This is a genomic window from Algoriphagus lutimaris (genome assembly GCF_017051705.1).
In the GTDB taxonomy this organism is placed as follows: Bacteria; Bacteroidota; Bacteroidia; order Cytophagales; family Cyclobacteriaceae; genus Algoriphagus; species Algoriphagus lutimaris.
Window position 1 is genome coordinate 1,134,035 of the sequence record NZ_JAFIDJ010000002.1, and the last position, 51,019, is coordinate 1,185,053.

29 protein-coding genes are annotated in these 51,019 nt (G+C 39.6%); 21 read left to right on the top strand and 8 right to left on the bottom strand.

Annotated features, from left to right (window positions below; all coding sequences use genetic code 11):
* The 3 genes from JYB62_RS15545 to JYB62_RS15555 all read left to right on the top strand — a co-directional run.
* On the top strand, positions 1-4,135 hold a 4,135-nt coding region (locus JYB62_RS15545; protein WP_205646326.1), incomplete at its 5' end, for a DUF7507 domain-containing protein.
* Between the two features lie 8 nt (positions 4,136-4,143).
* Positions 4,144-5,115 (top strand): PorP/SprF family type IX secretion system membrane protein, encoded by a 972-nt coding sequence (locus JYB62_RS15550; RefSeq protein WP_205646327.1) that lies wholly within the window; start codon positions 4,144-4,146, stop codon positions 5,113-5,115.
* A 2-nt stretch (positions 5,116-5,117) separates the two neighbouring features.
* Complete coding sequence (locus JYB62_RS15555; protein WP_243431596.1) at positions 5,118-7,526, top strand: OmpA family protein; 2,409 nt, start codon at positions 5,118-5,120, stop codon at positions 7,524-7,526.
* A gap of 73 nt (positions 7,527-7,599) precedes the next feature.
* Here the strand turns inward: JYB62_RS15555 and JYB62_RS15560 are convergent, their stop codons facing one another.
* On the bottom strand, positions 7,600-8,925 hold the full coding sequence (locus tag JYB62_RS15560) for a peptidoglycan DD-metalloendopeptidase family protein (protein ID WP_205646329.1): 1,326 nt from the start codon (positions 8,923-8,925) through the stop codon (positions 7,600-7,602).
* Positions 8,926-9,253: 328 nt separating this feature from the next.
* Here JYB62_RS15560 and aspS point away from each other — a divergent pair, with 328 nt between their 5' ends.
* From aspS to JYB62_RS15585, 5 genes are all read left to right on the top strand, one after another.
* A complete protein-coding gene (gene aspS / locus JYB62_RS15565; RefSeq protein ID WP_205646330.1) occupies positions 9,254-11,008 on the top strand; it encodes an aspartate--tRNA ligase in 1,755 nt (584 codons plus the stop codon).
* Positions 11,009-11,173: 165 nt separating this feature from the next.
* A complete protein-coding gene (locus tag JYB62_RS15570) occupies positions 11,174-11,452 on the top strand; it encodes a glycoside hydrolase family 95-like protein (protein WP_394369700.1) in 279 nt (92 codons plus the stop codon).
* A gap of 124 nt (positions 11,453-11,576) precedes the next feature.
* Complete coding sequence (locus JYB62_RS15575; RefSeq protein WP_205646332.1) at positions 11,577-12,347, top strand: 6-phosphogluconolactonase; 771 nt, start codon at positions 11,577-11,579, stop codon at positions 12,345-12,347.
* Between the two features lie 3 nt (positions 12,348-12,350).
* Positions 12,351-13,823: a sodium:solute symporter family protein gene (locus tag JYB62_RS15580; RefSeq protein WP_205646333.1), complete on the top strand. Its 1,473-nt coding sequence runs from the start codon at positions 12,351-12,353 to the stop codon at positions 13,821-13,823.
* A 10-nt stretch (positions 13,824-13,833) separates the two neighbouring features.
* Complete coding sequence (locus tag JYB62_RS15585; RefSeq protein WP_205646334.1) at positions 13,834-14,982, top strand: N-acetylglucosamine-6-phosphate deacetylase; 1,149 nt, start codon at positions 13,834-13,836, stop codon at positions 14,980-14,982.
* 18 nt (positions 14,983-15,000) lie between these two features.
* On the opposite strand, the gene JYB62_RS15590 is transcribed toward JYB62_RS15585, so the two are convergent.
* Together JYB62_RS15590 and JYB62_RS15595 are read right to left on the bottom strand one after the other, a co-directional pair.
* The gene (locus JYB62_RS15590) at positions 15,001-15,222 is read right to left on the bottom strand and encodes a DUF3820 family protein (protein ID WP_205646335.1); all 222 of its coding nucleotides are present in this window, start codon (positions 15,220-15,222) and stop codon (positions 15,001-15,003) included.
* Positions 15,223-15,243: 21 nt separating this feature from the next.
* Positions 15,244-15,933: a lysoplasmalogenase gene (locus tag JYB62_RS15595; RefSeq protein ID WP_205646336.1), complete on the bottom strand. Its 690-nt coding sequence runs from the start codon at positions 15,931-15,933 to the stop codon at positions 15,244-15,246.
* A gap of 334 nt (positions 15,934-16,267) precedes the next feature.
* Between JYB62_RS15595 and JYB62_RS15600 the strand changes: the two genes are divergently transcribed.
* The 8 genes from JYB62_RS15600 to JYB62_RS15635 all read left to right on the top strand — a co-directional run bounded on the left by JYB62_RS15600 (position 16,268) and on the right by JYB62_RS15635 (position 29,729).
* A complete protein-coding gene (locus JYB62_RS15600; protein ID WP_205646337.1) occupies positions 16,268-19,537 on the top strand; it encodes a TonB-dependent receptor in 3,270 nt (1,089 codons plus the stop codon).
* Between the two features lie 86 nt (positions 19,538-19,623).
* On the top strand, positions 19,624-20,694 hold the full coding sequence (locus tag JYB62_RS15605) for a DUF481 domain-containing protein (RefSeq protein ID WP_205646338.1): 1,071 nt from the start codon (positions 19,624-19,626) through the stop codon (positions 20,692-20,694).
* A complete protein-coding gene (locus tag JYB62_RS15610; protein ID WP_205646339.1) occupies positions 20,682-21,755 on the top strand; it encodes a DUF481 domain-containing protein in 1,074 nt (357 codons plus the stop codon). Before JYB62_RS15605 ends, JYB62_RS15610 begins: the two co-directional genes overlap by 13 nt.
* Positions 21,756-21,904: 149 nt before the next feature.
* A complete protein-coding gene (locus tag JYB62_RS15615; protein WP_205646340.1) occupies positions 21,905-22,687 on the top strand; it encodes an alpha/beta fold hydrolase in 783 nt (260 codons plus the stop codon).
* A gap of 21 nt (positions 22,688-22,708) precedes the next feature.
* Complete coding sequence (locus tag JYB62_RS15620) at positions 22,709-23,791, top strand: efflux RND transporter periplasmic adaptor subunit (RefSeq protein ID WP_205646341.1); 1,083 nt, start codon at positions 22,709-22,711, stop codon at positions 23,789-23,791.
* Position 23,792: 1 nt separating this feature from the next.
* Positions 23,793-26,855 (top strand): efflux RND transporter permease subunit, encoded by a 3,063-nt coding sequence (locus tag JYB62_RS15625; protein WP_205646342.1) that lies wholly within the window; start codon positions 23,793-23,795, stop codon positions 26,853-26,855.
* Positions 26,855-28,201, top strand: coding sequence for a TolC family protein (locus JYB62_RS15630; RefSeq protein ID WP_205646343.1), 1,347 nt, complete (start codon positions 26,855-26,857; stop codon positions 28,199-28,201). Before JYB62_RS15625 ends, JYB62_RS15630 begins: the two co-directional genes overlap by 1 nt.
* A gap of 133 nt (positions 28,202-28,334) precedes the next feature.
* Entirely contained in the window at positions 28,335-29,729 is a 1,395-nt protein-coding gene (locus tag JYB62_RS15635; RefSeq protein ID WP_205646344.1) for an MltF family protein, read from the top strand.
* On the opposite strand, the gene JYB62_RS15640 is transcribed toward JYB62_RS15635, so the two are convergent.
* The 3 genes from JYB62_RS15640 to JYB62_RS15650 form a co-directional block, all read right to left on the bottom strand.
* Positions 29,726-30,199, bottom strand: a complete 474-nt coding sequence (locus JYB62_RS15640) for a RidA family protein (protein ID WP_205646657.1) — start codon at positions 30,197-30,199, stop codon at positions 29,726-29,728. The genes JYB62_RS15635 and JYB62_RS15640 overlap by 4 nt on opposite strands.
* Positions 30,200-30,218: 19 nt before the next feature.
* Entirely contained in the window at positions 30,219-31,532 is a 1,314-nt protein-coding gene (locus tag JYB62_RS15645; RefSeq protein ID WP_205646345.1) for a gluconate:H+ symporter, read from the bottom strand.
* 80 nt (positions 31,533-31,612) lie between these two features.
* The gene (locus JYB62_RS15650) at positions 31,613-33,880 is read right to left on the bottom strand and encodes a T9SS type A sorting domain-containing protein (RefSeq protein ID WP_205646346.1); all 2,268 of its coding nucleotides are present in this window, start codon (positions 33,878-33,880) and stop codon (positions 31,613-31,615) included.
* A 38-nt stretch (positions 33,881-33,918) separates the two neighbouring features.
* Between JYB62_RS15650 and JYB62_RS15655 the strand changes: the two genes are divergently transcribed.
* The 3 genes from JYB62_RS15655 (at position 33,919) to JYB62_RS15665 (ending at position 37,876) form a co-directional block, all read left to right on the top strand.
* Complete coding sequence (locus tag JYB62_RS15655; RefSeq protein WP_205646347.1) at positions 33,919-35,118, top strand: Lnb N-terminal periplasmic domain-containing protein; 1,200 nt, start codon at positions 33,919-33,921, stop codon at positions 35,116-35,118.
* Positions 35,119-35,179: 61 nt separating this feature from the next.
* The gene (gene uvrB, locus JYB62_RS15660; RefSeq protein WP_205646348.1) at positions 35,180-37,222 is read left to right on the top strand and encodes an excinuclease ABC subunit UvrB; all 2,043 of its coding nucleotides are present in this window, start codon (positions 35,180-35,182) and stop codon (positions 37,220-37,222) included.
* An 18-nt stretch (positions 37,223-37,240) separates the two neighbouring features.
* On the top strand, positions 37,241-37,876 hold the full coding sequence (locus JYB62_RS15665; protein WP_205646658.1) for an AlbA family DNA-binding domain-containing protein: 636 nt from the start codon (positions 37,241-37,243) through the stop codon (positions 37,874-37,876).
* On the opposite strand, the gene JYB62_RS15670 is transcribed toward JYB62_RS15665, so the two are convergent.
* The gene (locus JYB62_RS15670; RefSeq protein ID WP_317194678.1) at positions 37,860-38,792 is read right to left on the bottom strand and encodes a 1-aminocyclopropane-1-carboxylate deaminase/D-cysteine desulfhydrase; all 933 of its coding nucleotides are present in this window, start codon (positions 38,790-38,792) and stop codon (positions 37,860-37,862) included. The genes JYB62_RS15665 and JYB62_RS15670 overlap by 17 nt on opposite strands.
* A 47-nt stretch (positions 38,793-38,839) precedes the next feature.
* Here JYB62_RS15670 and JYB62_RS15675 point away from each other — a divergent pair, with 47 nt between their 5' ends.
* The gene (locus JYB62_RS15675; RefSeq protein ID WP_205646349.1) at positions 38,840-39,874 is read left to right on the top strand and encodes an RluA family pseudouridine synthase; all 1,035 of its coding nucleotides are present in this window, start codon (positions 38,840-38,842) and stop codon (positions 39,872-39,874) included.
* A 1,082-nt stretch (positions 39,875-40,956) separates the two neighbouring features.
* Complete coding sequence (locus tag JYB62_RS15680; protein ID WP_205646350.1) at positions 40,957-45,309, top strand: hypothetical protein; 4,353 nt, start codon at positions 40,957-40,959, stop codon at positions 45,307-45,309.
* Between the two features lie 67 nt (positions 45,310-45,376).
* On the opposite strand, the gene JYB62_RS20005 is transcribed toward JYB62_RS15680, so the two are convergent.
* The coding region (locus tag JYB62_RS20005) for a beta strand repeat-containing protein (protein WP_205646351.1) at positions 45,377-51,019 on the bottom strand (5,643 nt) is incomplete at its 5' end.

Consider the following 51,019-nt stretch of genomic DNA (forward strand, 5'->3'; position numbering starts at 1 on the left):
GGTGTTCACAGCCACTTATACCATCACTCAGTCCGACATGGACGCGGGTCAGGTGGACAACACTGCTACAGCGACAGGCAATGATCCTGACGATGTGGAAGTGAGCGATACAGACAGTGAGACGATCACCGCAATCACTGATGCAAGAATAGCTATCATCAAAACGGCATCTGTTGATTCTGAGGATGATTGCTACGATACAGGTGATTTGATTACCTATACATTCACTGTCATTAATACAGGAAATGTAACCTTGAATAATGTTGAAGTGAATGAATTCCACTTCACTGGTACAGGTACTTTGTCAGCTATTACTTTCATAAACAGTAGCTTGAATAGTGCAGAGGGCACCCTATTACCAAATGAATCTGCGATTTATACTGCGACTTATGAGATTACATTGGATGATACCAATATCCGATACATCAATAATCAAGCAGAAGCAACTGCAGTATTTGAGGAAACTACAGTAGATGATCTATCTGGTGATTCTATTGATACTGATAACGAGACACAGGTTGATCTTTGTCATAACCCAGCCCTTTCCATTGAAAAATCAATAATTGCGGGTGATCCTTATAGTGTGGTTGGTGATGTTGTAGAGTATCAATTCATCGTAACAAATACTGGAAATGTGACCTTAGATGGACCATTCACAGTAGTAGATGATAAAGTACCTGGTATCCCAGCAGCAGCAGAGAATACGTTGGCGCCTAATGAGTCTTTGACTTTGACTGCTGCTTATACCATTTCTCAAGCTGATCTAACAAATGGTTCGGTTACCAATATTGCTTCGGCCATTGGATACCTCAATGAGACAGAAGTGATGTCAGACCCTGATCAGGCTACAGCTGAGGCGAGGTTTAATGATATCATTGCGATAGATGATAACGCTGGTACATACACCATTTCTGGAGGAGTAGCATCTATCAATGCATTTGACAATGACTCTTATATAGGAGGTGCTGCAAATACAGGAAATGTTGTTCTTACTACGGTAATTCCAGATCCTTCAGGAATATTGACAGTAGATGAAAATGGGGTCATCACTATTGCAGCAAATGCGGCTGCAGGTGATTATGAATTGACTTATAGAATTACAGAAATCGGTAATGCAGACAATTACGATGAAGCAGTAATTAGTGCTACTGTTGAACCTGTATTATTGATAGATGAAATAGAGTCTTATTGTGAATTGGATGCTCCATATTTAAGATGGTTGCTTGAGCCTGCCAACTTTAACTTGCAGGACCTTGCTCCAGGAAATCCAAATCCATTGACTATGATTTGGTATGATAGCAATGATCAAGAGATCATTAGATATGAGAATATTCCAATGGAAGGATACATGTTGTTCCCAGGAGCAGATACCTTGCCAGGTGGATATGGAAGCCAGTGGCCAGGATGGAGATTTGTGAACGGTATGTGGGAATCTGGAGACTTTAACTATGCTGCCGTAAGAGAACCAGGTGCGTATGTGAAATTCCAGTTGAATCCTGAAGTTAGCTCAGAAATAGCCTATCCAGGTACTACTTCAGATTGTAATCCAAATCCAAATCCTCCAATTGCAGTTGACGATGATATGACAGGAACTCCTGTGTCAAGCCAACTTGGATATTCAAACATTATCAATGTATTGGATAATGATATGTTGGGTGACTTGACAGGTCTAGATACTGATTTAGTAGATGTATTTGAGGTATCTCAGTCGAATCCTGGAGCTTTAATCCTGGATACTACGACAGGTCTAGTTAGTGTAAGTGCAGGTCTTGCTCCAGGTATTTATACACTAGAGTATAGAATATGTACTAATCCTAACCCAACTAATTGTGATACTGCAATTGTAACTGTCTTGGTTGTTCAGCCATCTGTTCAAATTGAGAAAACAGTTTTATCCAATGACGATCAGGTCGGAGGGTTCATCACCTATAACATCAAAGTCATCAATGATGGAGATGTTGAGTTGAAAGATATTGAAGTGGTGGATGAGTTGACAGGAGATGCTTGGACAGTTCCAACATTGGAACCAGGTACCTCTGCAAATTATGTAACTCAACTGGCGATTACTCAAGATATCATTGAGCAAGAATGTGTGACCAATACTGCTACTGCTACTGTATACTTATCATCAGAGGTAGAAAGTATTGTGTTGGCTGAGGACTCTGATTCAGTGGCTGAATGTATGACCTTAACTCCAAGCATCAATATCGAGAAGGTAGCTAATCCTTCTCAGGTAGAAGCTGCAGGTCAAGAGATAATCTATTCATTGACAGTAACCAATACCGGTAATGTGATTCTATATGATGTGATTATTTCGGATCCATTGACTAGTTTGAATTTGAATGTTGGCACCATTGCCCCAGGATTGTCTTCTACAATTAACACGCCTTATACTGTAACCCAGGCAGATATGGATGCTGGTTCTATCTTGAACGTGGCGACAACTACTGGAACTACAATAAAAGATGAGGTGGTAGAAGATCAGGATGAGATAACAGTTGAGGTGGTTAGAATACCTAATATATCCTTGAACAAAACAGTGGATCTAGAATCTGTAGATAGGGAGGGAATTGTTCTAAACTATACTCTGGAAGTAACCAACTCCGGTAATGTATCTTTATCAAGTGGTAATTTGGTCGATCCTAAGACTGGACTTTCCTTGTCAAATATTTCCTTGGCACCAGGAGAAATGAAGTCCTTCTCTACTTCCTATACTGTAACATTGGAAGACTTATTGAGCGGTGATCCAATCTTGAATGTTGCAACTGTTAATGCAGTGGATACTTTCTCTGGTACCACAGTTCAGGCACAAAATCAGGCGATAGTTAGTTTGAATCTGGAACCAGGAATCGAGATAGTGAAAACAGCTGATATTGAAGAGGCAACCTTCCCTGGTGAGGAAATAACTTATACATTAACTGTAACCAATACCGGTACAGCACCATTAGTAGATGTGCTAGTTTCTGATCCATTGACTGGATTTGAGGAGACCATCGGATTGTTATTGCCGAATGAGACTAAAGTCTTTACGACCACTTATTTGGTGACTTTGGATGATTTGACAAACAAAGAGCAAGTAAGTAATACAGCAACTGTGAAAGGTACAGCTCCAAATGGAACTGAGGTAGAGGCTATAGATTCAGTGGGTGTAGTAATGAACTTACCACCGCCACCGCCACCAGCTCCAGACCCTGAGATCATTGCCAATGATGATGATTTTGGAACCTATTTCTTGAGCTATGGAGGTAGATTAGGAAACATCTTGGAAAACGATTTACTAGATGGTCAAAGACCTGATCCAGCAGATGTGGACTTCGAATTCACAGAATTGGATGGAGTAATCGGTTTGCTAATTGATGAAGATGGTGAATTGAGCTTGATACCAGGTGTGAATGAAGCCAGAGAATATAGATTGAAATACATCTTGAGAGAGGCTGGAAATCCAAGCAATAATGACGATGCTACGGTAGTCTTCAGATTACAAAACGATCAAGTGGATCTAAATGTGAGCAAGACTTCATTTGAAGCTGAGATCTTTGAAGGAGATGTATTCGATTACGAGATTGTGGTGACTAATGGAGATACTCCAGCATCCAATGTGATTGTAACTGATAATCTTCCAACTGGTGTGACTTACTTAAGAAATGAGGTAACGGAAAATAGTTCTGGTGCAACTGTCACTGATAATGTTTCAGGTACTGCAATTACATGGACGATTCCAGTACTAGCAGCAGATGCATCAGTAACCATTCGAGTGACGGTTAAAGCTGGAGCAGCAGGAACAATTACTAATACAGTGATTGTAGGATCGGATGAAGATGATACTGACGAATCGAACAATCAGGATGATGATGTGAATACCATCTTGCCGTTCCACATTCCGAATGTGATCACTCCAAACAACGATGGGGACAATGACACCTTTGTGATCCAAGGTCTAGACAAATTTGTCAGCAATGAAATCACTATCTTCAACAGATATGGTGACCATGTTCTCGAACAGGAGAATTATAAAAACGACTGGAATGCTCCAGGGCAAGTGGCAGGAACTTACTTCTATGTGTTGACCACTGTAGATAGTAATAACAAAACGCACGAGTTCAAGGGCTGGATTCAGGTAATAAAAGAAAATTAAGAAGCGATATGAGAACGACTTTTAGAATCATAGTAATGAGTGTTTTGTTATTCTCGGTATCCGGGATAACAAAGGGCCAGCAGCTTCCCCAGTTCAGCCAGTATATTTTCAATGGGCTGCACATTAACCCGGGCTATGCGGGATACAAAGGGGAGCCTTATATCCAGAGCACGTACCGTAGCCAGTGGGTCAATTTTCCGGGAGCTCCGGAGACGTTCACGGTGACAGCGGATCTGTCGGCGAACGAGGGTAAGATGGGCTTTGGGGTTAGTTTTTTGAGCGACAACCTGGGACCTGCTCGTACCACTGGAGGTCTGTTGACGTATGCTTACCGTATCCAGACGGGCTCGAAGAGCTGGTTGGGTCTTGGTGTGAGCGCGGGCTTCAGCCAGTACTCGATAGACGGGGACATGCTTGATCCGAATGATTTTCCGGACAGTGAGATCCCTGGAGGCCGTGTGAACCTGATTAGTCCGAACTTGAACACGGGGCTGTTTTTCCATACGAACCGTTTTTATGCAGGTTTCAGTATGTACAACATGGTGGGCAAGAAGTCTCTGGAGCGGGAGGATGTTGCCTTGGCGTACCATGACTTCCACTACTACCTGACCGCAGGAGTGATGATTCCGTTTTCGGAGCAGGTACAGTTCAAGCCAAGCTTCCTGATCAAGGAGGTGAAGGGAGCCCCAACGAATTATGACCTGAATGCGATGTTCCTCTTCTACGACCGAGTGTGGTTAGGCGGGAGCTATCGTAGCAACCTGAAGATCTGGAACGACAACCTGGCCGAGAACCTGAGCAACCGGAACGCGGTGGCTGCGATCATCGAGATCTTTGCCACGGACCGATTGCGTCTGGGCTATGCGTACGACCATAACCTGAACGTGCTGAGCGACTACAACAACAACTCTCATGAGCTGTCAGTAGGCTTCTATATGACCCCAAGAAAAGCAGTGATGAAAAACCAAAGATGGTTCTGATTATGAAAAAGACATTGACGATATTGAGTATTGCCTCGGCAATGATATTTGGCACGATAGGGACCACGGAGGCACAAAAGCGGAAGGTTCGGTATGCCGATGAGCAGATGGAGCTGATGAACTTCCAGCATGCAGTAGAAGTGTACCAAGAAGCGTACGCGAAGAAGCCGAATTACGAGACGGCGAAGAAGACCGCGCAGGCCTATGAGGTGCTGCGTGACTATGACAACACTTTTGACTGGTGGAAGACGACGGTAGGTGAATACGAGGAGGCGACACCGGGGGATTACTTGCAACTGTTGCGCTATGCGCAGCTGACCGACCGGATGGCCGAGGCACGTGCGGTACTGGAATCGAAGGGCGTAGGAGCCGACAGCATCCAGGTTGCGGCCCTGCTGAAGCTTCAGGGGAAACGGAAGGTGAAGGTGGAAGGCGTGGAAGGTCTGAACAGTTCGGGCTCTGACTTCACGTTGGCTAAGGACAAGAACGGGAACAGGTACTTCACCTCCGACCGTGGGGGGACGTACCCGAGCAAGATGTCGGGTATTCGTATCGACGGGAGGAACAAGATCTTCAGTGAGGAGAAACAGGACTATACGGACCGGGAGTACTTCAGTGTGTACAGACAGGACGGGGACGGGAACGTGAGCGAAGTGGTATCGAACGTTCCTGACACCTATAATTTTTCGGATCCGAGCTACGCAAAGGAACAGGGACTGCTGTTCTATTCGGTGACCCGCGGGATCACCAAGGTGAGGAAGAACCGTGAGATTGTGGTACAGCCTGAGATCTACTATAGCAAGGTGAACGAGGACGGTACGCTGGAAGGGTTTACCCCGGTACCGTTCAACGACTCGATCGGCTATGCGGTGATGAATCCGTATGTGGACGAGGAGGCAAAGAGGCTGTATTTTACCTCAGACATGCCCGGAGGACTGGGCGGCACGGACCTGTATTATTCGGAATACGATGAAGATATGAACTTCGGGACACCGGTGAACCTGGGAGCGACGGTGAACACACCGGGCAACGAGTCACATGCGTTCCGTAACGGGGATAAATTTTACTTCAGTTCTACGGGCCACCGAGGGCTTGGCGGCATGGACATCTTCATGGCGGACTACAGTGCTACGGGGATCACGAACGTGGAGAACATGGGCTCCCCTGTGAACTCGATGGCCGATGACTTCGGCTACCGGGAAGTGGAGCAGGAAGAAGGCAGACCGGAGGTCTACCTATCCTCGAACCGAAAGGGAGGTATGGGACTGGATGACATCTACAGTGTAGAAGAGGTCTACAAGCAGTTTGTGGCGCGTGTGATCGACTGCGAGGGAGTGGTGATCAGCGACAGCTACCTGGCGACGCTTCGGGACAAGACCCATAACGGGAACGTACAGACGACCCGTAACGGCACAGGGGAACTGACTGCCGAACTGGAGCCGGACAGCGACTTTGGAATTAAGATCAGCAAGCCGGGCTACTTCAGCATCACCGACGAGGAGATCACTACCAAAGGCTTTGATGGGGACACGCTGAAGCGTGAATACCAGCTGATCCCTATCCCATACCAGTTGCCGGTATACGTGGACATCGTGTACTACGACCTGGACAGGTATGTGATCCGTGAGGATGCCAAGCCGGTGCTGGACAAGCTGGCCGAGTTGATGGGCCGCTATCCGTTCCTAGACCTGTTGGTGGGAAGCCACACGGATTCCAGGGCGAGTGAGGAATACAACATCAAGCTGTCGAACAGCAGGGCGACTGCGGTGACCGAATACATGGCACAGTACGAGATCCCTGCCGAGCGGATCCGTCTGGAATGGTTCGGGGAGCAGGAGCTGATCAACGACTGTGGGGACGGTGTTCCGTGTCCGGAGTCTGCCCACCAGCTGAACCGTAGATCGGAACTGGTACTAGAGGCGTTCCCTGACCCGAGCAAGCAATATGAGATGCCTGAGGAGCTGAAGGGCAAGGACTTCTGTGATCCGGAGGACCTGTTTAGCCAAATACAGGATGAGATTGCCCAGATCCCGACGATCTATTTTGACTTTGACAAGAGCATGCTTAGAAACGTGCACAAGAAGGAGCTGGAGCGTACGGCGATCATGCTGAAGCGCATGCCGAACCTGATGCTGTACATCGAGGGCCATACCGACCAGCGGGGAGACGATGCCTACAACCAGAAGCTGTCTGAAAGAAGGGCGGATGCGGTGAAGGCTTACCTGACCAACAGAGGGATCGAGGAGAACCGGATGGAAGAGGCCTGGTTCGGGGAGACACGTCCGGTGCAGGATTGCAGTGACGGAACCTGTACCCCTGCGATGCACCAGCTGAACAGAAGGACGGAGCTGAGGATCGGCAAGTCCCAGTTCACCTACTCAGGTAGACAGAAAAAAGTGGATGTGCTGTAAGCATAAGCAATACGCCAAAAAAAAATGGGTTCCTGCTAGCAGGAACCCATTTTTTATAAGAAGAAATTTATGATCAGTCTGTTTTGGCTTTTAAAGTAGTCTGATTTGGGTTTCCCTCAACTCCAGCTACTAATTTTGGTGTTTCTCCAGGGTAAGTAATATTGGCCAATACTTTCAACGCTTCGAATTTTGTGGATTCAAAAGCTGCTTTATTTGCAGCTAATATTGGTTCGGAAGGAGGTATTTTTTCTTTTAACCAATCTTCCTGCTTTCCATTTTTCCAAAATCTAAAGCATAAATGTGGACCTGTAGCAAGTCCCGTACTTCCTACGTATCCAATTACCTGACCTTGTTTAATTACCGAACCTGGTTTTACGCCTTTGGCAATCTTAGACATATGAAGGTATTGGGTAGTATAGGTGCCGTTATGCTTGATCTTTACATAATTTCCATTGGCAGAAGTATAGGTAGCATGGGTTACTACGCCATCTCCTACAGAACGAATTTCAGTCCCCCTGCTTGCTGCATAATCCGTTCCTAAATGTGCTTTATATCTTTTTTGTACAGGATGGAATCTTCTCAGATTATATCGAGAACTTATTCTAGTGTATTTTACCGGATCTCGGAGGAAGGCTTTCTTCAAGCTGTTTCCCTCCTGATCAAAGAAATTCATTTCCCCATTTTGCTCAAAAGGAATCGCGTGGTAAGGCTCACCTCTGTGCTCCATATATGCCAATTTGATTTCACCAGCTCCAATTACATTTCCATCAATCATTTTGACATCAAAAACCACTTTGAATTTGTCTCCAGGTTGAAGTGCTCCAAAATCTACCGACCAGCCATATAAATCTGCAAATTGATCGACGATGTCGTAGCTAACCTCCTGCTTCAACATTTCCACAGCCAAATTACTTCTATCTTCTATTACGCCGGCTACTTCTTTTTCAACAAATTCCACTGGCTTCTCTGCCTTATAAATATCTACTGAATCCAAGTTAAATACCACGTATTCAGCAGGGTTGGGCTCATAGATGAAAAATTGAGCTTGGGCAGAATCGGAGGGAGTTATTACAGTAAATTTTTTGTTGGTAGCAATTCCTCTAACATCGAAGACCTCTTTTGACTTTTTGGCAATCTCATCGATGATTTGATAAGGAACATTAAAGGGAGCCAAAATGGTGGCCAATGTCTGATTTTTACTGACAGTTCCTTCCACGATATTAAGACCTGTTACATTGATACCATACAAATAGACCTCATTAGAGACCTCTTCCACAGGAACCTCTTCTGTAGGTTCTTGTTTGGTATTGGATTCAGGTGAATTACCATACTGCTGGAAAATAGCTGCTGCACCAAATGTTAAGACCACGGATGCGACAACGATCCATCTTTTGTTCATTTAATTTGAAAGCTTATGGGATGATTGAATAACCTTAAAGCAAGGAAAAAAGAGACTTTATTCCAAGTTTTGAGGGAACTTCTGTAAGTTAAAACAAATCCAACTTTAATGCCAACGCTTAGAGGAGTTGAAAAATTTTATCAAGAAATCTGAAAGTTTTTTGGAAGGAATGGAAAAAACGCTCTTCTCAATTAAGGATAATTTAATGATTATTGTGTTTTGAAGTAAAATCTACAAAGTTTTATTCAATATGGTAAGGAATCTTAAAAAGAGGGTGGTGTTCTAGAACTCAATTCTTTATCTTTGACCTCCCAAAAAAACTAATATCATGCTGAGGACGCATACTTGTGGCGAATTACGCCTAGACCATACTGACCAAGAAGTAACACTAGCTGGCTGGGTTCAGCGAGTTCGTAATAAAGGAGGGCTGATCTGGGTTGACTTGAGAGATAGATACGGAATTACCCAATTGATTTTTGAAGAGGAATCTTCTGAAAAGGAGTTATTGGAAAAAGCTGCCGAATTAGGAAGAGAGTTTGTCGTTCAAGCTTCAGGTAAAGTCATCGAAAGAACTTCCAAAAATGATAAAATCCCAACAGGATCCATTGAAATCAAAGTGAGCAAGTTGGAGGTTTTAAATGCCGCAAAAGTTCCCCCCTTTATTATAGAGGATGAGACCGATGGAGGAGAGGAACTTCGAATGAAATATCGATACCTTGATTTGAGAAGAAATGTGGTAAGGGAGAAGCTTCAATTGCGTCACAAAATGATGCAGGAGACCAGAAAATACATGGATGCTCAGCACTTCATGGAAGTGGAGACTCCTGTTTTAATTAAGTCCACTCCTGAAGGCGCCCGTGATTTTGTGGTGCCAAGCAGAGTGAACCCAGGAGAATTTTATGCGCTTCCTCAATCCCCTCAAACTTTTAAGCAATTATTAATGGTGTCTGGTTTTGACAGATACTTCCAAATTGTAAAATGTTTTAGGGATGAAGATTTGAGAGCAGATCGCCAACCGGAATTTACTCAGATAGATTGCGAAATGGCATTTGTCGAGCAGGAAGATATTTTGTCCACTTTTGAAGGTCTGACCAAACATTTGTTCGCAAATGTTAAGGGAGTCGAGCTGGAGGAAGTTCAGAGAATGACTTTTGCTGAAGCCATGAAATATTATGGCAATGACAAGCCTGACCTTCGATTTGATATGAAGTTTGTAGAGTTGAATGCGGTAGCTCAAGGAAAAGGATTTGGAATTTTTGACAGTGCCGAACTAGTAGTGGGAATCTGTGCCAAAGGAGCAGTGGAGTATACCAGAAAGCAGTTGGATGCCTTGACAGAATGGGTGAAAAGACCTCAAATCGGAGCTAAAGGCCTGGTTTATGCTAAATACAACACAGATGGAACCATCAAGTCCACTGTAGATAAGTTTTATACACAAGAGGATCTTCAGGCTTGGGCCAATGAATTTGGTGCAGAACCTGGAGATTTGATGTTGATTTTAAGTGGGGATAAAGCCACAGTTAGAAAACAACTTTCTGAGCTTCGACTTAAAATGGGCGAAGATCTTGGTTTAAGAGATAGAAATGTGTTCAAGCCACTTTGGGTGGTAGATTTCCCTTTATTAGAATGGGATGAGGAAACCAAGAGATATCATGCCATGCACCATCCATTTACCTCTCCAAAAACGGAGGACATTCCTTTATTGGACTCTGACCCTGGAGCTGTACGTGCCAATGCCTATGATTTGGTAATTAATGGAGTGGAAATCGGAGGTGGATCTATTCGTATTCACGATAGGAATACACAGCAATTGATGTTCAAGCATCTTGGGTTCACTGAGGAAGAAGCACAAAAGCAGTTTGGTTTCTTAATGGAGGCTTTTGAGTATGGGGCACCACCTCATGGAGGAATCGCCTTTGGGTTTGACCGTCTTTGTGCAATTTTCGGAGGTTCTGACTCCATCAGAGATTACATTGCCTTCCCGAAAAACAATTCTGGTAGGGATGTGATGATTGATTCACCAAGTACTATTGCAGACGAGCAACTCAAAGAACTCTCCATTTTGGTCAATCTAAAAAAATAAGGAAAGAGGCTTCGGCCTCTTTTTTTGTTTACGGTATAATTTTTTAGCAATCGGGTAGGATACCTAAGTTGGAGGAGATTATTTAGTATTCTCAATAGACTAAGCCTTTCAATGATTGCTATAAGTTTTTTACAAAGACATGGTAAAGATGAAGTAATTCGCTGACTGCCTGCCCTTTCTTCTGACAAAGCTTGGGAAAAGGGATCTGTTAAAGGAATGAAGGCAAGAGGAGGATTTAGTGTAGATTTTGCGTGGGATTTTGGTAAAATAACCAACGCTACCATTCGATCTGAAGCAGGAGGTCCATGTAACGTTTTACTTCCTAATGGCGGGAATATAGTGGATGAAGATGGGCATGAGATAGTAAGAAACTCAGGAGAAAAGCCATTGGTAGTTAGCTTCCAAACAGAAAAAGTGACTACTTATTTGATGAATCTTTTGTAGACTGCCAACTTTAAAGCTGTCTGCAGATGAATTTTCGATCTAACAAGGATGTCTTATATTTAAGAAAAAGCCCCTGATTATCTACTAAATCTATTTGGGAGATTGAACCGACACCCCCAACCAAATGAAAGAAATTCAACAGGAGATCCATGTATTTTCTACAAGAGACTTAGCTTGGAAGGCTGCGGGAAAAGCAGTAGAGAACTGTATAGTGAATCTTCAGGATACACAAGAAGAAATCAGGATGATTTTTGCTGCGGCCCCTTCCCAAACAGGTATGTTGGACTATTTGGCTGCCTCTTCTAACATCAAATGGGAAAAAATAGTGGCCATGCATATGGATGAATACATCGGTCTTCCCATTGGTGCTACTCAATTTTTTTCCAAGTATTTAAAAGAGAACCTGTTCTCCAAAGTTCCTTTCAAAGAAGTGCATTTGATACAAACCCAAGGAAAGCTAGAGTTGGAGATCAAGAAGTACTCAAATTTGCTGGAGAAAGCTCCAATTGATATTGTTTGCTTGGGAATAGGGGAGAATGGACATATTGCCTTTAATGATCCTCCGGTAGCAAATTTTAAAGATCCCGCATTAATAAAAGAAGTACTATTGGATCAGGCATGTAGAACTCAGCAAGTGCACGATGGATGCTTTGAAAGCTTGGATGAAGTTCCCAAAAAGGCGCTTACTTTGACGATTCCAGCCCTGATGTCTGGAGATAATTTATTTTGTGTGGTCTTGGGTGAAAATAAAAGTGAATCAGTGAAAAACACGTTGACAGGACCACTATCTGAAGCTTGTCCTGCCACTATCTTGAGGACGCACCCACGATGCAAATTTTATTTCGATGCTGCTGCCGTAAGTAAACTTCCACAGGCTCCCCTTAACACCAATTGATTCATGGAATTACTGGATTGGATTATTCTCGCTTTGTACTTTCTGATGCTTTTATCCATAGGGGTATGGGCTTATTTTAAAGTGAACAATTCGGCTGATTTTTTTACCGCCGGAGGAAAATTACCTTGGTGGTTATCTGGTATTTCCCACCATGTTTCAGGTTATAGCGGAGCAGTTTTTGTTGCCTACGCCGGCATAGCCTATACCCATGGATTTACAATTTATGTATGGTGGGCCTTTACGGTAGGTATTTCAGTTTTGGTTGCAGCGTTTTACATCGCACCTCGTTGGTCACGACTCAGAATTCTTTCGGGAATCCAATCCCCAACCGAGTACCTTTTAGTGAGATACAATTTATCTACACAACAATTAATTGCCTGGGTTGGGACTTTGATCAAAGTATTTGACACTGGAGGAAAATTGGCAGCCATAGCCATTTTATTAAATGTATTCTCTGGTGCTTCCATCACTTTTGGAGTGCTCTTGGTAGGGTTTGTATCTCTGATTTATATTACCATTGGTGGGCTTTGGGCAGATGTTTGGAATGATTTAGGACAATTTGTAATCCAAGTATTGGCTGGGCTAACCATGTTCGTCATGATCCTTATTCAATTGGATGATGGAATAGAAGGAATAATTACATTATGGGATAGGCTACCTCAAGAAAATGCTCAGTTTTTCAATGATCCCTATACCTTGGGCTTTGCATTAGTGATGTTGGTCATCAATTTTTTTAGCTATAGTGGAGGAACTTGGAATTTAGCGACCAGATTCATTTCTACTTCCTCAGGAGCGGTAGCAAAAAAGGCGGCTATTTTATCCTCCTTATTGTATTTCATTTGGCCTTTGATATTGTTCTATCCTATGTTTGCTGCGCCAATATTTTTTGAAGATTTGGCTGATCCGACTCTTTCTTATGGGAAATTGGTCCTAGAATTTTTACCTGCGGGGCTGGTAGGGTTGATATTAGCTTCCTTATTTGCAAATACACTGTCTATGACTGCATCAGATTCCAATACTATTTCAGCAGTCATCAGTAGAGATATACTTCCAATATTATTTCCTCGATTTAGGCATTTATCCAAAAAGCATGGTTTGAGATTGGCCAGAATTACGACCTTTTGTTTTACCCTGTTGACCATACTTACTGCACTGAATTCAGCTCATTTTGGAGGAGTTATCGGATTGATTATTTCTTGGTTTGCCGCCTTGCTGGGACCAATTGCTATTCCTATGATATTGGGATTATTGCCGGCATTTAAACGAAGTGATGGAAAAATTGCTGTGATTTCCATTTTGGGAGGATTGTTGACCTTTGTACTTCTCAAATTGTTCCCCATGGATTCCTTGGCAATTTCAATTGGTGCACCTACCATCGTTTCGTTTTTACTATTTACCCTAGCTGGTTGGCTTAGTAAGAAGGAACCTTCAGTGGAGGTTGAACAACTTTTAAATAATCTGAGTGCGAAAGATTAGAAATGATCATATGAAAAACAGCTTAGAAGGGATTCATTTTCAAACTGGGAAGCCAATTCAAGTGATCACTAGGGATGGAATTATCCAAGAAATCATGGAATTGGAATCATCAGAATCAAAAAATCTGATTGCCCCAGGTTTTGTTGACTTACAGGTAAATGGTTTTCAGGGGATAGATTTTAATGATTCAAATCTAAAGGAGTCAGATGTTCTAAAGGTAACTAGAGCAATGTTTGAAAGTGGGGTAACTACTTATTTCCCTACTATTATCACCAATAGCGATGATTCTATTCGAAAATCCTTAAAAACCATTTCCTTGGCTTGTGCTTCCAATGGACTGATTCAAAGTACTGTCCAGGGGATTCATTTAGAAGGTCCTTTTCTCTCTAAAGAAGAGGGGCCGAGAGGAGCTCACCCTTTAAAATATATTCAGGCTCCAAACTGGGAAAAGTTCAGTGCATGGCAAGAAGCAGCAGAAGGAAGGATCAAACTGATTACATTAGCCCCAGAATGGGAAGGGTCATTTGAATTTATTGAAAAATGTGTTGAATCGGGAGTAAATGTAGCGATTGGTCATACCGCAGCGAATACTACACAGATTGAAGCTGCCATCCGGGCAGGAGCAACTTTATCTACCCACCTTGGAAATGCAGCTCATCTTATGCTACCGAGACATCCTAACTATCTATGGGACCAACTGGCCTCTGAAAAACTTTGGATGAGTTTGATTGCTGATGGATTTCATCTTCCCGATACTGTCCTCAAAGTTTTTTTGAAAGTGAAGCCAAAAACCACTTTTCTTATCAGTGATGCTACAAGTTTTGCAGGGCTTCCTCCGGGAAATTATCAAAGTCCAATAGGAGGAGAAGTGGTGCTGAACAAAAATGGAAGACTTTATATGGAGAAGAATCCCGGATTGTTGGCAGGATCGGCTACTTCTTTACTTCAATGCATTAACTATTTGGTGGATCATCATCTAACTTCAGTACAAGAAGCTATTGAAATGGCTTCCGTAAGACCCATGCAATTTTTGGACAGGGGTTATTCTAGGGGATTAAGTAGTGGGAGTATAGCGGACTTGTTAGTATTAGATTTTAATAGGGCAAATTTGGAAATCCTGCAGACGATAAAAGCGGGAGAGCTTGTTTATTCAAAGTAGCTGGTGATTGATTGGTTTTTAATACGAATAATTCTTTTTCAACTCTCTCAAAATATCTTCCAATCCATTCAGCCGGATTTCATACAAGGTATGAAGCCACATTCCCAGTTTGCCTTCGGGGAATCCTTGTCCATGCATCCAGACTAAATAATGTTCTGGAATATCGCATAAGAGTCTTCCTTTATATTTGCCAAAGGGCATTTTTTTAGTAATAAGATCAATGAGGATTTGCTTATCCATTAGAAGTAGGTGTTGAATAAATTATTGGGGTTGAATAATGAAGCTTCGAATTCCCATAATTATTAGAAGCTGACCTACTGCATAGGTGCCCATCACTAGGATTCCTGCTTCAGGAAACTCTAGGTAAAATCGGTTAATGGCTAAGATTCCATCTGAAATAAAAAATAAAGTAGCCCCAATCATTACTTGCCAAAAGCTTGGAGCGTAAACTTTTCCATATCTTTCCCTTGCCATAGTTACCATGGAAATAATGGCAATCACATAGATGATCACAGGGATTTTCAATACTCCAAGATTGGGTTGAATCAAGTAATAGACAAAAGCAGCAAGGATGTAGAATGGAAGATTTAATAAAAAGGCCTTGACAAAATTCACATTGCCTATTTCTCCTGGATTTTTTTGAGCCACTTTGAATCCGATGATGTAGCAGATATGTGCCATTAAAAAGGAGCCTAGGCCAAATGCAAATAGATCCGGCCACAATAAGAGTATGTCTCCGATCCAAGAAAAGATCAAGGCTCCCATGATTGTTCTGGAAAGCAAAGTTCGGGCAATCGGTTTCGAAATAAGGTAGAAATAGATGATTAACCCTAATATAATTAGTGGTTTAGAGAAAAAGCGTAGTTCTGACTTATTCTCTAAAAGGAAGAAAAGGTCTGCCAACGTAGCAAACAAAAACAGGTATAACCATGCAAAATCTTTATTTCTCAATTGGTAGGATATTTTGTGATAATTATCTGATAAAATTTATTTAACTGCGAAAGCTAGTATTCCCAAAATCAGATTTTGGGTTTGTGAAAACTTGACAAATCTGACTTTCTGAAAGGCTTTTCAAAATTGACTCAATTTAATTTTCTATTCAATAAAGAATTGAAAGATTATTTAGAAATAAGAAAACATTATTCGCTTTTTGATATTAATTTATTGTTAAAATTTGTGAAATTTGGAATGCGAATCTTAACAATTCCTACCCCAAAATACCGCATTTCGATTTTACTTTTGTAAGGAATTATTTAAAACCAACTTATATCAAAACCAATTTATTATGAGGCAAAATTTACTGAGAAATTTGTTGTCATTACTACTCCTTTTTGTGGGTACAGGTTTAGCCTTTTCACAAGGTGTTACTACTGCCAGCATTCAGGGAAGTGTAATTGACGAAACAGGTGAGTCCCTTCCAGGGGCTAATATTGTTGCCACGCATGAACCATCAGGGACGCGTTATGGGGCAGTAAGTAACTTAGAAGGGAGATTTGTACTTCCAAATATGAGAGTCGGTGGCCCTTATACTGTAGTGGTATCATTTGTAGGTTTTGAAGAACGAACTTTTGATGGGATTGTTCTGGGCCTAGGTGCTACTTACACCTTGAATGTACAACTATCTGACGGAATGGAATTAGATCTCGTGGAAGTGGTAGCAAGTAAAGATGCAATCATGAACTCGGATCGAACAGGTGCTTCTTTGAACTTAAACAATGATAAAATTAATTCATTGCCTACCGTAAATAGAAGTATCAATGATTTCACCCGATTAACGCCACAATCGAATGGGACTTCTTTTGCAGGTACTTCAAGTAGGTTCAATAACTATACAATTGATGGCAATATCTATAACAATAACTTCGGTTTAGGTTCTGGCCAATTTGCTGGTTCAAACCCGATTTCATTGGATGCTATTGAGGAAGTACAAGTAAACTTGGCTCCATTTGATGTTCGCCAAGCAGGATTTACAGGAGCTTCTGTAAATGCGATTACTAAATCAGGTACCAATGATTTCTCTGGTTCTGCGTATTATTTCCTAAGAAATGACCAAATGATTGGTGATAAAGTAGGAGATACTCGTTTGAATGTAGGAGACTCTAAAAATGAAATTGCAGGTTTCAGATTAGGTGGGCCAATCCTAAAAAATAAATTATTCTTCTTCGTTTCTTATGAAAAAGAGACTGAAGCGGTACCAAGTTTTACAAAAGTTGCTTCAAGACCAGGTCTAGAGCCAGATGGTTTGACAGTTTCCAGAGTACCTGCATCCCAATTGGATTTTGTCAGAGAGAGCCTTTCTCAACTATATGGCTATGAGGCAGGTCCTTACGAGAATTATTCATTTGCTTCAGAGCAAGAGAGATTTAATGCTCGATTGGATTGGAACATCAATGACAATCACAAAGTATCATTACGATATAACAATTACACCGCATTTACGGATGTTCCTACTAATGGTAACTCGGTAAGATACATATCTACCAGATATAGAAATACTAACAGAACTGGAATTGAAGCAATGAATTTCAGAAATGCGAATTATACCAATGATAGAAAAGTACAGTCTTGGGTTGCAGAAGTAAACTCCAGAATCGGAGTGAATATGTCCAATCAAATCAATGTGGGATATACTTCAATTACAGATCCAAAAAGAGGAATCCCTGGTGGACAGGCTTTTCCATTTATTGAAGTAATGGAGCCAGATGCATCAGGTAACTTACTTTACTACATGTCTATGGGTAATGAATTATTTACCGTAGGTAACTTGTTGGAGAATAACATTTTCAATTTCACGGACAATTTCTCCATTTACAAAGGAAATCATACCTATACTTTTGGGGTGAACTTTGAATACATGACGTTCAAAAATGCCTTCAACCCAGTATTTAATGGATTTTATCGATTCAACTCCTATGATGATTTTGTAGCCACAGTAATTAATCGTACTCCAGGTTCTTATCCAGAGGCATTTGCGAAAGGCTATGCATTAGACGGTTCAACTACTCCTCCAGTAGACAATACCAAATTTGGTCAAATCGGTTTTTATGTTCAGGATGAATATCAAGTGACTCCAAACTTGAAAGTGACTGGTGGATTGAGAATTGATTTTCCTTTTTACCCAATTAATATCCCTACCAATGAGTTGTTGGATGACTTAAACAAAACTTTTGAAACTCCAGACGGAACGATTACGCCAGATGTTAGTCAGTTCCCGAAAGTGAATCCTCTTTGGTCTCCAAGAGTAGGTGTGAACTGGGATGTACATGGTGACCGTACTACACAAGTGCGTGGAGGTACTGGGATATTCTCAGGAAGAATTCCTTTTGTATGGTTATCCAATCAGGTGAACGGTTCCGGTGTTGTAAGAGGTGGACTTGGCTATGAAGGGGAAGATGTAGTAGATGCCTTAGGCCCTAATTATGTTTTCAATCCAGACGTAACTTTTGGAAATCCAGAAAACCCTGGTCAATCTCTTTCCAATGAGCTAAACCTTACTGATAGAAATTTCAAACTTCCTCAAGTTTGGAGATCTAACCTTGCAGTAGATCAGTTATTACCTTTCGGAATCATTGGAACCCTAGAGTTTATTTATTCTAGAGATGTATCTACTCCAATTGCATACAATCCAGTTGTAAGAACTCCAGATGGAACATTCTCAGGACCAGATCAGAGACCTTATTGGGAAGGAAGTAACTATTCCAATGATGATAATTTTAGAAATGTCTTTTATTTGACTAATGCTCAGAGAAAGGCAGATTATTATTCTATCACAGCGCAATTACAAAAACAATTTGATAATGGATTTTCAGCGATGGTAGCATATACAAGATCAAGATCTCGTGATTTGGATGCTGCCAGCGGTGCTCAAGCGATCTCACTTTGGCCTGCAACTGTTCAATCAGACAGAAATGATCCGGAATTAAGCTTTGCGGGGTTTGATATTCCTAATAGAGTAATTGCAAACATTGCTTATCAAACAGACAATACCACGATTTCTTTATTCTATGAAGGTTCTGACGCGGGTAGATTCTCTTATACTTACTCAGGAAACTTTGGCGATGCCTCTAACCGTTTGATGTATATACCAAACAATGCAAGTGAATTGGCATTCCAGGAATTTACCTTAAATGGAACCACAATTACTGCTGCTGAACAAGCACAATTGTTGGATGCTTATATTGATCAGGATAAGTATTTGAGTGAAAACAGAGGGTCTATTGCAGAAAGAAATGGAGCTGTAAGACCATTTGTAAATAGATTTGATTTGAGAATCACTGAAGATATCGTGTTATCAAAAGATCAAAAGAATAGACTTCAATTATCTATTGATATTTTGAATATTGGTAACATGTTTAACTCTTCTTGGGGGATTCAGAAGTTCGCTTATCAAAATAACTTGTTGAATTATAGAGGGGTGAACAGTGCTGGTCAACCAGAATATCGATTGAACACTATTCCTGGAACGAGTGAGTTCCCTACTGATACATTCAGAAATACTACCTCAATCGGAGATACTTGGAGAATGCAAGTAGGTGTTCGTTATATCTTTAATTAAGAATTGAGAATTTGGCATAAAATGCACCCATTTTTGGGTGCATTTTTTATTTTTAACAATTCTAAGTTTTTAATGGTTAATCGTTTATGAAAAATCTTATTGCCTTAATTTTTGCTTTTGGAATTACTTTTTCCATTCATGCACAGACGGATTCTTTGATTTTGAAGAATAAAGACGTCATTATTGGTGAGATTAAAAGTATGGATAGAGGAGTCCTTACTATTGAAACTGATTACAGTGATTCTGACTTTAAAATTTCTTGGGATGGAATTGCTCAATTGTATTCTAACACCAAATATTTGATTACCCTATCAAATGGGAAGAGGTATAATGGAAAAGTGAATAGCGTAGGAGATGGAGTAATATCCATTGACACCTATGATCCTGATAATCTTCTTCCCCTGAGGAAAAAAAGGAGAAACACGGGTACTGAGGATATTGGAGGTGGAACAATTGAGGTAGATATCAATGAAATAGTTTATTTAAATGCGTTAGATGAAGGTTTTTGGAGTAGACTTTCAGCCAATATTGACTTGGGATGGAGTTTGACTAAAGCCAATAACCTAAGACAATTTAATATTCGAAGTGGATTGGGATACTTGGCAGACCGTTGGAAAGCAAATGGTTCTTACAATTCTTTAAGATCGACACAGGATGAAATTGATCCTGTAAAAAGGACTGATGCAGATTTTAATTTTAATTTTTTCCTGCCTAAAGATTGGTATTTACTCTACAACATTACTTTTCTTTCCAATACGGAGCAGTTGATTAAACTTCGAACCGGTAATAAAATTGGTATTGGTAATTACTTGGTTCATAACAATAAGTCCTATTTTGGCTTTCAAGTAGGGGTCAACTATAACAATGAAAGGTACTTTGATGATACTCCTTCAAGGAGAACAGGGGAAGGTTTTGTAGGAGCCGAGCTCAATATGTACGATATTGGAGACCTAAGTTTATTTTCTCAAGTAGTGGCTTATCCTAGCTTTTCTGAATCTGGAAGATTCAGAACAGATTTTAAAATGGACGTGAAATATGAATTCTTTTCTGATTTTTATGTGAAGTTAGGTACAACCATGAACTACGATAATAGACCGATTGAAGGAGCCACCACCCTCGATTATATTTTCCAAACCACCGTTGGATGGGAGTTATAAATTTCCTTTATAAACTGATATTACTTGGAACCCTACTGTTAGTGGGGTTTCCTCATTTAAGCCATGCTCAAAAAGATACGTTAAGGCTATCCAATGAAGATGTTTTAGTAGGAGAGATCAAATACATGGATCGGGGAATTCTTTATATTAAAACGATCTATTCCAATGCTGATATACAGGTCAAATGGAAAGAAGTAAACACCATTCACTCTGAAAATCTATTTTTGATTACGCTTGAAAATGGTGAGCGGCTTGAGGGAAACTTAAAATCATTATCCAATGACTCCTTATTGATTCATGTGATTAAACCCACAAAAAGAACATTGAGCCACATTGAATTGGATGAGTTTGAAAATTTTCAAATCAATAAAGACCAGGTAGTATTATTGAATGAAATAAATACCTCTTTTTCAAGTCGGTTTAATGGAGATATAAGTATTGGCTTCAACTTGGCAAAAGCAAACAAGCTTAGACAGTTTTCTGTCAAGTCAAATTTGGACTATTCAGGAGATATCTGGGGAGGTGCACTGAACTTAAACGCGATTAGGTCAATTCAATCTTCCACTGCTGCCATTGAGCGCTATCAAGGAAGTGGAACAATTTTATTATTTCTTCCGAAAGATTTTTTTTTAGTAGGAGCAGTCAGTTTACTCAGCAATACGCAGCAGTTGTTGAAATTAAGGGTGAATTCTATCCTAGGAGCAGGTATGTATTTAATTCATACCAATCATTCCTATTGGAATCTACAGGTAGGGGTTAATAATAATAATGAGAGATTCCAAGGAGACTTGCCTTCTGAAAATTCATTCGAGGCAATTGTTGGGACTGATATTAATTTTTATGATGTGGGTGTTTTTAACTTTTCAGGTTCAATAGCAGGATATAGAAGTTTTTTGGATGAGGGAAGATATCGGTCAGATGCGAGGTTTGATATTACCTATAAATTTGTGGATGATTTTTTCTTAAAATTAGGATTGGCATTCAATTATGATAGCCAACCTACAGCGGGCGCCTCGGATTTCGATTATGTGGTGCAAAGTACGCTGGGGTGGAAATTTTAGGTTTATTAGAGAATTACAGAATAAAACATCCTCTTTTTTTTCCATTGATAAGGAACATTTGCCACGAGTATCTTTTTTACCATTAATCAAAAATTATCAATTTACTTTTATTGTTTACAACCTTTATGTGGCATGAGGGTTTAATCAATATGTTATATAATAAAAGATATATTCATCCGACAAGTTCTGAGTGGGTTGTGTTTATCCATGGTGCCGGAGGGTCTTCAGTGGTGTGGTATAAACAGTTGAAAGAATTCAAAGCCCATTTTAATCTACTGATGATTGATCTTCGAGGGCATGGTAAGTCCACTGATCTTTCTGAGGCAATTTGGAAAGAGGAATATACCTTTCAGGAAATAACCATGGATATCATTGAAGTATTGGATTATCATGCTATTCCACCTGCTCATTTTGCTGGCGTTTCATTAGGGACTATTATCGCTAGAAATCTTGCGGAGTTGGAACCATCACGGGTAAAATCAATGGTGTTGGCAGGGGCTGTAACTAGGTTGAATATCCAATCTAGGGTGTTGGTATTTCTTGGCAACACATTTAAAAAAGTCATTCCTTATATGTGGCTTTATAGTTTGTTTGCATTCATTATTATGCCTAGGAAGCAGCATGAAGAATCAAGAAACTTATTTATTAATGAGGCAAAGAAGCTTTGCCAAAAAGAGTTTATCAGGTGGTTTAAATTAACTAGAGATATCAATCCACTTTTAAAGTATTTTAAAGAGAAAACGATCAATATTCCTACCCTTTATGTGATGGGAGATCAGGATTTGATGTTTTTAGAACCGGTGAAAAATATTGTTGAAAAGCAGAGTAATTCTATTTTGAAAATTGTGGAGAAATGTGGCCATGTAGTCAATGTAGAAAAACCAAAGCAATTTAATCAATACGCATTAACATTTATTCAAGGACAAACCTAAAACGGAGTACTTTCATTATTTATGAAAAACCAGACAAAGATCATCCTGATAGTTGGGATTATCCTCATTATTATCGCAGCTTTTTTATATCCAAGGCTGGACAGTCGTAAATCCAATGATGATAGCGTTGCTTCTTCTGGTGCAGGACCAGGAGCTCCTGCTAATTTACCCGTAAAAGTGATAAAGCTTCAAAGGGAGACACTCCGGAATCAACTTTCCGTCACTGGGACTATTTTGCCAAACGAATCAGTAGATCTTAGACCAGAAGTTTCAGGATTGGTTACGAAGATCACATTCAATGAGGGACAGTATGTATCCAAGGGTACTCCGCTATTGTATTTAAATGATGATGAACTTCAGGCTCAATTTCAAAGATTACAGTACACACAAAAATTATTTGAAAGTCAAGAAAATAGACAAAAGCAATTGCTTGCAAGAGAAGCAATTAGTCAGGAAGAATATGATATTGTTCTGAATCAGTATAATACCACCTTATCTGATTTGAAATTGGTGGAGGCTCAATTGGCAAAGACTGTTGTGAGGGCTCCATTTAATGGGATATTAGGTTTAAGACAAGTTTCTGAGGGGAGCGTGATCGGAACAGGTGATATAATTGCCAATTTTGTAAATATTGATCCTGTTAAAATCGAGTTTTCTATTCCTGAAAGATATGCTAATCAAGTTTCTTTAGGCTCTGAAATATTTTTTACTAACGAGTCTTCCCCTGAAGAGGTAGTCGGAAAAGTTTATGCATATGAACCACAAATTGACGCTGCTACCCGTACTTTAAAACTGAGAGCAGAAAGCCCAAATAAAGAAAGGAAATTCTTACCAGGTATGTTTGTTAGAATTCGATTTGTTTTGGGTGAAACTGAAAATGCCTTGATGGTTCCTTCAGAATCCGTAATCCCAGAACTTCAAGGATATAAAGTTTTTGTTGTTGGTGCTGATAATAAGGCTGAAGAGCGTACTGTAGAAATCGGCACTCGTACAGACACCCATGTTCAAATCCTTAGTGGTTTAGAAGTAGGCGATCTGGTGTTTACCACAGGTGTATTACAAGCAAGACAGGGATCCCCTGTAGAGTATACTCAAATCAACTAATATGTCGAGCTTATCAAATGTAAGTATCAACAGGCCGGTATTGGCAATTGTGATGTCCTTGGTCATCATACTTTTTGGAGCCATAGGGATTTCTTTATTGGGGATTCGTGAATTTCCAAGTGTGGACCCGCCTGTGATTAATGTTAGGACTACCTACGTAGGAGCCAATGCCGATGTAATTGAAGCACAGATTACCGAACCATTGGAAGAAGCCATCAACGGAATCCAAGGAATCAAATCGTTGACTTCTACAAGTAATGATGGAGGAAGTAGTATCACAGTAGAGTTTGATGTGGGAGCGGATCTGGAAGCAGCTGCCAATGATGTGCGTGATAAAGTATCCGGAGCGCAAAGAAATTTACCTCCAGATGCAGAACCTCCGGTAGTTTCCAAGGCAGATGCGGATTCTCAGCCCATTGTCTTTTTGAATGTAAAAAGTGATGAACGAAGCCTTTTAGACTTATCTGATATTGCTGAAAATATTTTCAAGGAAAGACTTCAGACTATTCCAGGGGTAAGTAGAGTTCAGATTTGGGGTGAAAAAGAATATGCCATTCGTTTAAGAATGGATCCATTGAAAATGGCCTCTTATGGGGTGACTCCTCTTGATGTACTTTCAAAAGTTCAAAGTGAAAACGTAGAACTTCCTTCAGGTAGGATTGAAGGAGAAACGATTGAACTTTCGGTGAGAACCAAAAGTAGGTTAAGTACTCCTCAGGAATTTAATAGTTTGATCATTAAAGAAGATCAAAATAATATTGTCAGGTTTCAGGATATTGGTAAAGCAGAATTGGCTGCATTAAACGAGCGTACAGTCTTAAAACGTGATGGGGTACCAATGGTAGGGGTCGTTTTAGTTCCTCTTCCGGGTTCTAATAACATTGAAATTGTAGATGAGTTTTATAGAAGATTAGAATTCATTAAAAAGGATCTTCCCGAAGATGTTGGCCTTGAGATCGGATTTGATTCTACTGACTATATCAGAAGCTCTATCGCAGAGGTTCAAGAGACTATTATCACTGCGTTTATCCTCGTCGTAGCGATTATATTTCTTTTTTTAAGAGATTGGAGAACGACGTTTATCCCTGTATTGACGATTCCAATTTCCTTAATTGGAGTATTCTTTATCATGTATTTAATGGATTTCTCCATTAATGTTTTGACGCTACTTGGGATCGTGCTTTCCATTGGTTTGGTAGTTGATGATGCCATTGTGGTATTGGAAAATATATATACCAGAATTGAAAAAGGAGAGAAACCATTAGCAGCTGCTGAAAAAGGAGCGGAAGAAATTTTCTTCGCGGTTATTGCAACCACAGTTGCTTTAGCAGCGGTATTCCTTCCAGTAATTTTCTTGACAGGAACTACCGGTAGGCTTTTCCGAGAGTTTGGTATTGTGGTAGCAGGATCTGTAATTATTTCGTCCTTCGTTGCGTTGACCATGACCCCAATGCTTAGTTCACGATTATTAAAGCGTAGGGAGACGCACAATAGATTCTACAATGCGACTGAGCCGATTTTTGTTTGGTTGAATGATGGGTACGATAAAATGCTCAGTGCTTTCATGAAATTCCGCTGGATTTCATTCCTATTAATCGCATTTATGGGTTTTGGTATTTACTGGTTATTCAACCAAATTCCAAGTGAATTAGCGCCAGTAGAGGATAGAGGTGAAATCAGAATTCAATTGAGTGGTCCGGAAGGGGCTACATTCAATTACATGGATCGGGTTATTGATCAGATGGTTGCTGATTTTAGAGAAAAATTCCCTCCTGAGGAAGTGACTGGACTCATATCTGTAACTTCTCCTGGATTTGGAACCGCCAGCACCAACTCCGGTTTTGTTCGATTTATTTTGACTGACTCGGAAAATAGGGAGCGAACCCAAAACGATTATTTCAATGAAATCAATGCCATGCTTAAGAACTATACTGAAGTTAGGGCATTTGCCTCCGAACCCCAATCTATCGGGAATAGGAGAGGTGGTCTTCCTGTTCAGTATGTATTGCAAGCTCCAAACATGGAAATGCTGAAAGAAGCGATTCCAACCTTTATGGAAGAAGTAGGGAAAAGCCCAATATTTATTTTCTCCGACATCAACCTTAAGTTTACCAAACCAGAATTGGAGATTGAAATAGATAGAGCAAAAGCAAGAAATATAGGTGTTTCCATACAAGAGATAGCCAGAACCTTACAGCTTTCTTACTCTGGTCAGCGTTTTGCCTATTTTATCAAGAATGGGAAACAGTACCAAGTGGTAGGAGAAATGAGGTTAGAGGACAGGAATGAGCCTATTAATCTAAGAATGCTTTATGTGCGTGCTGAAAATGGAAGCTTGGTTCAATTGGATAACTTGGTTACGGTAACAGAAAGAAGTACACCTCCTCAATTGTATCGATTCAATCGATTCGTGAGTGGTACCGTTTCTGCAAACTTAGCTCCGGGGTATACCATCGGGGATGGTTTGGAAGAAATGGATCGTATCGCTGCTGAGGTATTGGATGAATCTTTCACTACAGATGTTTCAGGGCCATCCAAAGAATTTAGGGAAAGTTCTAATAGTTTGCTATTTGCCTTCCTATTTGCACTGGTGTTAATTTATTTGGTACTATCTGCCCAGTTTGAAAGTTTCATGGATCCTTTGACAATTATGTTTACTGTTCCGTTGGCGATTTTTGGTGCATTATTTACCCTTTGGGCAATGGGCTTTACCCTAAATATTTTCAGCCAGATCGGAATAATCATGTTAATTGGTTTGGTGACCAAAAACGGTATTCTTATCGTGGAGTTTGCAAACCAAAGGAAAGCTACAGGAATGTCAATTAATGAAGCGATTTATGGAGCAGCAGTAGCCCGTTTCCGACCTATTTTGATGACTAGTTTATCGACTATTCTAGGGATTTTACCTATTGCATTGGGGTTAGGAGCAGGAGCTGAAAGCCGTGTGCCAATGGGGGCAGCTGTAATTGGAGGATTGACATTTGCGACCATCCTTACCTTATTTGTGATCCCAGCAATTTATACTTATCTCACTTCCAAAGAAGGAAGATTAGCCAGAATTTAATGAAAAAATTAATTGCCACGCTCTTGATGAGCAGCTTAGGTTCCGTAATTTTTGCTCAAAGTCAAGAAGCTTTAGATCTTGAAAAAGCAATCCAAATAGGATTGGAAAAAAATCTGGATATAAAAATTGCGGTAGAGAATATCACAATTAATGAGATCAACCAAAGAATCGGTACGGGGGATTATTTTATGCCTACGATCGATGCGACCTACGCGCGTAATTTTAGTAGAGAGGATGTAGAGCAACGCTTTGTGAATGATCCGGAGCCCAGAACAATTGACGGAGCAAAGTCTCGCACAGAAAACTTTTCGGTAGTAGGGATTTACGGGTTTCAGCCTGAAAATATTATCGTAATGAAAAGGCTGGGGCAATTGACTGAAATTTCTGAGTTGGATGCAAAAGTGGCAGTGGAAAACACAGTAGCCTCCATTTCAACCGCCTATTATAGATTGGTTTTAGAACTTCAAAGGTATCAAGTGCTGGAGAGAACGTTAGAACTCAGCCAATCTAGACTGGATATCGCGGAAGCACAATATGAGTTGGGGGGTGCCGGGAAACGAGATTTCTTAACTGCAGAGGTTGATTATAATTCGGATTTGACTCTATTAGTCAATCAAGAGCAAATCATCAAAGCTGCCAGAATTAATTTGAATGAATTAATGGCATTGGCTCCTGATACGCAATTCGCTGTGAATGATACGATCATGATAGAGGAACCTTTAAGGTTAATAGATTTGGAGGAGAATGCATTTATTGATAATAAGCAATTATTGATTACACAAAGACAGCAGAATGTGGCTTTTCTACAGATGAAAGAGCTTCAAATGCAAAGACTTCCTCAGATAAATCTAAATGGTAGTTATGTGAATAATACTTCTAATTCAGATGCAGGTTTCTTATTGCAGAATCAAAGACAAGGCTTCAATTATGGGGGGAATATCACACTGAATTTATTTAGTGGATTTACCTTGAACCGTAGAATTCAAAATGCAAAGGTTCAGCAAAAAGTGCAAGCCTATGCATTGGATCAATATGAGATACAATTACAGTCTGATATTCATAGAGCATATAATACTTATGAGACAAACCGTAACTTGTTGGAGATTGAAAAAAAGAATTACGAAGTAGCCAAAGAGAGTTCTGATATTGCATTAGAACGATTTAGGCTAGGGATTTCTTCCTATTTAGAGTTTAGAGATGCCCAGGTAAATTTGCTTATTGCTGAGACTAGACTGATTACTTCCATCTATAATATCAAAGAGATGGAGATTGAGTTAATGAGGCTTTCAGGGAGAATATTTTTCCAAAACAGCTATGAAGAACTCAATTTGCCAACAGAAGATTAAAATAAATCGAGCCTGATTCAGTCAGGCTCATTTTTTTATTTGCTTTTTTTAAGAATTGCCTATTTTTCTTTTGGCATAGCATTTGCCAAAATATGTTTTCGAAAATCATTTGGTCTATTAATAGACCCTTTGTATGAAGAAAACAGCCATACTTCTTTTTACCATTTTAACAGTTTTGATCTTTGGGGTACAGTGTACTTTTCTGGAAAAACATTTTGGAGATAAGGGTAAACAAGAAGAGTATATACTGGATTTGCCGGGGATAAAGACACGAGGGTTTATACGTGCTGCAGTAGATAATAATTCTACTGGGTATTATATCTATCGCGGCCGTAGAATGGGTTACGAGTATGAATTGTTGAGAGACCTGGCCAAAAGACTGGATGTTCAACTTCATCTCGTTTTGATCTCTGATATAGAAAAGGCGTTTGATTTCCTTGAAAATGGGAAAGTAGATTTGGTTGCCATGAATCTGGAAGAAAATCAAGAAAGAAATAGCAGAGCCAATTTTTCTTTGCCCTTGGGTAAAATGAGTACTGTTCTAATAGGAAGAAAATCCAGTCAAAAAATATCCTCTTGGGACCAATTACAGGGTGATACCATTATGGTAAGGCAGGGGTCCGTTTATAAGTCTCAATTATGTACAATCAAAGATTCACTTCAAGTCCAATTCACGGTAATGGAAAAGCCGGATCATGAAGAGGCTTTAATCGATCAGGTGGTGAAGGGTGAAATTAAATGGACTGTTGCAGATCAGAATATCGCTCAGGCAAATGCCACCTATTATGAAGGGCTGGATATTTCTTGGAGGGTAAAAAAGGAAGGTGAAGTATCTTGGGTAGTCAGAAAAAATTCGCCTAAACTTCTTTCTTCATTGAATGACTGGCTCGAGGACAAACAAAAACGATTTATCCCAGACCTATATGCGAAGTATTTTTTGAATTCGAAAAACAGTTATTTCCGTTCGAATAGTCCATTTTCCTCCCTTGCTGGAAACAGGATTTCTCAGTTTGATGAGATCATCCAAGATGGTGCCGAGCAATTAGGTTGGGATTGGAGGCTTCTGGCTTCGTTAGTGTACAAAGAATCCCGTTTCGATACCACAGCTACTTCCTATGCAGGAGCTTCGGGGTTGCTGCAACTCATGCCGGTCACATTGGAAAGATTTGGAGTCAACAATCCTCATGATCCGGTAGAGTCATTGACTGGGGGCGTTCGTTATCTTAGGTATTTGGATAAATTTTGGTTGGAAAGAGTTCCAGAAACAAATGAACGGATCAAGTTTATCCTGGCTTCTTATAACATTGGTCACGGTCACGTAGAAGATGCTTGGAGACTTGCTATGAAATATGGAAGTAATACCCAAAGCTGGGAAGCTGTCTCAGAATTTCTGGAACTAAAATCCGATCCAAAATACTATAAGGATCCCGTAGTAAAGAGTGGATTTGCTAAAGGTCATTTGGCTGTAAACTACGTCAAAGACATCATGAGTATTTTCGACTCTTATAAGGCCTTGGTACAACCTTAAGCACCTTCATGTAATTCAAACATGGCCTCTACTTCTACAGGGATATTGTCGGGAAGAGACCCCATACCTACAGCTGATCGAACACCGATTCCATTTTCTTGCCCCCATACCTCTGCGAATAGTTCACTACACCCATTGATGACATAGGGATGGCGAAGAAAATCTTCAGTACAATTGACCATACCTAATACCTTTATCACCCGTTTTACGCGGTTTAGGGAACCTAAATTTGCCTTGATAGTGGAGAGCATTGCTAATCCGACTTGTCTTGCTGCAAGTTTTCCAGCTTCGATGTCCATATCGGCACCAATCCGTCCGATGATCAAGCTGCCATCAGTTTGTACCGTTCCATGTCCTGATAAATATAAATATTTACCGTCTATTAGGCAGGGCTTGTATACACCCAGTGGCTTAGGTGCTGGAGGTAAAACAAGATTTAATTTTGAGAAATTACTTTCTGGGGTTTCCATCATATTATTTTCAGTGAAATTAGACAAAAACATCTAAAATCAATACGCCGATTAATCCAATAATTGCGACCAAGGTTTCCATGAGAGACCAGGTTTTTATGGTGTCTTTTATGCTGACATTGAAGAATTCTTTATACATCCAAAACCCACCGTCATTGAAGTGGGAAAACATAAGGCTTCCTGCTCCAATGGAAAGTACCAATAAGTTGGGGTCTACATTCATCGTAGTAACAAGAGGGGCTATGATTCCAGCAGTCGTCAGTCCGGCAACTGTTGCAGAACCAACACAGACCCGGATAATGGCAGTAATGATCCATGCCAAAATCAAAGGAGGAACATCCCAGGTACTTAAACCATCCGCAATGACTTGACTGACACCAGTGTCTGTAAAAATCTGTTTCAAGGCTCCTGCTCCCGCTACAATCAATAAGATCATAGCGATGTCTTTGGTTGCAATGGTGTAGATGTCCATTAATTGGGTCATCTTAAAACCCCTTTTTAAGCCTAGTGTATACGTGGCTACTAATACTGAAATCAACATGACAATTCCAGGATTGGCAATAAAGCGAATGATGGGACCTAGGCTGCTCTCAGGTTCGATATTGAGGTTCAGTGCAGTGGTTCCTACTAATAAAAATACTGGTAGTAAAGCTGTGAAAAAGCTGTTAAAGGTACCAGGAAGTTCAGATTCAGGTCTGATTTCGGCCTGAAAAGTACTTAAGGGATTGGCCTGAACATTTTTTAAAGTTTTGGCAAATATAGGCCCTGCGATAATAATGGTGGGGATTGCAATTAAAAAGCCATAAAATAGGGTTAAGCCCATATTGGCGTCAAACTGGGCTACCAAAGCAGCTGGAGAGGGGTGGGGAGGTAAAAAGCCATGTGTAACAGATAATGCCGCCAATAAAGGAATTCCAACATACACAGCAGAGATTTTGTATTGGTAAGCTACCGTAAAAGCTAAAGGTACAAGTAGTACAAAGCCCACGTTATAAAACAGGGGAATACCTACTACCAGGCCGGTTATGGACATGGCCCAGGTAATATTTTTTTCTCCAAAAATGCTCATTAAGAACCCAGCGATTTTCTGGGCAGCGCCACTTTCGGCGACCAGCTTTCCTAGCATCGCTCCCATTACAATCACGATGACTAAATCACCCAATAAATTCCCCATGCCTGATTGGATAGAGTTAGCAATTTGGTCCGCAGGAAGCCCTAAAAGTAATCCTGCCGAGATAGAGGAGATTATAAATGCTAAAAAGGGATTGAGCTTAGCCCAAACGATTAGTAAAACAAGTATTGCAATACTAAGCAGGACAAGGAAAATGGTCATGGGTCTACAATGGGTTTAACGAACAAGATAAAAAAAATGATGGAAAGACCTTTTACCCAAACTTAATAAAGGTATTGCATTTAGTTTTTGATAAGTTTAAACAAATAAGATTCATTTTTTCCAACTACTTTGATCACATAAATGCCGGGGGGAAGAGGAGAAGTGAATTCAGTAATAATGTGATGTTTATAAATCCCTTCAAGTACCAAATTACCATAGGTATCTGTGATTAAAATAGGTGCATTCAATGCCGTAATAGGCAAGTATAAATAAGCATTTTCTGACCCTTGAATCGGATTTGGGAATAGGGAAATCTTTTCATTGGAAGAGTTTTCCAATCTAATCACTGGGCTCCAACTTGATTTTCCTTGAGGGTTGGTGTATTTGAGTTGGTAATAAACCTCCCCTAAAGGAAGAGGTAGGATATCAATGAACTCATTGGTTTGCGAAGTCATCGTGTAAAGATGTCTATGTCTTTTATTAGAGCTAGAAAACCTAAAAATTGAAATTTCGGAATGTTCTTCATCGTTTGTAAGTTCCCAACTTATTTTTGGTAGATTTTTATTCCATTCAGCTTGAATTTTCAACCAGGTAATTGGTAGAATGCTCAATGTTCTGTAGCTGCCCACTGTAAAATTGACCCCGGACAAATCATTGATAGGAATATTTCTTCTTGCCCATAATCCGGGGTCTAATCCTGGCAGATGAGTGCCTGGAGCAGCGTATCCAGTACCCACAATTCTCAAATCATCTACTTGATCAACAATGAGTTTGTCAGCGGAAATTTTTAATTCAATTGAATTATTGGAAGCATTTAGACCCGAAAATTGGAAATAACTATAAAGTCTATATAGAATGGGGGTGGTATCAACGTCGGAAAAGGCGGCATTATACTCTGCTCCTTTGTATTCTGTAAATGTGATTTGAAGATTACCTCCTGCTGAATTTCCAAGAAGCTGTACTTTTCTGACACCTCCTTGATAGGTGTCTTCAAAAGGAAATGTTGAATTGCCTGAGGTCAAATTTAAAGGAGTACCATAATATGTGAATTGGTTAACATGCTTCCAAGCTCCTCCAGTATAAGAAAGAGACCCTGTGAATGAAGTATTAATTGAAAAATCATTTCCCGATAAATCCAAGGTTCCGGAAATCATTTTAAGGTCATTGAGAACAGAAAGGTCTTCTTCAAATGTCACCTCCCCGGAGGCCTTATTCAATTTAAGTTCTCCTACGTTCATTGAAAACCCTGAAACAATCTGATCTTCACTTCCTGTAAATTCTATTTCAGTGTTACTCATTACAAAGGATCCGGTTCCAGATCGATCTATATCTCCAGTCAATGAAATTTCTATTGGCAGTAATAAGTCCTGTGTTCCTTGCAATTCCAAATCATGAATGAGGGTGGGCGTGGAGGAGTCAGGATAAGAGCTCGAAAGAAAAGACTGGGCCGTAGAATTATTCTTAAAAATGATTTTGCCGTCTAGTTGAATATTGGAAGCCTCAATAAGAGGGGTTTTTCCTTCAAGGATCAAAAAGCCCCCGTCTTGGACTTCAAACAAAGAAGCACTTGCTGAACTGGATCGAAATATGATTCCATCATTACAATTGGAAATTAAAGTTCCACCGGATTCAATTACAAAGTCGCCAAATGAACCTATCCCGTTGATGGTTTCATTGTTAAATGAAAAAGTAGAGCAACTAGCTGGGAGAGTAGAATTATCAAGGGTCTGGATGACAACTCCCGACTTGATTGTGAATTTGGAGGCTTTGAAAGGTTCCTCAACTGATAATTGAATCCCAGGTCCTGGGTCGAATTCTACGGTATATCTACTATTGGTGGAAAATCCACTCCAAGCCCCTTTTGGGATAATTATTCGTGAATTGCCTTTGAATATGATCTTACTTGCATTAGAATTTCCAATCCAGTTTTGGCTATTCCACGCTCCGGATGGAGTGCCAGGGGCAAGGCCAGAAAATGCATTCAGACTTCCATAAACTTCCAGACTAAACCCATTTAAATTTAACTTCTGACCTGCAGTGGTCTCAGAGTTTATATATACATTTTTGACAGATTCGTTATCTAAGAGTTTTAAAGTGTGGGATTGGTCAATATAGATGTCATGGCTAGAATTAGGTTTAGTGGAAGGAGTGCTCCAAATAGAACCGTCGAAAATATTCCATGTACTTAAGTTGGAAAAATTACCTGATTGAACAGTTTTATAGGCGCCAATTTCTTGTGAGAATAGCTTGTACCATTGGGCATTAAGAAGTACAACTGCCAGAAGAAACCTGTATATTCGGCAGACTGAAAAAATCCACTTTGGATGATATGTAGCCTTTACAAACATGTATCAACTATTAAAAAAGTGTAACTAATATAATAAAAATGAAATTGAAAAAGAAGTTCTTCTTCTACTTAATTCTTGGGTGTTTATTTGTGTTCGTTGGGAATTTACAAGGGATTGCTCAGCAATATCGGGTAAGTCTGCTCACTTGCGATCCGGGTGAGGAGATTTATAGTTCTTTTGGTCACAGTGCGATTCGAGTAGTTAATTTAGAAACTGGAAGGGATCAAGTTTATAATTATGGAACCTTTGATTTTAGAGCTCCCAACTTCGTATTAAAATTTGCAGGAGGTAGATTGGATTATTTTCTATCTGTTTCCACCTTCGATCGGTTTCTAGCAGAGTATAATTATTTTCAAAGATCCATGCGTGAAATGGAGTTTGATTTGAATCAGCAACAGAAGGTCGCCTTAGTTGAATTTTTAGAAATCAATTACCTTCCACAAAACAGAAGTTACCGATACGATTTTTTCTATGACAATTGTGCTACTCGGATTCGAGATGTAATAGAGACCATAGTTGGCGATCAGTTGATTTGGAATGATGAAAATCAAGAGCCTATTGAGAAGACATTCCGGCAATTGATTGATGAAAAGGTATTTTATATGCCTTGGTCTGACTTGGGGATAGATCTTGCTTTAGGATCTCGCCTCGATGTAGATGCCACTCCAAGAGAGGAGCAATTTCTTCCAGATTACATGGAACAGGCATTTTCCAGAGCTGAAATACAAGGTGATGGGCCCACACGACCTCTGGTAAAAAATGAACGAGTGATTCTTGATTTTGCTCCCAAAGAAAATTCATTGGGGTTATTTAATCCCTACCTTCTCTTTTGGATAATCGCCATAATTTTCACCGCAACTACTTTTATTGGGTTTAGGAAGAAAAGGCTTTTTATTGGTTTTGATCTCGTCTTTTTTGGAATCTTGGGGATTCTCGGTTTAGTCATCAGTTTACTTTGGATTGGATCGGATATTCCTTCTACCAAATGGAACTGGAATATTTTATGGGCTTTCCCTGGTCATTTAGCTTTAATCCCAGGTTTACTTTCAAAGTCTTTGAAGCCTTGGCTCAGAAACTACCTCTTGACTGCATTGGTATTAGCAGATGCTGCAGTGGTATTTTGGATTTTAGGTTGGCAATCTTTTCATCCTAGTTTGATTCCGATTATGTTAGTCATCATATTAAGGACTAATTATCTTTATTATAATGTGGCGCGTTATAAGATACCACTTGTCTGAAATATTCCAGCTGGAAAACTTTTAAGGGGTTTTTTACTGTTATAGGACTTAAGATTGAGCTATGGAATTTAAATTAACATCAGATTACTTACCCACAGGAGACCAACCGAAGGCAATTGAAAAGCTTACCGAAGGGGTGAATTCCGGTGAAAAGTCACAAGTGCTCTTAGGTGTAACAGGTTCAGGAAAAACATTTACGATTGCAAACCTCATTCAACAAGTACAGAAACCAACGCTTATACTTAGCCATAATAAGACCTTGGCTGCTCAGCTGTATGGTGAGTTCAAGCAGTTTTTTCCAGACAATGCAGTTGAATATTTTATTTCTTACTACGATTATTACCAGCCAGAGGCCTTTATTCCAAGCTCAGGTACTTATATAGAAAAAGATCTTTCTATAAACGATGAAATTGAAAAGCTTAGATTAAGTGCCACCTCCAGTTTACTTTCAGGAAGAAGAGATGTCATTGTCGTTGCTTCAGTGTCCTGTATTTATGGTATTGGTAATCCTGAGGAATTTGGTAAAAATGTGATTCGTCTCCAAGAAGGTGACCGCATACCGAGGAACCAATTGTTATTTAAATTGGTAGATATTCTCTATAGTAGAACCCAGCAAGATTTGACTCATGGCACTTTTCGTGTCAAAGGTGATACGGTTGATATTTTTGTAGCCTATGCTGATTTTGGTTATCGAATATTTTTTTGGGGTGATGAAATTGAAGCGATACAAAGAATTGATCCTGCTTCAGGGAAAAAGCTTTCTGATGAAAAAATCATTTCCATATTTCCGGCAAATTTATTTGTGACAGGAAAAGATACCATCAATACTGCCATTCATGAAATACAACATGACATGGTGGATCAAGTGAATTTCTTTGAAAAAGAAGGGAAATTCTTAGAGGCAAAACGCCTTCAAGAACGGACAGAATTTGATTTAGAAATGATTAGGGAACTTGGCTACTGTTCTGGGGTAGAAAATTACTCACGATATTTTGATCGAAGATTACCTGGTACAAGACCTTTCTGTTTGATCGATTATTTTCCTGATGATTTCCTGTTAGTGGTGGATGAAAGCCATGTCACTATCCCTCAAGTAAGAGCCATGTGGGGAGGAGATAGATCCCGTAAAGTCAATCTGGTAGATTTTGGGTTCAGATTACCTTCTGCCTTGGACAATAGACCACTAAAATTTGATGAATTTGAGGACTTGACCAATCAAATAGTTTATGTGTCTGCAACACCAGCAGATTATGAATTGTCACAAACGGAAGGTGTAGTGGTTGAACAGATCATTAGACCAACTGGGTTGTTGGATCCCACTATTGACGTAAGACCTAGCCAAAATCAAATTGATGATCTATTGGAGGAAATTGATCAGACGATCAAAAAAGAAGCACGTGTCCTAGTTACTACTTTGACCAAAAGAATGGCTGAAGAACTTCAAAAATACCTTGAGAGGGCTGGGGTCAAATCCAGGTACATCCATTCTGAAGTGAAAACATTGGACCGAGTTGAAATTCTAAGAGAATTGCGTCTTGGGATTTTTGATGTATTGGTAGGGGTAAATTTGCTTAGAGAAGGGCTGGATTTGCCTGAAGTATCTTTAGTCGCAATTTTGGATGCCGATAAAGAAGGTTTTTTGAGAAACGAAAGAAGTTTGGTGCAAACAATTGGTAGAGCAGCTAGAAATCAAGAGGGGCGCGTAATCATGTATGCGGATAAAATTACTCCTTCTATGCAAATGGCTATTGATGAAACTAAGAGAAGGAGAGCTATCCAGATGGAGTATAACGAGATAAATGGAATCACTCCAACTACCGTTATAAAATCGAGGGATAAGATTATGGGTCAGACAAAAGTGGCTGATTCGAAAAAGAATGCTAAAATCTATGTAGAGCCTATGCCTGGTGAAGGGATTATGGCAGCAGATCCAGTTGTTCAATATTTAAGCAAAGACAAACTGGAAAAGTTGATCCTGCAAACGCAAAAGCAGATGGAAAAGGCTGCAAAAGAACTAAACTTTATGGAGGCAGCCAGATTGAGAGATGAGTGGCAATCTCAAAAGAAGAGATTAGAGGAGCTATCAAGAGGCCCGGGAATTTGAAAATTACAGAAATAAATGATGACCCTTCAAGAGGTGAAAAGTCTTGCTGCAAAAGGGGAGGGCTTAAAAATAGAATTTAAAAAGAAGGCTGCTTATCCGGAAAAGATAGTCAGGGAATTTATTGCCTTAGCAAATACTGCTGGTGGGGTAGTGATGATAGGGGTAGATGATGACGGGACCGTTTCAGGTCAGCGATTTATTGAAGAAGAAGTTTATGTGATGGAAAAAGCAATAAAGGAATTGATCTTTCCAGCTCTTCAATATGAATTGTTTGTTCTACCCATTAATTCTAAAAAAGGAGTTGCTGTGTTTAAATTAGAGCAAAGTCAAAATCGTCCCCATTATTTAAAAATTGATAAGAAAAGACAGTCTTTTATCAGGGTGGAAGATAGAAGCGTGCAAGCGAGTATAGAAGTTTGGGAGATTTTGAAAAGGAGTAAAAATCCAAAGGATGTAGTTTTTACCTATGGTAGAAAGGAGGAGATTCTACTTAAATCTCTAGAAGAAAAACAAAGAATTTCAGTTCGGGAATTTTCTAAAATTGCCAAAATTCCAAAATTTTTAGCTTCCAAAACATTGGTGAGGTTGGTTTTGGCGAATGTATTGTTGATTCATCCACAAGAGTCTGATGATTATTTTACTTTGAAAGAGTAGGGAGTTTGATACCCGTTCTTTCGATGAAACCGAGATTTCCTTGAATGCCACCAGTATGAATTATTAAGATGGAGGAGCCTTTTGGAAAGTAATTGTTTTGGATTAAATCCCAGTTAGCAAAAGCGGTCTTCCCTGTATAAATTGGATCCAAGACTATACCAAATTCCTGATAAAACATCCAAATAAAATCGATTAACCCGGGCTTGTATTTCGCATATCCCCCAAAATGGTATCGGTCAAAAATTGTAAAAGAACCTTTTGGTTCGATTTTATAAAATTTAAGTAAATTCTGAATTTCTTGATGGATAAAAGTTCCTTTGAGCGAAGAGATTCCTATTAGGGATTGTTGCTTCTTGACCGTTTCAGCCAAGCCGGCTATAGTACCTCCCGTTCCAATGGCAGAAACTATATGAGTGAAGGTTTCATCTTCTGGTGTTAGGATTTCTTGAGTTCCTTTTATAGCAAGTTGATTTGTCCCTCCTTCTGGAACCAAATAAAAATCTCCAAACTGACGTTTCAGATCTGTTTGAAATTGCTCCTCAGTTTTTTTTCTATACTCTTCTCTCGAAACATAATGAAGATTCATTCCAAGAGATTGGGCCAATTCGAGCGTAGGGTTTAAAGGTTGAATATTTTCTCCTCTGATGACTCCAATAGCTACGAGCCCGGCTTTTTGTGCAGCAAATGCAGTAGCTGCAATATGATTTGAATAGGCACCACCAAATGTGAGTAGGGTTTGATGATGCTTGGATAGCGCTTCTTTTATATTATATTTTAATTTAAAATATTTGTTTCCAGATACTTGGGGATGAATCAAGTCTAATCTTTTGATGGAAAGCGTGACTCCTTTTTCCCGTAAAAGGGTGTGGTTTAGAGTCTGGTTCACAACATCGTTTGGAGTTAGCATTGGCTTCATTTTAGAGATATTGACAAAGTTAAGCTTGATCCTCCTATTTTTGCAGTATGAATATAAATCCTGAAGACGACTTCGAAGACGAGGAGGTTGAATTGTTTGAGCATTATCGGATTATTATTGACAAGGGGCAGACCCTCACTAGGATAGATAAATTCCTAAGCGATAAGATAGCTAATGCTACAAGAAATAAAGTTCAACAAGCCATCGATGCAGGCTCCATATTAGTCAATGGAAGTCCAACTAAGGCCAATTATAAAGTAAAGCCTTTGGATGATATTCGTGTCATGTTGGAGAAGCCTCCTAAGGAAACAGAAGTATATTCTGAAAACATTCCTTTGGACATAATATATGAGGACCCTTATTTATTGTTGGTAAATAAGCCTCCTGGGATGGTGGTGCATCCTGCGCATGGGAATTGGTCTGGAACCTTGGTGAATGGGCTTGTTTACTATTTTGAGAATCTTCCCGAGATGAAAGGTAATACGGGTAGACCTGGGTTGGTTCATAGGATTGACAAAGATACTTCTGGCCTTTTGGTAATAGCCAAAACAGAAGAGGCAATGACTAACCTTGCCAGCCAGTTTTTTCATCACACGATTGATAGAACATACATTGCCTTGGTTTGGGGCGAGCCGAATGAAGATGAAGGTACGATTACGGGGAATGTAGGAAGAAGTGCAAAAAATAGGAAGGTGATGGATGTGTTCCCTGAGGGAGAGCAAGGAAAACATGCAGTAACGCATTGGAAGGTTTTGAAGCGCTTACGATACGTCACATTAATCCAATGTAATTTAGAGACGGGACGGACACATCAGATTAGAGCACATATGAAATATCTAGGACATCCATTGTTCAATGATGCTATGTATGGAGGAGATAAAATCCGAAAGGGTACTCAATTTTCTAAATACAAGACCTTTGTCCAAAACTGTTTTGACTTAATGCCAAGACAAGCGCTTCATGCTCAATCTCTGGGTTTTATACATCCCATTACAAAGGAAAAGCTCCATTTTGAGGTTCCCCTTCCTCCAGATTTTCAATCTGTTTTAGAGAAGTGGGAGTCATATGTAAATTTTGAGTGATAGAAACTGATTTAAAATTCAAAAAATGCTTTAAAATATTGCTAAAACGACAAAAAAATCAGCGTTTTTAACTAAAAATGATAATTCCACTGATAAAGATTGAAAAATCGTTAAAATTATACCTTGATTCGCCTAATTAATTTACGAAATTATATTTTTTAATTCACATTATTAAAAATACTGTAAAAATTTGCTTTATTTTTTATATAATTTGCAAAAATAAGTTGAATGTGCCTATATTTGATTCATCAACAGAGATAAAAGATCTCTAGCGACACATACTGTAGGATGTTGAAATTGGCAGACAAGCCCTCCTGTCTCGGGGGTGGAGGTCATGGGATAAAGCATTTAGCGAGCTCGTAAATTTGCCTAACTACTCCGTGGAGGTTCGAATCCTTCTCCTACAGCAGGTTATTTTGGGTTTATTGTTAATTGACTAAAACCATGAAATTTTGTTTCATGGTTTTTTTTATGTCTATACTTTTTTTGGCATAGATTATCTTTTGTAATTAGATGTTTATACAATAGAATGAATTGGGGATTGAACCACTCGGAGAACATTGTCAAATTCATAAAATTTCATTCGAAAAAAACTTAAAAATTTTTGATATGGTAATAAAAATGACATAAAAATTAAATTAATGTAAAAAATAAAATAAAATATTATCAAAATTTTAATAAACCAATGGTATTTCTAATTTTGGGCAGTCAATTAAAAGAATTGAACAACAAAAACCCAAAAGTCTCATTAAGCATGATTGGATATTTTTTCACTTTTGCTTCATACCAGCTTGGGTCCTAATACATACAGCCGATATACCTATCTGTTCTCAAACCTATTAATACCTATTAATTTATTGTAGGATGTTGAAATTGGCAGACAAGCCCTCCTGTCTCGGGGGTGGGGAATCCAGAATAAAGCGTAATTCAACCGGACTATTGCCTAACTGCCTCGTGGAGGTTCGAATCCTTCTCCTACAGCAATAAAAGCAACACATTGTGTTGCTTTTTTCGTTTCAGCGAAAAAGAATACATGGTAAAATATCATTCATAATGGCTATTTTAGGTCAAAATTACCTTTAATGTCAGAAAAAGTACATCATACTAAATCAGCTCATCCATTTAGGAAAAAATTACTGAAATGGGTAATGATTGCTTTTTTAGGACTACTATTTTTAGAATTTATTTTCTATTTCGGTTCTAATTTGTTGCTGTCTAATTGGGCAAGAAACAAAATTAACGAATCAACTGATGATGTTTATCAGATTGAATTCAACCGAATTAATTTTTCTCTTATTCGAAGGGGCGTTTTTTTGGATGGAATAATTATGAAGCCTGTTGAGGGTGTAGTTGCCAAACCAGGGCAGACATTATTTGCTTTTACACTGGATGAATTGGCATTTAAAGGGCTCTGGTATAGTTTTTCAGAAAATATATTTTACATAGGCAAATTGGAGTTTGACAATCCTAATATTAGTATGGATTTACCAGAGGATAGGTCTGGAAATTTGCAACAAGTGGATTCTGCAAAAATTGATAAAGAATCTCCAGTCAATGAACTGGAGGAGGAAGTGAAAAAGAGTATTGAAAATATGAAATTGAATGCGTTGGTAGTCCGAACATTGGAAATCAACCATGCTGATTTGTTTTTTCTAAATTTTTTAAGTCAAAGTTCCTTAGAAGCAAACAATACCAAATTACTTGTCAGGGACATTAATTTGACTACACAAGAGGAGTGGGAAACTCCTTTTAATGCAAGGGGGTTTGAATTTGATTTAGAAAATGTACTATTTCCTTTACCTGATGATGTTCATAAGATTACTGCAGATAAGGTCTTTATCAGTTCTTTGACCAATCAGGTTGACCTTCGGAATTTTGAATTGTCTGGGGATAAAAATAAGGAAAGCAAGGCCTACTACTCTGCAAAACTGAATGCGTTGCGGATAGGAAATGTAGATTTAAATCAAGCGTTCATGACCTCAAGACTTTTAATAGACGAAATTGTCATGGAGGATCCTCTTTTTAAAGTAGAGAGGGTATTTAAAGCAGATAAAGACAGTACTTCTACGGGTGATTTGAATGAGCTGATTGATGGGGTATTAGAATCAATTTATGTAAAGGAGCTTTCTATCAATGATGGCAAGTTCGTTACCTCCAATGCGATTGACACCTTAAAAAATAGAATTGACATTGAAGGTTTGGACTTTAAAATGATTGAATTCTATTTAGGAAATGATGAATCAAAAAAGCAAAACCAATTTTTTTATGGAGAAGATGCATCCATGGAAATCAGAGATGCAAGCTTGTATTTGTCAGATGAAGTTCATTTGATCAGGGGTGAAAAAATTAGTGTTTCTTCATTCAAGGATGAAATAGAGATTGATAATGTCAGTTTTCAGCCAAGGGAAGGGGCTCTTCAGGAAAAAGACCCAGACCAAATCATACGAATTTTTCTGCCTAAAGTAGCCTTGACCAAAGCAAACCTGAAATTATTATATAATGAAAGGAAGTTTGAAATGGATGAATTGATGCTCAATTCTCCTCAAGTGGAATTCGTAGAACTTCGGAAAAAGAAAAACCAACCCTCCCAAAACGTTACTATAAAGGATTTATTGGAAGGGTACCTTACTGATGTGAAAATAGGAAAGCTTGATTTAAATGATGGGGAGGTTCAATTTAAAAATGAAGCTGGAGAAAGAACTAATGATATTGGGTTTGAAAGGTTTAGTCTAGAATTAGATGAGGTGTTTTTTCAACCTAATTCTACCAAATCAATCAGTGAATTCCTATTTGCAAAAGATGTGGTCCTTAGTTTGGAGAAATATCGTTTAAAACTTCGGGATAATCTTCATGAGTTTAAAGCTGATCATGTGACCATTGATTCAAAAGACTCTCTTTTGTCTATCAATGGCTTAAGTATTAGTCCTGAAAACCCGAATCAAGTCCAGCAAGTATTGGACGACTATGGCAAAAGCGTGATTCTTGATATTCGAATTCCTGAGTTTAGGGCTGAAGGTTTTAATATGAGAGCTGCATTCGAGGAGGAAAAGTTAATAATTCAACAAATTTTGATTCCTGAACCTGAACTGTTCATGTCCAGGTTTAGAAAAAAGCGGAGCTCAAATTCATCAGCCTCTTTAGAGTCCAGCGTTGAAATCAAGAACTTACTCACTTCATATTTTAATGTAATAGAAATTGATTCTCTGAGCTTTTCAGAAGGAATAATAAAATATGAGAATTTCTCTGGTCCTAAGGATATTGCTTTTCAGGAGGACAATTTATCCTTAAAACTGAAAGGATTTTATGTGGATAATACTGGATATGAAAGAGAAGGCGATAGAACTTTTTTCTCTGAAGAAATCGATCTTAGGTTAAAAAATTATGCTTTTGATCTTGCCGGAGGAAATTATCGAGCCACCACCAATAATTTAAGTTTCAACTCAATTGACCAATCAATCATTATTGATAGTTTAAAGCTGGTCCCCGGTCCGGACTTGGAAAATAAGCTTGCTCTTTCTTTAGACTTGCCTCAAGTGACATTCAATGGGGTGGATATTGAATCATTCCTTTTTGAAAATGTTCTTGATCTGAATAAATTAAAGGTGATGGGAGGGAGAATCAATATTGAAATTGATAAAGATTATGAACAGCAAGAGAAAGAGGAAAATGAGCAGAAAAAATCTCTACCAAAATCGATTGAATTGATTAAAATCGATTCAATTGAAGCAGTAAATTCCACATTGGGAATCAATTTTCGTTCTGGAACCAATGAAGCTCAGTCCATTCAAACAAATTTTGATCTAGGTATTCTTGGATTCAATTTTGATTCTACAGCGAATACCAAAGAAGATTTATCTGGCCTTTTTTCCGAAATAAACTTATCACTTCAGGATTTTTCTTTTGCGCTACCAGATAGTATTCATACGATCCAGTTTTCTAGTGTCAACGTGGATAATTCAGTAGATGCAACTATTTTTTCCAATTTTCAAGTAATTCCAAAGAGTACAACGATTGGTCCTGGATCCCCCATTGTTTCTGCAAGAATTGAACGTCTATCTCTTCAAAATAATACCTTAAAAGAAATCCAGGAGACCGGGATTTTTGACATGACTAAACTATCATTGGTAAATCCAGTAATTGACATTTACTTGGATTCTGCAGAAAAAGTAGTAAAGCCTAAACCTGCTAAACCAAAAAATAAAGAGGGGTTAATTCAAACAGTTCTTTTGCAGGATATTCTTGTTCAAAATGGCAAATTTACGCTATACAACAAGGAAATAGGTCCCATTGAACACTTGGCTTTTGATGGAGTAAATGTAGAATTAGCGGAACTGAACTTTAATTTGATAGGAAAGGATCAAAAGATAAATCCACAGTTTCTACTAGAAAAAGACCATAGTTTATCGTTGACAAACTACGTGTATTATAGTTCCGATAGTCTCAATAGAATTGACATCGGAAAGCTTAGTTTGCTGGATGATGATCTAATAGTGGAGGATATCAAAATGGGGCCGACTATTGGGAGGTATAATTATTTAAACCAACAAGGTTTCCAATCTGATGCGATCGATGCAGAAGTAAAGAAGGTCACCTTATTGAATATTGATTTTAACGAGTATTTTCTGAATAGCAAATTAAAAGCCCAAGGTTTAATTTTGGATAGCTTGAGCTTAGATGTGTTTAGAGATAAGCGTTTGCCCTTAAAGGAAGGTGTCTACAAACCTATGCCGCAAGCTTTGATGAGAAATTCACCCATTGATTTGGAGGTTGATTCAGTGAAAGTGAACGGTGGTCTAATTAGGTATGAAGAGTTTGGCCCCAAGTCCATGCTACCTGGGATGATTTCTTTTAATCAAGTTGATGCAAAATTGGCCCCTTTTATTTTAAGGAGGAGTGAGCAGGATTATCCGGTTAAGAATACGAAATTACATGTTACCAGCAAATTGATGGGGCAAGGGGATGTTCAGTTAGATGCAACATTATTTTATGAAGATCCCTATCCAATGGAAGTAGATATCTCATTGGGAGAATTAGATTTGACGACTTTAAATAATATGCTTACAAGAGGAGTATTTGTCAGGGTATTATATGGTAGAGTCACAGATGGGAAATGGAATTTTAAGGTAAATGACGATGTGGCAAGAGGGAAGATGAATTTTCATTATGAGGATTTGAAGGTTGAATTTTTGGATAGTTTGACCTTGGAGCGTGGCACAGGGAAGCTCAACTTAATGACCTTTATTGCAAACACGATAACCAAGAATTCTAATCCTCGAAAATTTTTCAATAAACGAGTGACGGCCACAATTTATAATGAGCGGGATAAATCCAAATTCATTTTTGGAGGATGGTGGAGAGCCACATTTAGTGGACTAAAAGGAAGTCTAGGTTTGGGGCAGGCAAAGGAGCCAAAGCGAAGGGAAGAAGAAGAGTAAAATCTGCGTTCGAGTCAAAAAAATCCCCCTTTGATCAAGTAGATCAAAGGGGGATTTTTTAAAGGGATTATTTCCTTATTAATTTGAGTTGTTCACTTTGATCTCCCCAAATAAGTTGGACGATATGCATTCCAGAGATGGCTGTTTCCAAATAGGAATTTACAGCCTGGTTTACCTCTTCGACAGAATTAGCAGAATAACTAACATTAATTCCTCTTACATCTGAAATCCTAACGATGATTGGTTCATCTTGGTAATTGGACGGATTGATTAAACCAACTGTAACGTTCGATCTAAGTTCACTAGGGTTAGGATAAATGATCCAATTGGACTCACCTTTCAAACTTGGAACCTGAATAGCTCTAGTGACACTATAAGTAAACGTGTCTTCAAAATCCACTTGCTTCAATCGATAGAAAATATTTCCTCCATAAGCTGGGAGTTGAGTATCTGTAAAGGTATAATCAGTTTGGCTATCCTTATATCCTTGACCTGCTACTTCTCCTATTTTTTCCCAATTGTCGGCGTTTCCTATGGATCTTTCTATTTCGAATCTGGCATTTGCCCATTCCTTAGAGGTTGCCCAAGATAATTGGCCATTACGATTGACTTCATCAAACTTCGCTTCAAAATAGAGGTACTCAACTTGGAGGATTTTGAAGTTGAGATAAGTAATATAGACTACTCCTGATCCTCCATTTCCTCCTCCCAAAGTGCCTGCGCCACCACCTGAACCAGTAAAAATAGTTCCATCGCTACCTGGTCCATTATCTGCAGCTGTTCCACCGAGAATTACACCATTTACCTCACCACCAAGACCTGGAGTATTTGGTTCTCCATTAAAATTAAATCCAATTCCTCCTCCACCGGCACCATAACCTTGAGTAACTCCACCCAATACAAAAGAGCTGCCTTCTCCTCCATCTCCAGCTTTAGACTGACCTACACCAGCTCCACCTCCGGGACCACCTGATAGGCCAGCTCCGCCACCTCCACCGCCTCCCCGGGCATGGTTTGATTGCTGGCCTCTACCGCCATTACCTCCACTATTTCCTTGCCCAGGTATACCGGCTCCACCAATACCTGGAGTATCTAGGGCTTGATCACTGTATGCACCACCTCCTCCGGATGCCCCATCAGCTCCATTCAAATTATTAAAAGATCCTCCTCCCCCGCCACCAAGGGCAGTAAGGCTTATTGAAATTGGACCATTTGGATCCGAAATAGATGAAGTTACTGTAGTGCTTCCTCCATTTCCTCCTTTTACATTGACTGTGGATGCTCCATTTCCACCTTGTCCTACTTGGATATTTATTGAGTTGCCTGAAGATATGCCATATGGGTCTGTACTTGTGACTGTGGTTGAGTTAATACCACCGCCACCGCCTCCACCGGCAGTAGGCCCCATTCCACCACCTCCGCCACCTCCAACGGCAAAAATTGAAAACTCAACCAAACCTTCAGGTATTTCCCAACTATCATTACAATTGAACCTAATAACAGTTTCTCCTGACTTTGCACCATCATCTATGATCTCAAAACAATCATTATCATTTGGATCAGGACAAGAATATGAAATTATCACTTCTCCATTAGTACCAGGACCTCCTCCACCAGTAACATAAATTAGACTTGTTGATAAAGGATCTGGGTCAGAGGAATCTCTCGTTATATAGGTGTCTCTTTCCGCACCTGTACCCCCTCCCTCACCAATAAAAATACCTAAGACTTCCCCTGGAGTTACTGGAATTGTAACTAAATCCGTTTGGCCAGAAGTTCCTCCCCCAGTAGCTTGTATAGTGATTTCATAAATTCCTGCAGGCACATAAAAAGTCCCATCTTGATCAAATGTTGCCCCACAGACACTGAAATAAGCAACATTATTTTGAGTCAAGGGGATATCACATACGTCAGTAACTTTTTGAATGGACTTGACTGTGATTGTATAAACATCTACGTCAAGATTTGTCAATGGGATGGTTGGAAATACTCCTCTTCCGTCTGTTACAGAAAATGGAGCCGAAGTTTCTTCGGTAGGAGGTGGAGTTCCATCATCGAGCTCATAAGTAACTATATATTGACCATTTGGAAGTGTAGTTGGGTTTCCATTTATTATAATCCTTGCTTGACCACCTGTAGTAGTTGCAGAAACAGCTGAAATAGAAGTCAATTGATAGGTTGGCGTGACATCAATTGTTCCTGTTGCTTCTAATCCGCTTATACAGTTTCCATTTAATGGAATGGAATAAGAATATAAACCAGGTACAGCTCCAGTAACATCGCCTGAAAATTCAATTAATCCGGTTGAGGCGTCAAAGTTAGCTGAAACTCCTAATGGTAAACCTGTTGGAGTACCTATTGAAGTAACTCCAGTCGTAGGTTGAGTAAAAGTTTGGAGAATTGGCGAGCTGATACAAACAGATGGGAAAGAATTAGAAGTAGGTCCTACTGTTGCCAAGGCTTCCACGTCTGTGGTAGAGGAGGCAGGAGAAGCTGCACTACATCCGGTACTACCATTTGAGTAACTTACCTCTACTGTTTTTGATCCGTCAGAAAGCCAAATTATACTCACTGTATGATCAGAGGAGCTTATTCCACCCGCGGTAATTGTGTAATCAGTTCCTGCAACTCCAGGAATACTCCAAGTGTAATTTGCTTGACCAGATTGGGTAGTGTAAGTTACTTCTTCTATTTCAGCACAAATTTCTATTCCAGGGGAACTTGTAAATGTAGGAACCGGTAAAGGATCAACTTTGACAATATACGTAGCAAACGGACCTGAACATCCATTTGCAAGAGGAGTTATGGTATAGGTTACTGTACCTTGGGAACTTCCAGAATTAATAATTGTCTCTACTGGAATAGGTCCCGTTCCACTTGTTGCAAACCCACTAACATCAGAAGAACCAGAAGCGGTCCAAGAAAATGTGGTGTTTAAAACGTCAGAGGTTAAGTCAACCTGAGAAGTATTTTCGCCTGAACAAATCGTTTGTTCAAGTATTGTGTTGGTTACTGTAGGAGTGGGATTTACATAAATGGTATAGTCCAAAGGAGGCCCAGAACATCCATTTGAAATTGGTGTAATTTCAAAAGTAACAAATCCCTGAGTAGGTCCAGTTGTGCTAATTGTTTGGGGTAATAGAGCCCCTGTACCACTTGGTGCAAACCCAGAAACTCCGCTAGATGAAGTAACTATCCAATCAAAAGTTGTCCCATTAACTGAAGATGTAAAATCAACTTGTGTACTGGTACCTCCAGAACAAATGGTTTGATCCGTATTGGTATTGGTAACTGTGGGGATTGGATTAACCTGTACCGTGTATGTAGCAATAGGTCCATTACAACTATTGGCAGTTGGAGTAATTTCATAGGTCACTGTGCCAGGGCTATCTCCAGAGTTCGAAATTGTTTGAACTGGAATTGGACCAGTTCCACTAGCCGCAAATCCAGATATTCCGTTTGTTGCAGAAGCTGTCCAAGAAAAAGTTGTTCCAGCTACAGTAGAATTAAGGTCCACTTGAGTGGTGTTATCTCCAGAACAGATGGTTTGAGTTAATGAGGTATTTGAAACTTCAGGAAGTGGGTCTACATATACAGTATAGTTTATTGCAGGGCCCACACATCCATTTGCAGATGGAGTGATTGTAAATACAACTGAGCCTTGTGTTTGCTCAGAATTTGATAATGTTTGGATAGGGATATTTCCGGCTCCACTTGTAGAATGGCCAGTTATTCCAGCTGAAGCAGTGGCAGTCCAAGAGAATGTGGTTCCTGATACGGCTGAAGTCAAAATAACTTCTGAAATATTTTCACCATAGCAAATAGTTTGTTCTAAGTTCGTATTTGTTACGGTTGGAATGGGATTCACTGTTATTGGTCCTGAAACAGAAGATATATCATCTGGACCACAATCACTTTGGACAACCACAAAGTAATAATATGTTCCTAATACCGCTGGAGGAGTAAATGTTTCAGAATTTGTACCTATTGCAGTAATATTTCCAGTGGTTGTGGAGTTTTGATCATTTTGATACCATTGATAACTTAAGGTGCCTGTACCAGTTGCAGTTATAGATAATGGGTTTAAGTTGGATCCATCACAAACTGTCTGTGCATTTAGATCTTCATCAGTGATTTCTGTCAATGGGGTCACTATAAATGCACCCGAAACTGATGTCGGTACAGTACCGCAGTTACTTGAGGCTGTTGCATAATAATACAATGTTCCAACAGCAGAGGAAGAAGGAGTAAAGTTGGGATCTGTTGCGCCTGGAATTAAAGTTCCTCCTGAGTTGGATGGAGCAGTATTACTATACCATTGGTAACTAACATCCCCCTCTCCTGAAGCCAAAATATTTAGATCGGGAAAAGAGCCTCCTTGACAAGTTGTTTCTTCGGCAGTAGATGGATTAATATCAATAACTGTGATCGGTGGATTTACTCGATATTCACCCGAGAGTTCAGACACAACGGTTCCACAAAAACCTGTAACAACAACATAGTAGTAGTTAATTCCTTCTGGTGTAGATGGAGGGGTAAAAGAACTGGATGTCGCACCTGGAACTATTGTTCCAGGATTAGCGGCAATATCAGAATTATCTGGTTTTGCATACCATTGGTAGGTTAGGTCTCCTCCAACGGCATTAATTGTGAGTGGAATATCAAAACCATCTCCAAAGCATTCCACATCTCCTGTAGTATCCGGCTGAACGGTAATGGCAGTAATTGGATTTACAGTAACAGTCAAAGTAAAGTCAGGCCCTTGGCATCCTCCAGAAGTTGGAGTTACCGTATAGGTAGCAGTCTGAGGAGTGTTTGTGGGATTGGTAAGAGTTCCAGTGATTGAATTTCCACTATCGTCTGAGCCACCAGTTAATCCACCTGTTACAGAGCTCAGTACCCAATCATAAGTGGTTCCAGCAGGCACGATTCCGTCTACTCCATCAGTTGGGGTAAGAGAAAAAGAGTCTCCGGTACAAATGTCCAAAGTTAGGTCATCGATGGTTGCGATAGGATCAACAGTTACGGTCACCGTAAAATCGGGCCCCACACATCCATTGGAGGTTGGTGTAACGGTATAAGTAGCTGTTTGAGAAGAGCTGGTAGTATTTGTTAAGGTTCCTGAAATGTTGTTTCCACTACCTGAAACACCACCTGTCAAACCAGCAGAAATCACAGGGGCATCCCATGAATAAGTAGTGCCGGCTGGAATAATGCCATCAATACCATCTGTAGGTGTTACTGTGAATAAATCCCCGCTACAAACAGTTTCGGTCATGTCTGTAACATCGGCTTTTGGACTTACTGTCACAGTAACCGTGAAAGTTTCATCGGAGCAAGTTCCTGAACTAGGAGTTACCTCGTAAGTAGCCGTCTGTGTGGAATTTGTTGGGTTTGTTAATGTGCCAGTAATAGAGTTTCCGCTTCCTGCAGTACCACCAGTAAGACCACCAGTTACTGTAGGAGCTCCCCATATATAAGTAGTTCCAGCTGGGACAATACCATTGGTTCCATTGATGGGAGTAATGTTAAAGTTTTCTTCACTACAAACATTCTCTGTGATATCGGAGATATTAGGCCCGGGATTTACAGTAACAGTCAAAGTAAAGTCAGGCCCTTGGCATCCTCCAGAAGTTGGAGTTACCGTATAGGTAGCAGTCTGAGGAGTGTTTGTGGGATTGGTAAGAGTTCCAGTGATTGAATTTCCACT

Coding starts and splice junctions, on each gene's coding strand:
- JYB62_RS15560 (WP_205646329.1), bottom strand. CDS start 8,925: ATGAACAAAAGATGGATCGTTGTCGCATCCGTGGTCTTAACATTTGGT.
- JYB62_RS15680 (WP_205646350.1), top strand. CDS start 40,957: ATGTCAGAAAAAGTACATCATACTAAATCAGCTCATCCATTTAGGAAA.
- JYB62_RS15605 (WP_205646338.1), top strand. CDS start 19,624: ATGAAAAATCTTATTGCCTTAATTTTTGCTTTTGGAATTACTTTTTCC.
- uvrB (WP_205646348.1), top strand. CDS start 35,180: ATGGAATTTAAATTAACATCAGATTACTTACCCACAGGAGACCAACCG.
- JYB62_RS15640 (WP_205646657.1), bottom strand. CDS start 30,199: ATGGAAACCCCAGAAAGTAATTTCTCAAAATTAAATCTTGTTTTACCT.
- JYB62_RS15645 (WP_205646345.1), bottom strand. CDS start 31,532: ATGACCATTTTCCTTGTCCTGCTTAGTATTGCAATACTTGTTTTACTA.
- JYB62_RS15635 (WP_205646344.1), top strand. CDS start 28,335: ATGAAGAAAACAGCCATACTTCTTTTTACCATTTTAACAGTTTTGATC.
- JYB62_RS15590 (WP_205646335.1), bottom strand. CDS start 15,222: ATGGATAAGCAAATCCTCATTGATCTTATTACTAAAAAAATGCCCTTT.
- aspS (WP_205646330.1), top strand. CDS start 9,254: ATGCTGAGGACGCATACTTGTGGCGAATTACGCCTAGACCATACTGAC.
- JYB62_RS15625 (WP_205646342.1), top strand. CDS start 23,793: ATGTCGAGCTTATCAAATGTAAGTATCAACAGGCCGGTATTGGCAATT.
- JYB62_RS15585 (WP_205646334.1), top strand. CDS start 13,834: ATGAAAAACAGCTTAGAAGGGATTCATTTTCAAACTGGGAAGCCAATT.
- JYB62_RS15580 (WP_205646333.1), top strand. CDS start 12,351: ATGGAATTACTGGATTGGATTATTCTCGCTTTGTACTTTCTGATGCTT.
- JYB62_RS15620 (WP_205646341.1), top strand. CDS start 22,709: ATGAAAAACCAGACAAAGATCATCCTGATAGTTGGGATTATCCTCATT.
- JYB62_RS15630 (WP_205646343.1), top strand. CDS start 26,855: ATGAAAAAATTAATTGCCACGCTCTTGATGAGCAGCTTAGGTTCCGTA.
- JYB62_RS15610 (WP_205646339.1), top strand. CDS start 20,682: ATGGGAGTTATAAATTTCCTTTATAAACTGATATTACTTGGAACCCTA.
- JYB62_RS15600 (WP_205646337.1), top strand. CDS start 16,268: ATGAGGCAAAATTTACTGAGAAATTTGTTGTCATTACTACTCCTTTTT.
- JYB62_RS15555 (WP_243431596.1), top strand. CDS start 5,118: ATGAAAAAGACATTGACGATATTGAGTATTGCCTCGGCAATGATATTT.
- JYB62_RS15655 (WP_205646347.1), top strand. CDS start 33,919: ATGAAATTGAAAAAGAAGTTCTTCTTCTACTTAATTCTTGGGTGTTTA.
- JYB62_RS15550 (WP_205646327.1), top strand. CDS start 4,144: ATGAGAACGACTTTTAGAATCATAGTAATGAGTGTTTTGTTATTCTCG.
- JYB62_RS15650 (WP_205646346.1), bottom strand. CDS start 33,880: ATGTTTGTAAAGGCTACATATCATCCAAAGTGGATTTTTTCAGTCTGC.
- JYB62_RS15575 (WP_205646332.1), top strand. CDS start 11,577: ATGAAAGAAATTCAACAGGAGATCCATGTATTTTCTACAAGAGACTTA.
- JYB62_RS15615 (WP_205646340.1), top strand. CDS start 21,905: ATGTTATATAATAAAAGATATATTCATCCGACAAGTTCTGAGTGGGTT.
- JYB62_RS15675 (WP_205646349.1), top strand. CDS start 38,840: ATGAATATAAATCCTGAAGACGACTTCGAAGACGAGGAGGTTGAATTG.
- JYB62_RS15665 (WP_205646658.1), top strand. CDS start 37,241: ATGACCCTTCAAGAGGTGAAAAGTCTTGCTGCAAAAGGGGAGGGCTTA.
- JYB62_RS15670 (WP_317194678.1), bottom strand. CDS start 38,792: ATGAAGCCAATGCTAACTCCAAACGATGTTGTGAACCAGACTCTAAAC.